The sequence below is a fragment of the Xanthobacter sediminis genome, assembly GCF_043195015.1.
Lineage (GTDB): Bacteria > Pseudomonadota > Alphaproteobacteria > Rhizobiales > Xanthobacteraceae > Xanthobacter.
The window spans coordinates 1-55,145 of sequence record NZ_JBAFWH010000021.1 but is presented as its reverse complement, the minus strand read 5'-3'; the positions used below and the strand labels follow the sequence as shown (position 1 = coordinate 55,145).

50 protein-coding genes and 2 pseudogenes are annotated in these 55,145 nt (G+C 63.3%); 40 read left to right on the top strand and 12 right to left on the bottom strand.

The window, feature by feature from the left end; all coding sequences use genetic code 11:
* Positions 1 to 39: 39 nt before the first annotated feature.
* Positions 40 to 288, bottom strand: a complete 249-nt coding sequence (locus V5F61_RS19140) for a helix-turn-helix domain-containing protein (RefSeq protein WP_238123817.1) — start codon at positions 286 to 288, stop codon at positions 40 to 42.
* A gap of 134 nt (positions 289 to 422) precedes the next feature.
* On the opposite strand from V5F61_RS19140, the gene V5F61_RS19135 reads away from it, so the two are divergent.
* The 20 genes and pseudogenes from V5F61_RS19135 (at position 423) to V5F61_RS19040 (ending at position 18,173) form a co-directional block, all read left to right on the top strand.
* Positions 423 to 683, top strand: coding sequence for a DNA -binding domain-containing protein (locus V5F61_RS19135; RefSeq protein WP_238123816.1), 261 nt, complete (start codon positions 423 to 425; stop codon positions 681 to 683).
* Between the two features lie 119 nt (positions 684 to 802).
* The gene (locus tag V5F61_RS19130) at positions 803 to 1,147 is read left to right on the top strand and encodes a transcriptional regulator domain-containing protein (protein WP_238123815.1); all 345 of its coding nucleotides are present in this window, start codon (positions 803 to 805) and stop codon (positions 1,145 to 1,147) included.
* Positions 1,110 to 1,571, top strand: coding sequence for a DUF2285 domain-containing protein (locus V5F61_RS19125; protein WP_238123814.1), 462 nt, complete (start codon positions 1,110 to 1,112; stop codon positions 1,569 to 1,571). The genes V5F61_RS19130 and V5F61_RS19125 overlap by 38 nt, the downstream gene beginning before the upstream one ends.
* Before the next feature lie 139 nt (positions 1,572 to 1,710).
* Positions 1,711 to 1,989: a helix-turn-helix transcriptional regulator gene (locus V5F61_RS19120; protein ID WP_238123813.1), complete on the top strand. Its 279-nt coding sequence runs from the start codon at positions 1,711 to 1,713 to the stop codon at positions 1,987 to 1,989.
* A 14-nt stretch (positions 1,990 to 2,003) separates the two neighbouring features.
* Positions 2,004 to 3,143 (top strand): replication initiator protein A, encoded by a 1,140-nt coding sequence (locus V5F61_RS19115; protein ID WP_238123812.1) that lies wholly within the window; start codon positions 2,004 to 2,006, stop codon positions 3,141 to 3,143.
* A complete protein-coding gene (gene parA / locus V5F61_RS19110) occupies positions 3,140 to 3,793 on the top strand; it encodes a ParA family partition ATPase (protein WP_238123811.1) in 654 nt (217 codons plus the stop codon). Before V5F61_RS19115 ends, parA begins: the two co-directional genes overlap by 4 nt.
* Positions 3,790 to 4,044, top strand: a complete 255-nt coding sequence (locus tag V5F61_RS19105) for a hypothetical protein (RefSeq protein WP_238123810.1) — start codon at positions 3,790 to 3,792, stop codon at positions 4,042 to 4,044. Before parA ends, V5F61_RS19105 begins: the two co-directional genes overlap by 4 nt.
* On the top strand, positions 4,041 to 4,571 hold the full coding sequence (locus tag V5F61_RS19100; protein WP_238123809.1) for a DUF2840 domain-containing protein: 531 nt from the start codon (positions 4,041 to 4,043) through the stop codon (positions 4,569 to 4,571). The genes V5F61_RS19105 and V5F61_RS19100 overlap by 4 nt, the downstream gene beginning before the upstream one ends.
* Positions 4,568 to 5,113 (top strand): S26 family signal peptidase, encoded by a 546-nt coding sequence (locus tag V5F61_RS19095; RefSeq protein ID WP_238123808.1) that lies wholly within the window; start codon positions 4,568 to 4,570, stop codon positions 5,111 to 5,113. The genes V5F61_RS19100 and V5F61_RS19095 overlap by 4 nt, the downstream gene beginning before the upstream one ends.
* 41 nt (positions 5,114 to 5,154) lie before the next feature.
* Positions 5,155 to 5,940, top strand: coding sequence for a lytic transglycosylase domain-containing protein (locus V5F61_RS19090; RefSeq protein WP_238123807.1), 786 nt, complete (start codon positions 5,155 to 5,157; stop codon positions 5,938 to 5,940).
* Positions 5,937 to 6,215, top strand: a complete 279-nt coding sequence (locus V5F61_RS19085) for a hypothetical protein (RefSeq protein WP_238123806.1) — start codon at positions 5,937 to 5,939, stop codon at positions 6,213 to 6,215. Before V5F61_RS19090 ends, V5F61_RS19085 begins: the two co-directional genes overlap by 4 nt.
* Entirely contained in the window at positions 6,205 to 7,944 is a 1,740-nt protein-coding gene (locus tag V5F61_RS19080) for a relaxase/mobilization nuclease domain-containing protein (RefSeq protein WP_238123805.1), read from the top strand. Before V5F61_RS19085 ends, V5F61_RS19080 begins: the two co-directional genes overlap by 11 nt.
* 23 nt (positions 7,945 to 7,967) lie before the next feature.
* Positions 7,968 to 9,947: a conjugal transfer protein TraG gene (locus V5F61_RS19075; protein ID WP_238123804.1), complete on the top strand. Its 1,980-nt coding sequence runs from the start codon at positions 7,968 to 7,970 to the stop codon at positions 9,945 to 9,947.
* A 5-nt stretch (positions 9,948 to 9,952) separates the two neighbouring features.
* Positions 9,953 to 10,381: a hypothetical protein gene (locus tag V5F61_RS19070; RefSeq protein WP_012112614.1), complete on the top strand. Its 429-nt coding sequence runs from the start codon at positions 9,953 to 9,955 to the stop codon at positions 10,379 to 10,381.
* 138 nt (positions 10,382 to 10,519) lie between these two features.
* A complete protein-coding gene (locus tag V5F61_RS19065; protein WP_238123803.1) occupies positions 10,520 to 11,401 on the top strand; it encodes a tyrosine-type recombinase/integrase in 882 nt (293 codons plus the stop codon).
* Positions 11,402 to 11,414: 13 nt separating this feature from the next.
* Positions 11,415 to 12,623: pseudogene (locus V5F61_RS19060) on the top strand (IS91 family transposase); the annotation flags it as partial.
* A gap of 709 nt (positions 12,624 to 13,332) precedes the next feature.
* Positions 13,333 to 14,454, top strand: coding sequence for a Fic family protein (locus tag V5F61_RS19055; RefSeq protein ID WP_238123802.1), 1,122 nt, complete (start codon positions 13,333 to 13,335; stop codon positions 14,452 to 14,454).
* A 1,544-nt stretch (positions 14,455 to 15,998) separates the two neighbouring features.
* Positions 15,999 to 16,352 carry a hypothetical protein gene (locus V5F61_RS19050; RefSeq protein ID WP_238123801.1) on the top strand — a complete coding sequence of 118 codons (354 nt, stop codon included), beginning with the start codon at positions 15,999 to 16,001 and terminating at the stop codon, positions 16,350 to 16,352.
* Positions 16,327 to 17,352: a HesA/MoeB/ThiF family protein gene (locus V5F61_RS19045; protein WP_238123800.1), complete on the top strand. Its 1,026-nt coding sequence runs from the start codon at positions 16,327 to 16,329 to the stop codon at positions 17,350 to 17,352. The genes V5F61_RS19050 and V5F61_RS19045 overlap by 26 nt, the downstream gene beginning before the upstream one ends.
* Before the next feature lie 2 nt (positions 17,353 to 17,354).
* Positions 17,355 to 18,173, top strand: a complete 819-nt coding sequence (locus tag V5F61_RS19040) for a class I SAM-dependent methyltransferase (RefSeq protein ID WP_238123799.1) — start codon at positions 17,355 to 17,357, stop codon at positions 18,171 to 18,173.
* On the opposite strand, the gene V5F61_RS19035 is transcribed toward V5F61_RS19040, so the two are convergent.
* The 7 genes from V5F61_RS19035 to V5F61_RS19005 form a co-directional block, all read right to left on the bottom strand.
* Positions 18,110 to 20,068: a B12-binding domain-containing radical SAM protein gene (locus V5F61_RS19035; RefSeq protein WP_238125026.1), complete on the bottom strand. Its 1,959-nt coding sequence runs from the start codon at positions 20,066 to 20,068 to the stop codon at positions 18,110 to 18,112. The genes V5F61_RS19040 and V5F61_RS19035 overlap by 64 nt on opposite strands.
* Before the next feature lie 145 nt (positions 20,069 to 20,213).
* Positions 20,214 to 20,426, bottom strand: coding sequence for a hypothetical protein (locus tag V5F61_RS19030; RefSeq protein ID WP_238123798.1), 213 nt, complete (start codon positions 20,424 to 20,426; stop codon positions 20,214 to 20,216).
* Between the two features lie 429 nt (positions 20,427 to 20,855).
* Positions 20,856 to 21,488: a tyrosine-type recombinase/integrase gene (locus tag V5F61_RS19025; RefSeq protein ID WP_238123797.1), complete on the bottom strand. Its 633-nt coding sequence runs from the start codon at positions 21,486 to 21,488 to the stop codon at positions 20,856 to 20,858.
* Between the two features lie 134 nt (positions 21,489 to 21,622).
* Positions 21,623 to 22,660, bottom strand: coding sequence for a hypothetical protein (locus tag V5F61_RS19020; RefSeq protein ID WP_238123796.1), 1,038 nt, complete (start codon positions 22,658 to 22,660; stop codon positions 21,623 to 21,625).
* Between the two features lies 1 nt (position 22,661).
* Complete coding sequence (locus V5F61_RS19015; RefSeq protein ID WP_238123795.1) at positions 22,662 to 22,880, bottom strand: KTSC domain-containing protein; 219 nt, start codon at positions 22,878 to 22,880, stop codon at positions 22,662 to 22,664.
* Between the two features lie 5 nt (positions 22,881 to 22,885).
* Positions 22,886 to 24,790 (bottom strand): ATP-binding protein, encoded by a 1,905-nt coding sequence (locus tag V5F61_RS19010; protein WP_238123794.1) that lies wholly within the window; start codon positions 24,788 to 24,790, stop codon positions 22,886 to 22,888.
* Positions 24,777 to 25,979, bottom strand: coding sequence for an SIR2 family NAD-dependent protein deacylase (locus V5F61_RS19005; RefSeq protein WP_238123793.1), 1,203 nt, complete (start codon positions 25,977 to 25,979; stop codon positions 24,777 to 24,779). Before V5F61_RS19005 ends, V5F61_RS19010 begins: the two co-directional genes overlap by 14 nt.
* 880 nt (positions 25,980 to 26,859) lie before the next feature.
* Here V5F61_RS19005 and V5F61_RS19000 point away from each other — a divergent pair.
* From V5F61_RS19000 to V5F61_RS18945, 12 genes are all read left to right on the top strand, one after another.
* Positions 26,860 to 28,221, top strand: a complete 1,362-nt coding sequence (locus tag V5F61_RS19000; RefSeq protein WP_024350870.1) for a tyrosine-type recombinase/integrase — start codon at positions 26,860 to 26,862, stop codon at positions 28,219 to 28,221.
* 118 nt (positions 28,222 to 28,339) lie between these two features.
* Complete coding sequence (locus V5F61_RS18995) at positions 28,340 to 28,933, top strand: DUF6088 family protein (protein ID WP_024350869.1); 594 nt, start codon at positions 28,340 to 28,342, stop codon at positions 28,931 to 28,933.
* On the top strand, positions 28,926 to 29,963 hold the full coding sequence (locus tag V5F61_RS18990) for a nucleotidyl transferase AbiEii/AbiGii toxin family protein (protein ID WP_024350868.1): 1,038 nt from the start codon (positions 28,926 to 28,928) through the stop codon (positions 29,961 to 29,963). Before V5F61_RS18995 ends, V5F61_RS18990 begins: the two co-directional genes overlap by 8 nt.
* A 91-nt stretch (positions 29,964 to 30,054) precedes the next feature.
* Positions 30,055 to 30,798 carry an HNH endonuclease gene (locus V5F61_RS18985; RefSeq protein WP_024350867.1) on the top strand — a complete coding sequence of 248 codons (744 nt, stop codon included), beginning with the start codon at positions 30,055 to 30,057 and terminating at the stop codon, positions 30,796 to 30,798.
* The gene (locus V5F61_RS18980; RefSeq protein WP_024350866.1) at positions 30,795 to 31,022 is read left to right on the top strand and encodes an ABC-three component system middle component 6; all 228 of its coding nucleotides are present in this window, start codon (positions 30,795 to 30,797) and stop codon (positions 31,020 to 31,022) included. The genes V5F61_RS18985 and V5F61_RS18980 overlap by 4 nt, the downstream gene beginning before the upstream one ends.
* Positions 31,019 to 32,764 carry a DUF2326 domain-containing protein gene (locus V5F61_RS18975; RefSeq protein WP_024350865.1) on the top strand — a complete coding sequence of 582 codons (1,746 nt, stop codon included), beginning with the start codon at positions 31,019 to 31,021 and terminating at the stop codon, positions 32,762 to 32,764. The genes V5F61_RS18980 and V5F61_RS18975 overlap by 4 nt, the downstream gene beginning before the upstream one ends.
* Positions 32,765 to 32,811: 47 nt before the next feature.
* Positions 32,812 to 33,627 carry a hypothetical protein gene (locus tag V5F61_RS18970; RefSeq protein ID WP_024350864.1) on the top strand — a complete coding sequence of 272 codons (816 nt, stop codon included), beginning with the start codon at positions 32,812 to 32,814 and terminating at the stop codon, positions 33,625 to 33,627.
* Positions 33,628 to 33,634: 7 nt separating this feature from the next.
* A complete protein-coding gene (locus V5F61_RS18965; protein ID WP_024350863.1) occupies positions 33,635 to 34,432 on the top strand; it encodes a TIGR02391 family protein in 798 nt (265 codons plus the stop codon).
* Positions 34,429 to 36,039: a hypothetical protein gene (locus V5F61_RS18960; protein WP_088582613.1), complete on the top strand. Its 1,611-nt coding sequence runs from the start codon at positions 34,429 to 34,431 to the stop codon at positions 36,037 to 36,039. The genes V5F61_RS18965 and V5F61_RS18960 overlap by 4 nt, the downstream gene beginning before the upstream one ends.
* Before the next feature lie 138 nt (positions 36,040 to 36,177).
* On the top strand, positions 36,178 to 36,930 hold the full coding sequence (locus V5F61_RS18955) for an ImuA family protein (protein ID WP_024350861.1): 753 nt from the start codon (positions 36,178 to 36,180) through the stop codon (positions 36,928 to 36,930).
* The gene (locus tag V5F61_RS18950) at positions 36,845 to 38,365 is read left to right on the top strand and encodes a Y-family DNA polymerase (RefSeq protein WP_024350860.1); all 1,521 of its coding nucleotides are present in this window, start codon (positions 36,845 to 36,847) and stop codon (positions 38,363 to 38,365) included. The genes V5F61_RS18955 and V5F61_RS18950 overlap by 86 nt, the downstream gene beginning before the upstream one ends.
* Positions 38,362 to 41,634 carry an error-prone DNA polymerase gene (locus V5F61_RS18945; protein ID WP_278985529.1) on the top strand — a complete coding sequence of 1,091 codons (3,273 nt, stop codon included), beginning with the start codon at positions 38,362 to 38,364 and terminating at the stop codon, positions 41,632 to 41,634. The genes V5F61_RS18950 and V5F61_RS18945 overlap by 4 nt, the downstream gene beginning before the upstream one ends.
* A 22-nt stretch (positions 41,635 to 41,656) precedes the next feature.
* Here V5F61_RS18945 and V5F61_RS18940 read toward each other — a convergent pair whose 3' ends face one another.
* The 4 genes from V5F61_RS18940 to V5F61_RS18925 form a co-directional block, all read right to left on the bottom strand.
* Complete coding sequence (locus V5F61_RS18940; RefSeq protein WP_024350858.1) at positions 41,657 to 42,361, bottom strand: hypothetical protein; 705 nt, start codon at positions 42,359 to 42,361, stop codon at positions 41,657 to 41,659.
* Positions 42,361 to 43,227 carry a GIY-YIG nuclease family protein gene (locus tag V5F61_RS18935; protein WP_088582614.1) on the bottom strand — a complete coding sequence of 289 codons (867 nt, stop codon included), beginning with the start codon at positions 43,225 to 43,227 and terminating at the stop codon, positions 42,361 to 42,363. The genes V5F61_RS18940 and V5F61_RS18935 overlap by 1 nt, the downstream gene beginning before the upstream one ends.
* A gap of 3 nt (positions 43,228 to 43,230) precedes the next feature.
* On the bottom strand, positions 43,231 to 43,656 hold the full coding sequence (locus V5F61_RS18930; protein WP_024350856.1) for a hypothetical protein: 426 nt from the start codon (positions 43,654 to 43,656) through the stop codon (positions 43,231 to 43,233).
* Between the two features lie 152 nt (positions 43,657 to 43,808).
* Positions 43,809 to 45,653 carry a putative bifunctional diguanylate cyclase/phosphodiesterase gene (locus tag V5F61_RS18925; RefSeq protein ID WP_081651914.1) on the bottom strand — a complete coding sequence of 615 codons (1,845 nt, stop codon included), beginning with the start codon at positions 45,651 to 45,653 and terminating at the stop codon, positions 43,809 to 43,811.
* A 291-nt stretch (positions 45,654 to 45,944) separates the two neighbouring features.
* Here V5F61_RS18925 and V5F61_RS18920 point away from each other — a divergent pair, with 291 nt between their 5' ends.
* The 8 genes and pseudogenes from V5F61_RS18920 to V5F61_RS18885 form a co-directional block, all read left to right on the top strand.
* Positions 45,945 to 46,904: an ArdC family protein gene (locus V5F61_RS18920; RefSeq protein WP_024350854.1), complete on the top strand. Its 960-nt coding sequence runs from the start codon at positions 45,945 to 45,947 to the stop codon at positions 46,902 to 46,904.
* A complete protein-coding gene (locus tag V5F61_RS18915; protein WP_024350853.1) occupies positions 46,901 to 47,230 on the top strand; it encodes a DUF5983 family protein in 330 nt (109 codons plus the stop codon). The genes V5F61_RS18920 and V5F61_RS18915 overlap by 4 nt, the downstream gene beginning before the upstream one ends.
* A gap of 77 nt (positions 47,231 to 47,307) precedes the next feature.
* Positions 47,308 to 49,434 carry a ParB/RepB/Spo0J family partition protein gene (locus V5F61_RS18910; protein ID WP_024350852.1) on the top strand — a complete coding sequence of 709 codons (2,127 nt, stop codon included), beginning with the start codon at positions 47,308 to 47,310 and terminating at the stop codon, positions 49,432 to 49,434.
* Between the two features lie 59 nt (positions 49,435 to 49,493).
* On the top strand, positions 49,494 to 49,712 hold the full coding sequence (locus V5F61_RS18905) for a hypothetical protein (RefSeq protein ID WP_024350851.1): 219 nt from the start codon (positions 49,494 to 49,496) through the stop codon (positions 49,710 to 49,712).
* 68 nt (positions 49,713 to 49,780) lie between these two features.
* Positions 49,781 to 50,194 carry a hypothetical protein gene (locus V5F61_RS18900; RefSeq protein ID WP_024350850.1) on the top strand — a complete coding sequence of 138 codons (414 nt, stop codon included), beginning with the start codon at positions 49,781 to 49,783 and terminating at the stop codon, positions 50,192 to 50,194.
* The gene (locus V5F61_RS18895) at positions 50,191 to 50,415 is read left to right on the top strand and encodes a DUF6117 family protein (protein ID WP_024350849.1); all 225 of its coding nucleotides are present in this window, start codon (positions 50,191 to 50,193) and stop codon (positions 50,413 to 50,415) included. The genes V5F61_RS18900 and V5F61_RS18895 overlap by 4 nt, the downstream gene beginning before the upstream one ends.
* A 225-nt stretch (positions 50,416 to 50,640) precedes the next feature.
* Positions 50,641 to 54,963, top strand: a complete 4,323-nt coding sequence (locus tag V5F61_RS18890) for a strawberry notch family protein (RefSeq protein WP_024350848.1) — start codon at positions 50,641 to 50,643, stop codon at positions 54,961 to 54,963.
* Positions 54,963 to 55,145, top strand: a pseudogene (locus tag V5F61_RS18885) (DNA primase); the annotation flags it as partial. The gene V5F61_RS18890 and the pseudogene V5F61_RS18885, both read left to right, overlap by 1 nt.

Genomic DNA, 55,145 nt, shown 5'->3' with positions numbered 1-55,145 from the left:
CTCACTTCGAAGTCAGCAGTTGCCAACCGGTCCCGCGCTTCACTCGACCGGGTTTTCGGGGCCGCTCGGCACGTCCGCGGCGGGTCTCTTCAGCAAGGCGGCGGCGTCGAGCTCAAGGGCGCCGGCCAGGCGATCTACGACATCGATGCTGGCGTTATAGACGCTGCGCTCCAACGAGCTGATATAGGTGCGGTCGATCCCGGCTCGATGGGCGAGCTCTTCCTGCGACAGGCCTTTGGCGAGCCTCGCAGCCTTCAAATTCCGGGCGAACACCTCTCGGATCTCCATGGTCGAGAGAGCATCGCCTTGATGAGTATTTCACCACGGAGTATTCTCTACAAACGCGACCGTGGCAGTGGTGTCATTGGAAGTCGTGTAGGATTTTGGGAAGAACCCGATCTTGAGAGAAGTGGCAGGCAGACATGGTGACTGCGGCGTTCGAGGACATTGCACCGACGGGTCCCGAACTGACGGACTATGACCGGGCCCACATCAGGCTCTATGCCCGTCTGCTTGATGCAACGGCGGATGGCGCCGGCTGGGAGGAGATCGCCGCGGTGCTGTTCGGCATCGACGCGGCTCGGGAGCCCGAGCGCGCCCGTCATGTTCACGACACTCATCTTGCCCGAGCACGATGGATGGCCGCCGGCGGCTATAAAGACCTTCTCCGCAGCCCCGCCTGAGTCGACAGGGGTGATGCCGCAAGCGCATCACGCGATGCCTTTTAGCCGGCTTCTCACGCCCCTCTCAATCCCCGATTGTCTTTGCTCAATGCGCACGCCTCTGATGCGGAGACGAGTGAATGAAGCCGGACACATCGCGCTGGCGGGATAACGCCAGCTACGATTACTTCGACGACCTGTCGGTCGAAGGCCTCGCCTGGGAATGCCTGCGCCGGGACGAAGCCTATCAGGATCATTATCAGTCCATCGTGACCACCGGCACCGACGCCGAGCCGCTCCCCCGGGAGGTGGAGCAGCGCTGGGGGCTGCGATTTCGCAGCACGCCCTGCCATGAGCGCCGTCGAGCAGACCGTTTTGTGGTCTCCCATCGTCGACCCGGCCGTCGTGCTTCTTGGTCCATCGCCGGATTTCTTGGCCGGCGCACACATGAACGTCCTCGACAACGTTTCTGTGGTGCAAAGTAGCCCTGAGGGGAAGCTTGCCATCCTTGGCTTGGCCGCGCGTTCGTCCCAACTCCTTGCCTTGCCGGGCTCTGTTTCTGACGCGCCTATCGCTGCGATCATTCCGCTGGACACCGATATCGTGGGCCGCGTGGAAGCTTTATCCCGCTTTTGGCGCACCATCGAAGGTCGCCCGGCGCTCCCCGACACGCGGATGACCACACAGCAGCGACAGCGCCTGCGCGCCATGATGCTGGCCGCAGACGGACGCACTGACGGCGCCAGCTATCGCGACATCGCATTCGCTCTCTATGACCAGAGGCGCATCGCTGCCGAGCCTTGGAAGACCTCGTCGCTGCGCGATCGCGTCATCGGTCTCGTCAAGGGCGGCCGAGCGCTGATCGCCGGCGGCTATCTCAAGCTCCTGCGTCATCGTCGGCGACCATAACAGCATCGCCGAGACGTTCGGGGTGGGCATTTTACGCCCCTCAACTTCCCCATCCCTCACGACGGCCGCCCTTCGCCACCGTGATCGCCATCCGCCGCTGATGATCAGTGGCCCGATAGCGCCCACGGAGGTTCGATCCATGCGCCCCGATGCTGTCCCGCTGCCGCCGCGCTATCTGCGCACCAAGGAAGCCGCCGTCTTCCTCAGCCTCTCGCCCCGGACGCTCGAGAAGCACCGCACCTACGGAACTGGTCCCGCCTATCGCAAGCTCGGCGGACGCGTCGTCTATTCCGTCGAGGATTTGCAGGCCTGGGTGGCCCGAGGCGCCGTCACCTCCACCTCCGATCCGCGCGGCTCCATCCTGCCGGCCAAGCGTCATTCCATGTCTGGCGTCCTGCCGGGCAGCCTGGCGCGCTGAGCGGCCATTTCGTCATGGCCGCACCGCACCGCTCTCCGCAACCTGGCAGACAGCTTGAGCTCTTCCGCGCACTCCCCGGCGCCTTCGCGCCCCGCGATGCGCAGGATCTCATGGCCTATCCCTTCTTCTCCCTCGCCAAGACCCACCGTGTCGCCCCCATCGATTTTGTCTCCGGCGACATCGCGATCCGGGTCGAGGCGGTGCCCGACCATGGCATGGCCACCATCTGGGATGCGGATATCCTGATCTGGGCGGCCAGCCAGATCGTCGAAGCGCGCGACGCCGGCCTGCGCACCTCGCGCTTCATGGCCGCGACGCCCTACGAGATCCTTCGGTTCGTCGGCCGGGGCACATCGATCAGGGACTATCAGCGCCTGAAGGCCGCCCTGGACCGCCTGCAGTCCACCACAGTGTCCACCTCCATCCGCCAGAGAACGGAGGGCCGGCGCCACCGCTTCTCCTGGATCAACGAGTGGAAGGAGCGCACGGATCGGGATGGCAAGCCCGCCGGGATCGAGCTCATCGTCCCCGACTGGTTCTATTGCGCCATCGTCGAGGACGCGCTCGTCCTCACCATCGACCGGGAGTATTTCGACCTCACGGGCGGGCTGGAGCGCTGGCTCTACCGGATTGTGCGCAAGCATGGCGGGCGGCAGCGCCGGGGCTGGCGCTTCGATTTCCGCCACCTCCACCTCAAATCCGGCAGCCTCTCGCCCTTCAAGCGCTTCGCCTTCGAACTGCGCGACATCGTCCGCCGTCAGCCGTTGCCGGGCTACACCCTGTTCACGGAGGTGGAGATTGGCGGGCGGGTGCTTCTCACCTTCGAGCCGTCGGCGTCCTGTGGAAAAGCTGTGAAAGCCTTCGTGCCATCCGGAACCCGGACTGGCGTGCCATCGGGAACGGGCCTCCCGTGCCATCGGGAACCGAAACAGGTCTCAAGCCCAGGTGATGAAAATGAAAATTGCACCCCTAACTTAGAATCTAACATAGAGTCTAACCTTAAAAGGCGCGCAGGCGATGTGGATAACTGCCATCTCCCGTACGCTTCTCAAGATGATGGTCTTCCGTCTTTCCGTAAAGACGGATTTCACGCTCCCGATCCTTTGACAGCAGGAAAAGCGATGCTTGCCGACACATCGGGAGCATCCCGATGATCGTCGCGCTGCTCAACCAGAAGGGCGGCGTCGGCAAGACGACGCTCGCCCTTCATCTCGCCGGCGCGTGGGCGAGCCGCGGCCAGCGTGTCACGCTCATTGACGCGGACCCGCAGGGCTCGGCCCTGGACTGGTCGCAGCAGCGCAGCCGCGAGGGGTTGCCGCGCCTGTTCGGCGTCGTCGGCCTCGCCCGCGATACGCTGCACCGGGAAGCCCCCGAGCTGGCACGCGATGCCGACATGGTCGTCATCGACGGACCGCCCCGCGTCGCCGGCCTGATGCGCTCGGCCTTGCTCGCCGCCGATCTGGTCCTGATCCCGGTGCAGCCATCACCGCTCGATGGATGGGCGTCCGCGGAGATGCTCGCCCTCCTCAGCGAGGCGCGCATCTATCGCCCGGAGCTTGTCGCGCGCTTCGTGCTGAACCGCTGCGGCGCTCGCACCGTGCTCGCCCGCGAGACCGCCGAGACGCTGGCGGATCACGATCCGCCCGTGCTCGTGAGCACTGTCGGCCAGCGCGTCGCCTTCGCCATGTCCGCTCAGTCCGGACGGCTCGTCGGCGAGCTCGACGAGGGTGGGCCAGCAGCGCGGGAGATCATTGCGCTCTCCGCCGAGATCGCCGGCCTCGCCGGTTCGAGATCTACGCCATGACCCGGCAACGAACGCGCAAGGGCTTTGCCGCGCGTCCGGCCGATCCAGAGCACTGGATCAAGGACGCCGACACGAGGCCGGTTGGCCATGGATCAGCCGAAGCCTTCACCGCGCGGCTCACCATCGACATCACGGCCGACCTGCGCGGGCGCATCAAGATCGCCGCCTTCGGACGCGGCCAGACCGTCGCGGACATGCTCCGCGAGCTCCTCACCCGTGAATTTCCTCCCACCTCAGGAGAGGCCTCATGATGAGCACGCCGGCGCCATACTCCGTTCCCCGACCCATCGCCCCGTCACCGGCCGCGCCGACCGCAGATCCGCTCACCCATGTGGAGCTGACCTGGATCGAGAAACGGATCGAGAACTGGATCCGCTTCGGCCGGCCGGTCCATGCGCAGACCCTCGACCGCAGCCGCCGCATCGTTTCCTTCGCCCCAGGCGCCATCTTCGCGCTCGTCCGTTGGGCTGCGAACGACTTCGGCACCGTGGTGTCGCGCATCGACATCGTGCGGGCCGTGGCGCCGGGCGAGGCTTATCAGACGCTGCCCTTCGTGCGCCCCGGCGGCGAGATCCTGCTGCGCGCGGACGGCTGGCCGAAGGTGGAGAAGGTGCTCCAGCACATGGATGCCGTCGATGCCCTCGGCATCCATGGGGCCGACGTGGCCCCGGATCACTGGCGGCATGTCCACAATCGCCTGGCGGCCGGCCACGCGCTCCGAACCTACACGGTCGAGCGCCATCAGGCCTGGCTCAAGCGGCGGGAGTGCGAACAATGACCCGCTTCGGCTATGCGATGGTGACGTATTTCTCGGTGATGGGGGTCGCGGCGGCCTCCTTCGTTCCGACACCGCTGAAGCTGGTGTGGAACGTCTCCGCCAGCGCACCCATCGGGCTCTACGCCATCGAGCCGGCGCGCAGGCTCGAGGTCACGGACCTCCTCGCCATTACGCCTCCGGCGGCACTCGACCGCTTCCTGGTGGCGCGCGGCTATGTGGGGGCTGGTGTGCCGCTGATGAAGCGCGTGGCGGCGCTTCCCGGCCAGGAGGTTTGCCGGAAAGACCGCTCCATCACCGTGGATGGCGTGTCGTACGGCGAAGCATTGGAGCGCGACCGCATGGGGCGTCCGCTGCCGGTCTGGCGCGGCTGCAGGCGCATCGCCGCAGGCGAGCTCTTCCTCATGAATTTCAACGTGCCCGACAGCCTCGACGGACGCTACTTCGGGCCACTGCCGGCCAGCACCGTGATCGGCCGCGCGGTGCCGATCTACACCGACGAGGCCGGAGACGGACACTTCGCCTGGCGCGCACCGACACGCTGAGCGCGGCCGAGCAAAACCACCATCAGCTTCGAGAGGCCATCATGCTGCAGGCGGATTTGTTCCTGCGTGTCCGTCCCCCGACGGACAAATCAAAAAGAGCGCGCGCCCGCCGCGGCGCGATCGTCTTTATTCTCCTTTCCGGAATGCCTTTCGGCTGGGCGAGTGCTGCCCTGTCGGCAGAGGCTTCGGCAACACACAAGCTGCCGGTACCGAGCGAACCCTACGCGGATCTCATCGCGGAAGCGGCGGAGCGCTTCGACATTCCCTCCGTCTGGATCCGAAGCGTGATGCGCGCGGAAAGCGATGGCGCTGCGCGCGCGACATCGCCGAAGGGCGCCATGGGGCTGATGCAGATCATGCCCGAGACCTGGGCCGAACTGCGCATTCATTACGGCCTCGGCGACGATCCCTATGACCCGTACGACAACATCATGGCCGGCGCGGCTCATCTGCGGGAGCTGTTCGACCGCTACGGCAACCCCGGCTTCCTCACCGCCTACAATGCCGGGGCAGGACGCTATGATGCAGCTCGGAAGGAGCGACCCCTGCCGGCGGAGACGCGCGCCTATGTCGACAAGCTGGCGTCGGACATTGCACACCGTGAAACCGAGCACGACGCGCGGAAGCTGTCCGCTCCTCCGGCGGTCGAAGCGGCATCCTGGGCCCGGTCTTCGATCTTCGCCGTGCCGCCGATCCGGGTGCCGGCTGCAGATCCGGTGTCACCCGATCGTGCACAGCCGGTGCGTGACGTGCGCGATGTCTCGGCGATCGTTCCGCAGTCTGATGGGCTGTTCGTTGCTCGCGGCGGCACGGGAGGCGCGCCATGAGTACGGCCGCGCCTATGCGCACCCTGTCGGGCTTTCTCGTAGTGGGGCGCATGTCTGGAGAGGAGACGCAAGAAACAACCGATCGATGGCAAGAAACAACCGATCGATGGCGAGATAAAAGGGCGCAGGGTGCGCTGCGGTCGGGCGGTTGTTTTTGCTTGGGAATTTTGAGCCAAACGCACATTGCGGCGCTGTTTGGCAATGTGCGTCGAACGCTCAAGCCATTGGTCCTGTTTGCTTTCTCGCACATTGCGGGCGCGCGTCATGGCCGATGAGCATGAGTTCCGCGTCCGGCCGGGCCGCATCCGCTCCTCTCGTGCACAGCGGGCACGCCCTTTCATCGCCCAAGCCCTCGCGGCGGCCCAGAAGGCCGGCGGGCACGTCTCCCGGTCCGGCCGCATCTCCTCGGGCACCCGCTCGCGCTTCGGCCGCGGCCGGGCGGCGAGCATCGTCGCCAATCGGTTCCTCACCGGGCGCTCGCGCGTCGTGGTCATCAAGACCCGCGTGGTGCGGCACTCGGTGCGGGCTGCACCGCTCTCGGCTCACCTCTCCTATCTGCGTCGGGAGGGCGTGACCCGGGATGGGGAGAAGGCCCGCCTGTTCGGGCCGGGCGCTGAGGAGGGAGACGGCTGCGCCTTCGCGGAGCGATGCGCCGACGACAGGCACCATTTCCGCTTCATCGTCTCGCCCGAGGATGCGGCGGACATGGCCGACCTCAGGTCCTTCGCCCGCGATCTCGTCGGGCAGATGGAGAAAGACCTCGGCACGAAGCTGGACTGGGTTGGCGTCGACCACTGGAACACCGACAATCCCCACCTCCATATCCTGGTGCGAGGCCGGACAGATGACGGCCAGGATCTGGTCATCTCCCGCGACTACATCAAGGAGGGTATGCGCGCCCGCGCGCGGGACCTGATCACTCAGGAACTGGGGCTACGCACCGATCTCGACATCCACCGCGCCGTCGAGCGGCAGGTGGAGGCGGAGGGCTGGACCCAGCTCGACCGTCAGCTGCTTCGGGACCAGCGTGAGGCCGGCGTGATCGACGTGGCGCGCCATGCCGATGGCGGGCCGGACGCTTTCCTGCCGCAGAAAGTCGGCCGGCTGCGCAAGCTCGAGGCCCTCGGGCTCGCCGATGAGATCGGTCCCGGCCAGTGGGTGATCGACGAGAAGGCCGAGGCGACGCTGCGGGCCCTCGGCGAGCGGGGCGACATCATCAAGCGGATGCATCGGGCGCTCACTGCCCAAGGCATCGAGCGGGGCACGGCCAGCTATGTGCTCGCCGGCGAGAGCCTGGATGCTCCCGTCATCGGCCGTCTCGTCGATCGCGGCCTCGATGATGAGTTGAAGGGCACGGCCTATGCCGTCGTCGACGGCGTGGATGGGCGTACCCACCACATCCGGCTGCCCGACCTCGATGCGGCAGGCGACGGCGCGCCCGGCGCCATCGTGGAGCTTCGGCGGTTCGAGGACGGGCGCGGCCAGCAGCGGGTCGCGCTGGCCGTCCGCTCCGACCTTGACATCGAACGCCAGGTCACGGCTTCGGGCGCCACCTGGCTCGACCGGCAGGCGCTCAGCCGCGCGCCGGCATCGCTCTCCGAAGGCGGCTTCGGCGCCGAGGTGCGTGAGGCTATGGAACGCCGCGCCGACCATCTGGTCCGGGAGGGGTTGGCCGAGCGCCACGGCCAGCGTGTCACCTTCGCCCGGGACCTGATCGAGACTTTGCGCCGGCGGGAAGTGGACGCGCTGGGCGAGAAGCTCTCCGGGGAGACGGGGCAGCCTTTCAACCGATCAGGATCGGGACACTATGTCTCCGGCACCTATCGCCAGCGCTTCGCGCTCGCCTCTGGCCGCTTCGCCATGATCGACGACGGCCTCGGCTTCCAGCTCGTGCCCTGGACGCCGTCCCTCGAGAAGCAGCTCGGCAAGCACATCTCCGGCGTCGCCCGCTCAGACGGCGGCATCGACTGGTCCTTCGGCCGCAAGCGCGGCCTCGGCCTCTAACTTGCTAATCACTGGAGCACCGCATGTCCGCGACCAAGATCCTTTGGGGCCAGATCCTCCTTGTCCTCGCCATCGTGCTCGCCACCACCTGGGGCGCCACGCAGGTCGTGGCCTGGCGGCTGGGCTTCCAGGACCAACTGGGACCGCCCTGGTTCCTGATGGGGCCCTGGGCCGTCTACCCTCCGCCCGCTTTCTTCTGGTGGTGGTATTTTTACGACGCCTATGCGCCGGCCATCTTCGTTGAGGGGGCGATCATCGCCGCCTCGGGTGGGTTCCTGTCCATCGCCGCCGCCATCGGGCTTTCGGTGTGGCGGGCGCGGGAAGCGAAGCGCGTCGAGACCTATGGCTCCGCCCGCTGGGCCGAGCCGGACGAGATCCGGTCAGCCGGACTGCTCGGGCCCGATGGCGTGGTGCTGGGGCGCCATGGTCGGGACTATCTGCGCCATGACGGACCGGAGCACGTTTTGTGCTTCGCACCGACCCGGTCGGGCAAGGGCGTCGGCCTCGTCGTACCCTCGCTGCTCACCTGGCCCGGCTCGGCCATCGTCCACGACATCAAGGGCGAGAACTGGCAGCTCACCGCAGGCTTCCGGGCGCGGCACGGGCGGGTGTTGCTGTTCGACCCCACCAATGTGCGGTCCTCCGCCTACAATCCCCTGCTGGAGGTCCGCCGCGGGGAATGGGAGGTGCGGGACGTCCAGAACATTGCCGACATCCTGGTGGACCCGGAAGGCTCCCTGGAAAAGCGCAACCACTGGGAGAAGACCAGCCACGCCCTCCTCGTGGGCGCCATCCTCCACGTGCTCTATGCCGAGCGGGACAAGACCCTGGCCGGTGTCGCCGCCTTCCTCTCCGATCCCCGGCGGCCCATCGAGACGACGCTCGCGGCCATGATGACGACGGCGCACCTCGGGGAGGCGGGTCCCCATCCGGTGATCGCCAGCGCCGCCCGCGAGCTGCTCAACAAGTCCGAGAACGAGCGGTCCGGCGTGCTCTCCACCGCCATGTCCTTCCTTGGGCTCTATCGCGATCCCGTGGTGGCAGAGGTGACGCGGCGCTGTGATTGGCGTATCACCGACCTTGTGGCAGGTGCCCGGCCGACCACACTCTACCTCGTCGTGCCGCCGTCTGACATCAACCGGACCAAGCCGCTTATTCGGCTGATCCTGAACCAGGTTGGTCGCCGCCTCACTGAGGACCTGCAGGCGAAGGCCGGTCGCCACCGGCTTCTCCTGATGCTGGACGAGTTCCCCGCGCTCGGGCGGCTCGACTTCTTCGAGAGCGCGCTCGCCTTCATGGCGGGCTACGGGCTAAAGAGCTTCCTCATCGCCCAATCTCTGAACCAGATCGAGAAGGCCTACGGGCCGAACAACTCCATCCTCGACAACTGCCATGTGCGGGTGAGCTTCGCCACCAATGACGAGCGCACCGCCAAGCGCGTCTCCGATGCCCTCGGCACTGCCACCGAAATGAAGGCCATGAAGAACTATGCTGGCCACCGACTCTCCCCCTGGCTTGGTCACCTCATGGTCTCCCGCTCGGAGACAGCCCGTCCGCTTCTGACGCCGGGCGAAGTGATGCAGCTTCCGCCCGCCGACGAGATCGTCATGGTGGCCGGCACGCCGCCGATCCGGGCGAAGAAGGCGCGCTACTATGAGGATGAGCGGTTCAGGGAGCGGGTACTGCATCCGCCGGAGCTCTCGGCTCCTTGCGATCGCCAGACCGACGACTGGACGGTACTTCCGTTGCCCGCGCCATCGCAACTGAGCCTGATGGTCGAGGAAAGTGACGATGAGGACACAACCGGCTCGGAGCAACGGCGCCAGCCGGAGCTTGCACGAGTAGAGACGGTGGAGACGTCGCAGCAAGTGCGGAACGAGTTCGAGATCGATCTGGTCGATGAGACTGAAGACGACGTGGCCCGGACCAGTCGCATGACGGGCGTCATGCAGGGCGTCGCGCGTCAGGTCTCGCTCGATCCCAATGATGGCATGGAGCTGTGATAGCGATGACCCCACGCAAGAAGAAGGCTCAGATCTCGGTCTATCTGGATCCCGCGACGATGGGGCTGCTGGCCGACTATGCCGCGCGGCGCGGCCAGCCTCAGTCCCTGATCGCCGAGGCGGCCATCGCGTCCTTCCTGTCGCCGGACGCCGCGGAGCAGCGGGAAGCTGCAATCGCCAAGCGCCTCGATCAGTTGGACCGACGGATGGCCCGGCTGGAGCGGGACCTCGGCATCTCGGTCGAGACGCTGGCAGTGTTCGTGCGGTTCTGGCTGGCCACCACGCCGGCATTGCCTGAGCCGGCGGCCCAGGCAGCCCGAGCCAAGGCGGGGGAGCGATATGAGGCGTTCGTCGCGGCGCTGGGGCGCCGGCTCGCGAAGGGGCCGAGGCTGGCGCATGAGGTTTCTGAGGACAGCGGCGCTTATAAAACGTGAGAAAGGGGCCCTCCGCCAGAGGACTAAACCGCTGCCGCGGTAGCGGCCCTGCATGAAGGGCGGCTGGCTATTTTCGATGTGGCGCCCGGCATCCGCGGGCGGAGCATCACGGGGTTTCTCAACCTTTGGAGAGCCCCCATGGACGCTTCCGAGCATTCCACCAACACGCGGCCAGCCATCAGCCCGCTGCGGCAGCGGATGATCGAGGACATGACCATCCGCCGGTTCGGCGACCACACCAAGCGCGATTACATCCGCCAGGTCGCCGCGTTCACCGCCTTCCTCGGCCGGGCGCCGGATCAGGCCGAGCCCGAGGACCTGCGGCGCTACCAGCTGCATCTCGCCAGCCTCGGCGCCAGCTATGCCCGCATGAACCTCGCCTGCACGGCGTTGCGCTTCTTCTTCCACGTCACCCTCGGCCGGGCGGGGTTCGGCGACCGGATGGCCCGCATCCCGACGCCCGAACGACTGCCCGTGGTGCTCAGCACCGAGGAGGTGGCGCTGTTGCTCGCCCATGCGCCGAACCTCAAGTACCGGGCCGCGCTCAGCCTCGCCTATGGCTGCGGCCTACGGGTGTCGGAGGTCGCCCACTTGAAGGTCGCCGATATCGACAGCGCGCGGATGCTGATCCGCGTCGAGCAGGGCAAGGGGCGCAAGGATCGCTACGTGATGCTCGCGCCCGACCTGCTCGACCTGCTGCGTCGCTGGTGGAAGGAGCGGCGGCCGCAGGGCTGGCTGTTTCCCGGCCGCGACCCGGGCCAGCCCATCACCACCCGCCAGCTCGACCGGGCCTGCAGGACCGCCGCCTCCGCCGCCCGGCTGGACAAGCGCGTCTCCATGCACACCCTGCGGCACAGCTTCGCCACCCACCTGCTGGAGCGCAAGACCGATATCCGCGTCATCCAGGTGCTGCTCGGCCATCGCAAGCTCGACACCACGGCGGTCTATACCCGCGTCGCCCTGAAGACCTTGCGCGAGGTGGAGAGCCCGCTCTCCTTGCTGACCCCGCCGCCCCTGTGAGCCGTGCCGGTCCGTGGCGCGGCCTGCGCTGGAGGTCGCGGATATCCTGAACGCCCATGGCGATGCCTATGAGAAGGCCCACGCCGGGCATCTCAGCCGCGGCCAGTTGAAGGTGATGTCGGCGATCCGCTCCTGCCGCACGGCGGTGCTCGGCGGGCATGTGGCGCGCTGTGCCGGCTGCACCCATCTGGAGATCGCCTACAACTCCTGCCGCAACCGGCACTGCCCGAAGTGCCAGGAGGCGACCGCCCGGGACTGGCTCGCCGCCCGCCAGGCTGAACTGCTGCCGGTGCCCTATTATCATCTTGTCTTCACCCTGCCGGCCGCAATCGGCGCCATCGCCTACCAGAACAAGGCGGCGGTCTACGACCTGCTGTTCAGGGCCTCGGCCCAGACGCTCACCACCATCGCCGCCGATCCCCGGCATCTCGGCGCCCGCATCGGCATCACCGCCGTGCTCCACACCTGGGGATCTGCGCTCACCCATCATCCCCACATCCATGCTGTGGTGCCTGGCGGCGGGCTCTCGGCAGACGGCGTCCGCTGGATCTCCGGCCGGGCCCGGTTCTTCCTGCCGGTGCGGGTGCTGTCCCGCCTGTTCCGGCGGCTCTTCCTCGACGGTCTGCGCGCGCTGCATGCCGCCGGCCGGCTCGCCTTCTTCGGCGATCTCACACCACTGGCGGAGACGCCTGCCTTCGAGGTGCTGCTCGCGCCCCTGCGCCGCGCCGAGTGGGTGGTCTATGCCAAGCGCCCCTTCGCCGGCCCTGCCGCAGTGTTGGCCTATCTGTCGCGCTACACCCACCGTGTGGCGATCTCAAATAGCCGGCTCCTTGCCTTGGACGACCGCGGCGTCACCTTCCGCTGGAAGGATTACCGCGCCAGGGCCAAGGCCGCGGGCAATGGCTGGATCAAGGCCATGACGCTTCCGGCGGATGAGTTCATCCGCCGCTTCCTGCTCCATGTCCTGCCCGACGGCTTCCACCGCATCCGGCACTACGGCCTGTTCGCCAGCGCGGTACGCGCCGCCAACATCGAGAGGATCCGCGCGCTGCTGGGGCCGCAGGAGGAGAGCACGCACCCGACGCCTTCTGCTGAGCAGGAGAAAGCCGACGAGCGGCCGCGGTGCCGCTGCTGCGGTGGCCTCATGACCATCATCGAGACCTTCGCTCGCGGATCACTACCGCGGACCTGGTCCGCTGAACCCATCAGGATCGACAGCTCATGGGCACCGCGCCCGTTCCCCGGTATCAGGCTCTCGTCGCAGGCCATGCCATCTCCGGCATCGGGGCCGTGTGCGCTCTGCCATCCGCGAGGCCACTTCCATCATCATCGCGGCACCAGAAAGATGTTGCCGCCACGACGCCCCGTGCACGATTGGACTGGGTGGGTACCACCCAGTGCCTGGATATCCGCCCCTCGATCGGTATTTCCCCCGTCGACGCCCGCCTCAAATCCCCATAGCACCGCAAAGACCTCGACCGTCGCGCACGTCGGACCGCGGTTTCCTCCCCTGGGGGCTTTCCGACGCCGGCCCGCGCGCCCAGCCTCACCCTCGTGATCGGGCCGGCATCCGAAACCCTTCACAGATACAGACATTGACGAGGTGTTTAAAGCCGGACGTTGTAGGTCGATCTAATCGAGCGCAACTGCACGTTCGTCCATGCTCCGATCAGATACCAGGCCACTATCGCAATTCGCTTAATCGATCAGTGGATCAATGGCTTGAAAGGCTTTCGCGAGCGATCTCCGTTGTCGAGAAATGCTGCCCGATCCGTGCCATCCTATTGCGTTTTCGGCGCCAAGGAGGAGAAAGTCGCGCCCTTCGTTCCACAATGCATTTCGGCCCCGTGGGTCGCGTGAGCCATAGGACGGCTTTCTATAAATCAGATATCGGCTAATATGCGAGCTATAGAGGGGAGACTCTATCGCTCATGGCATGGAATTGGACGCAGCCTCATTGGCCGCATTTGACCTATGATCCGGCAGCCCTTGAACCGCTGGAGCGGCACTTCCTGCTGCTCTCCGGAGAGGTGATCGGCGCGGTCCGCCACGTGGGCGACGATGACCGCGACCTGCTGCGGATCGAGCTCCTCAGCGAGGAGGCGGTCAAGACCAGCGCGATCGAGGGTGAGGCCCTGGATCGTTTGAGCGTGCAATCCTCCCTGCGCCGGCAATTTGGCCTCGATACCGACGATCGCGCGGTGAAGCCGAGGGAACGCGGCATCGCGGAGATGATGGCTGATCTATACCGGAGTTGGGCGGATCCGCTGGACGACGATACCCTGTTCCGCTGGCACCGCATGCTCATGGCAGATAGCCGGCATCTGGAGACGATCGGCGGCTACCGTCGTCATGAAGACGCGATGCAGATCGTATCCGGTCGCTACGATCGACCGACAGTGCATTTCGAGGCGCCGCCTTCGTCCCAGGTTCCCGACGAGATGACCGCCTTTCTCACCTGGTTCAACGGCTCGGCACCGAACGGCAGCACGCCGCTACCCGCCCTCACGCGTGCCGGGATGGGACATCTCTATTTCGAGAGCATCCACCCCTTCGAGGATGGCAACGGTCGGATCGGTCGCGCCGTCGCGGAAAAGTCCCTCGCGCAGAACATTGGACAACCGACGCTGATCGCACTCGCCCATACCATCGAGCAGCACCGCAAGGCCTATTATGAACAGCTGGAGGTCTATCAGCGGACGCTCGAGATCACCGGCTGGTTGATCTACTTTGCCGAAACGATCATCGCGGCCCAGCAGACGACGCTGGGCCGCGTCGCCTTCCATATCGCTAAGACGCACTTCTACGATCGTTTCCGCGACAAGATGAACGAACGCCAGGAGAAGGTGATCACCCGGCTATTTCGTGAAGGCCCGGGCGGATTCACGGGTGGCCTGAGCGCAGAGAATTACATCGCGATCACCGGCACCTCGCGTCCGACCGCTACGCGTGACCTCCACGATCTGGTCGAGAAAGGCGCCCTGACGCGAACCGGTGAGCGCCGCTATACGCGCTACCACCTGAATCTGCCGGGAACCGCTTCGAAGCCATAGCGCCAATTCGGCTCATGTCACTCACGCGATCCAGGCATAGGCTGGCTCTTTGCTGTGCCGCGCCAGAAGCAGAAGCTCGCTGCGACCACGACGAATGGCCGGTCTGGGGCCGTCTCCGTACGGTCTGCTATCGGGTAGCGAATGCCATTTAGCTGTCGTTCTGCTCCCGACCCCATCACAGCCGTTCAGCATCCGAAAGGCGTGACCCGAAAGCGGACGTTGCAAATGGCTCGCGGTCGCGCGGTCGCGCAAGGCAAGTGGCAGACAGCATCCACGACTGTTGCTCAACTTTGAACAAGGCTCCGTCCTGAACCCGCGATCACCTGATCCGCACTCGGAAGTTCCGCTGCTGAAGGAAGGTGCTATTATTGGCGGATGAGATTGTATTCCGTACTCCTAAGGGCACATGCGGCCTCGACTCTAGGTTCGAATTGGATCGACCACGAGTCGCCGTTTCAAACGAGCCCCGACTACCGGGCCCCATGGAGCGCATAGTCCGCTTGGAAATCGACGAAATGCCGCTCGGGCTCCATCACCCTGGCGCGCTCGACTACATTGGGAGATACGTCGGGGCGGCAGCGCTTGAGCCATTGCTACGGTTCGACGATCTCCGAAAGGCTGCGCTTCCTGGCGTCCTGGTGGATGGTACTTCAACAAAAGGCGGCCTACGGCACCGGTTCCGGGTCGGTCCCCACTTTCGCTGGTCGGACGGACGTGCGCTCGGCGCGGGAGATATTGCCGAACGGCTTCGCCAAGCCCAAGCCAAGCACCCATATTGGGCCCATCATCTGCAATGGATGGATGTTATCGAGGGTCGCGGTGATACTTTGGCAATCGACACGAGGCGGCCGGTTCGCCACCTTCCCGCGCTCCTCTGTGCGGATGAACTGGGGCCGGGCTGGGGTCATCTCTGGGATTCCTGCGCGCCAAGCTTGGGGCCGTACGTCCTCGAACACGTAGACTTCTATCAATCGTGGCTCCGATTCGCCCCCAACCCTTGCTCTCCCGGCGCCTCAGAGCGACCGCACCTTGAGTTCGTTCTCCGGCGAGATGTGAGCGGCGTGCCTGACCGTTTCCTTCGCGGCGCGGTAGACGTCACCTGCAGCACCATGTTCCCACTGTCATCGTTGGCCGAGTGGTCCGGACGCTCCGAATTCCATTCCGGACCCGCGCCTATCTGGATGCAGGTTGAGTTCGGAGCAGCGCTTGATCCAGCCTTGCTGCGGCGCGACGTTCGAGCCCAGCTCTCGGCCGCGCTAGACAGGAACGCTCTTTCAGCTGCGCTTTGCGGCGGAGCGACCTCCCGCCAAAGCGTCCTAGCCACAACGCGGCCACCTGGCGCGCGTTTGAGGCCTCGAACGGCGTCTCAGCGGACCGTTCGCTCACTGCAGGACGGGCAATCTCCGGTCCGCCTTGCGTTCTACGACTATTATCCAAACCGGATAGTCGCGGAGTTTCTGCAGAGGTGTTGGGCAGAAACGCTTGACCTCGTCGTTGCGCTCGAATCGGTTCCATTCGGATCGCCTGCGGGAAGCGGTGCCGACATGCGCCTCGAGCTACGCTACCCATCTTTCCCCGACCCGATCGCCGAGCTCGAGGCTGCAATGGTGATGCTCGCCCGGGTGGGCTCGCCGGACAAAAGAATACAGGTGGCGAAACTCGCCGCAGACTATTTTTACGGCGCGGCGGGCGGCGCGAACGAATGCTTGGCTGCACTCGTAGACCTACTAGATGAGGAGGTTCCGGTGATACCTCTCGTCAATCTTCGTCACCACTGGCTTATGAACTCGCGGATAGTCGGCTTCGATCTCCCGCATCTCGCCAATTTTGACTACAAGAATCTTAGGTTCAGGAACGAAAACAACGAACAGGATGAAGCAAGTGCAGCGACCAGATAGACTAAAGCTAGCCGACCACGTCATCCTGGCACGATCCGGTGCAGATGTCCTGTTCAGCAGTGATGTCATTCTCAAGTTTCCGGACTGCTCGCCCCGCTGCGCCGAACTCGCCTTGTCCATCCGGAAAGGTCTTACCCGCGCAGAAATCGAAGCTGCGGCGGCAGAAGACTCGGAATGTGCAGAGATGGTTCACGCGCTGACACGACTGGGGTTTGTAGTACCCGAGGAAACGAACCCGTGGAACGGTGAGCCATTTGCGGCGAACTTTTCATATTTCGCAGGTATCGGGCTTGACCCGCGTGCAGCTCAAGGGGCGCTGCTCGATGCGCACGTGGTAATCCTCGGCGTTGGAGGTACGGGAACCGTAGTGCTGCAGCATCTCGTTGGTGCAGGAGTTGGGCGGTTTACACTGATCGACCCAGATGTCGTCGAGACCAAGAACCTAAACCGTCAATTCACCTTTGCCAAATGCGATGTCGGGCGCGCGAAAGTGGATGCAGCAGCTGACTACGTGCATACGCGCCTGCCGGACGCGAGGGTAGAGACACGGAGTTATTCGGTCGATCGCGCCAACAACCTTGAAGATCTTGAACTATCGCTGCCCATCGCGTTTTTCGTCAACACCGCAGACCACCCCGCGTGTGAGGTGTTGGAAGCTGTGGCCGAGTACTGCGGATCTCGGAATGTGCCTTTCCTCGGTGGCGGCTGCGGCTTTCTGGACGGACGATATGGGCCGCTGGTTCCGCCTGGCGGCGCTCCAGACTACCTCCGCTTGCAGAGGCTTGCGAGGGCTCGAGCTGCGGCGTTGGGCGCTGTCGAGGAGCCCCTGCAGCCGGTCTCCTTTGCTCCGCTCAACACGATACTCGGTGCGTTGATGGCTCGTGACATCATCGAATACTTGGCGGGTGGCGTCCCTTTCTCTTTGGGCCACAGCGTTTGGATCGACCTTCGACAGACAGCGATCTCGCGAACGCCCGCATGCGCAGAGGGAGAAGATTAGTCGTGAACAATCTTGCAAAATACAGGGAAAAGAACCGTGCGGCGTGGAACGAGGCGACGACGCTCCATCTCCGCAACCCGAACAACCCGCTGGGTCGTGTTCTCCAAGGCGGTTGCAGCCTCGCGCGCGTCGAACGCGAGGAACTCGGCGACGTGCGGGGACGCCGTTTGATCCACCTCCTGTGCAATTGCGGTCATGATACCCTTTCGCTAGCGCGCCTCGGCGCTCGCTGCACGGGGGTTGATATCGCTGACGAAGCAATCGCTGCAGCGCGCAGTGCGGCTGCAGTCCTAGGCCTGCCCGTTCGCTTTATTCGATCTGACGTCTACGATCTCGCGCTCGACGAGCACTTTGACATCGTCTACGTCGGCAAGGGCGCACTCTACTGGCTTGACGACTTCGCCGAGTTCGCTCGAATTGTCGCCCGGTTGCTCGCCCCGGGCGGCAGGGTCTACGTCTACGAAGAACATAGCCTGCTGCCATTCATGCTAGAACTCGATCCGACAGCCTATAACCCCGCTAGCGGTGACCTAAACTATTTTCACGACGTGGAGCCCACCTCGTCCGTCGGCCTCGATTACGTTGGCCTTTCCGGTGAAGGGACGAAGCGAAGCTATGAGTGGCAGTGGACGCTCGGCGACATTGTCACAGGTTTTGCGCAAGCCGGGCTCCGGATCGAGTTCCTGCACGAATGGCCGTTTATTTCGAGCTTCAAATACTGGGACTGGCTTGAGGAGCGGGAGGACGAAGGTGCGTTTCATATACCCGCGGATAAACCGCAGCTACCCTTGTCATTCTCGCTCCAAGCTCGGCGCGATTGATCACAAGGTTTGCTGTCGCATCTAGTCTGCTTCAGTGACTCCGCACTGAACAATTGAAGTGTGGCGGCGACCGCGGAGTACGCAGAGTGAAAGCTCGCCCCAGTCCGCGCCGCCAGTCGAGAAGCCCATTCGTTGGAGAGCAACCCCTCCGCCTGAGGTGGAGCCAGCGAATTACCCAGTGTCTGCCAAAGCTCGCGCTGCCAATCCTTAAGGCGAATTGAGGCAACATCTCCGCCCTCGCGCCGAAATAAATAGCTGACAGGATTCCGCACCGCAGTCTCAATTCGGGGAAGCGCGGCAAACATTAGATGGACCTCATGGTCGATGTCGACGACGACGACGCGCGCTGTCTCGGGATTTTGGGTCGGCCGTGCATATACGTTGCTGATTTCAGCGACAACATCCACGCCCTTTACGGCTTCGATTCCTGCTTCGAAGCAGTAGACACTCCGAAAAGCCGCCAGCTCATCTTGCGATGCTCCCACGTCTTCAGCGAAGCGGCTGAGACGTTCACCGTAGCGAGAAGGCGAAATCTCCCCTGCGACGCCCTCCAGGGCGACACGATACGGAACCCCCATAATCTCTTTAAGGAAGTAGATTGAGCGGAAGAAGTGGCGGGTGAAATAGCGTATGAGTTCTGCCAAGCGAGTATAGTATTCATACGGCATGTTGGCCTGACGTATAAAGCCGAAGCCTGTGAACACGTCACCGTGCTCGGTGATGAGGTCGCGAGCCTCAACGGGGAGGTACGTTTGGAGGCTCCCGAAGGTCGGTTCGATGCGGTCGCGATGAGCCATCGTTACAGGGGCGCCTGGCAACGGCTGCAAGACGCTGACGTCGGCTGTGTATCCTCCGTGCGCGATGGCGTCGAAGACGATTTTTAGCGCCGCCTCGAGGGCGTCATCGTCCTCATTAGGATAGCCGATGATCGTGTTCGTCTCGAAAACCAAGTCGGCCTCTCGCGCGTCGCGAAAAAAACGGTACGACTTGGCGCTCGAGGTCATCTTGCGCATGTCTCGCAGGATCGCTGCGTCTCCTGCGTCCGTGCCACAGAAGAGGAAACGACAGCCTGCAGTCCGCATTCGCTTCATCAAGTCAAGCGGTACGTTGTCGGGGCGAACGGCGCACCCCCAAGAAAAACGCGTGTTGTTCTCCGCAAAATAGGCGACGAACGCATCGATGTAGCGCCTGTCATTCACAAAGTTATCGTGGATGATGTTGAAATCGCTGATGCCATAGGCCTGTGATAGCCGTTCCATCTCAGCGAGAATGGTTCCGGGCGAACGAGCGCTAAAGACATGCTTCCAGAATGGCGCTGTTGTACAGAAAGAGCACTTGTATGTGCACCCCGAGCCCACGTGCAGATCGAAAATGCGCGGGCTGGCGATGGCAAGGTAGGCCGGCACATCGACGAGGTCGTAGGCCGGGAAGGGCAGCGCGTCGATACGGACGCTCGGCGCGGATTGGACCTTGGTCCCACTCCCAACCGTGAGCATGCCCGGCACGTCCCCAAGTAGATCGAGATCGCTCTCAAGGAGGGCGAGGAGTGCGCTCTCGCCATCGGCTATGCAAAGATAATCAACGCATTCTGCAAACCGCGCCGCGACCGCTCTCGCGGTCCCATGTATTCCCGGCCCGCCCAGTACGACCCGTACCTCCGGCCGCACACGCTTCAGATATCGGCCAATAGCTAGCGCCGTTGGAAGCGTGTCCGCAAGCACGGTAATGCCGACTACCGAGGCCGGATGTTCGGCGATCCGATTGACGAACGTTGACACAGGTTCGTCAGGCGCGAAACCACAACCAATCCGGTGTTCAAACTCAAAGTCGATAATTCGGACGCTGTGGCCTGCCGCTCGAACGGCCGCAGCCACGCTCAACAGGCCGACCGGCAAGAAAAAGGGCGAGTTCCGCTCAACATTGATGAATGGACGTACAAGTGTGACAGAGCGACGATATCCGGATCTACCGCAACCGCAAACATCGGGGTGGCCGATCCCCAGGCTACTGTGGTGGTGATCAGTTGACATCAGTCAACTGTCAGCAGCGGCGAGGCCCCATCGCCTCGAAGGTAGCTGCATCGAGGGCGACAACCTCAATATCGAGGTAATCCTTCACATCAGCGCCCTCGGGGACAAACATAATCGCCTTCTTCTTCGAGCCACTTTGCTTAGAGACGGATTTGCCGCCATCCTCCTCGAGCTTAACTGAATATTGTCCAATGCTCTGGCCCGAGCGATTGTCTTCAGCCATGGCGCGCCTCCCGTTCCTTCAACCGCAACAGATTAACTCAACGGCAAGCTAGAGGCAACGCGCTTTAACATCCGATACTGCGGAGCGGGACGCACGCGAAGTCGCTAGAGGCAGGCTGATCCGGAGACCTCCTGGATTCGCTTGAGCATAGCCGATAAGATGGCGCCTCTGGGGAGGGCGGAACCGGCCCCATCCAGAACCTCCCAGGCTGCCGGTCGACACGGTCATGCGGCCGTGCGCATCTATGACGCTTCTTCCCGGCAGCCGACGGGGAAGAAGCGGCCAAGTTCACCCGTTGAGTGAATGTCCACTTTCTTAGTCACCGGCGAGAAAACTGCCCGACGGGTTTCCACCCCAAGACCGACAGGCAGGCAACGTATCCTGCGGGTCAAAGCGGTCATCCGCGCTGCCTCGGATGACCGCCCATCTTCAGATTTCCGTCCGCTCTGCCAACAGCAGTGCGTCCTCCACGTCGACACCAAGATATCGGACCGTGTTCTCAATCTTGGAGTGACCGAGCAAGATCTGGATGGCGCGGATGTTGCCCGTCGCCTTGTAGATCATGGACGCCTTCGTGCGACGGAGCGAGTGAGTGCCATACTCCTCTTGGCGCAGGCCGATCGCGGTTACCCACTCGTCCACTAAGCGAGCATACTGCCTTGTGCTCATGTGGTGCGCGTGATCGATGCGGCTCGGAAAGGCATAGTCCTCAACGGTGCCGCCGCGCCGTTCCAGCCAAACCAGCAGGCTCGCTCTCACGTCGCTGGTGATCTCGAACTGGACGGGCCGCCCCGTCTTCTGCTGGACGACGATCGCGCGAGTCCTAATCCCCGGACCGGCGACCACATCACGGATCTTGATCTTGACCAGGTCGCAGCCGCGAAGCTTGCTGTCGATGGCCAGATCGAACAGCGCACGGTCACGAATGCGTCTTTCGCGATCGAGGAAGAATCGAATTGCCCAGATCTGTTTCTGAGTGAGAGGGCGCTTGGTGCCGACCAGCTTTCCGGCATTCCAAGCTGCACGCTCGCGGCTGGCATCGTCAAATTGAGAATGGCCCATGTGAGTTCTCCCTGGCCTTGATTGGCCAAGGGAGAAACGTCGAGGGAACCTACCGCAGAGGGGCCGTTTCCGGACTGGTAGGTTTAAAGCGCAAACCTCGATGAAGGCGACTGCAGGGGCGACATTTCACCATCTCATGAGCAAAGGTCGCTAATCTCGCGTTCGACAAGCCGGAAACGCTCCCTAACCTCTTCTCCCGCATAGAAAGCGAGCATGTCGTCCTTCGTGAGGGTCCCTTCGGCGAGAAACTTGATGAGGTAGCGCTGATTGAATTCAGCAAGAAGGATGCCTTTCTCGATCTGTACGAGGATCTGCTTCATATTGTCGATATTGGCGTTGACGAGATGCTTCACCAGCGCCATGTCGCGCGCATCCTTGATCAGCCGGTTCACGATGATCTTAAGGACGTCGGTGTCGAGCTCGAGCGTCTTCGCGTTGAGGGCGATGTCGCGCGCTAGCATGTAAGCGATGGCGAGGTTGCGATAATCGCCCTTCTGGGAATCGATAATCGCGATCAGCCCGATACCGGGGAGGAATTTCAGGTCCTGGACGGTGGCGAGTATACTGTTGTCGACGAGCGAGGCGTCGAAGACGATAATTCCGGCCTGCCCCTCGCGATTGGCCTGCGCTTCAAGTAGCTGGCTCCAGGCCGTATCCGCTTTTTTGGTGAAGACATCCTTGGTCTGGATGTCACCGAGGCGGATGCTCTTGTCGAACTTGCATTCGATCGCGATCCGTTTGCCGCTGTCGCCAGCAAGATGGCAAACAATGTCGCCCGTCTTGTTTCGACGGATTGCGCCGGCACGGTCGCCGGTCAGCTCGATACGGTCGGCGAGCTTCTGGCGATTAAAAAACTCCGACAAGAAGTCGGCGATGTCGGCCTCGGCGAGCACGCCCTTCACCGCCGACCGGTAGAAAAGCTCCTTCTTCATATCGAAGATGAGCTTCAGACTTTCGAGCTCAGTCCCGAGTTCGTTCGCTGTCCGCGAGAGGAAGCTCGAGAGCCGGTCCTCCATGAGAGCCAAGACACCGATATAAAGCGCCTTGTGAAGCTGTTCGTCGCGATCGATAGCAGGAACCTTGTTGAAAAACTCGAACAGGACCTTGTTGTCGACCTCGAAGGCACCAAACTGAACGCGACTATTTTTCTGGTCAAGGCTGACAAGTGGCATATTAGACCCGGCTGTAGCGATAGTGACCTTTGATGGTCGACGCGAGGAATGTCCCCTTCGATTCGGCCTGATCGAAGGCCTGCGCAATCTGCGGCGGCACATCGTAATAATGATAGCGGGTGCTGTTGAGAAACTCGACCTCGAGCAGCAGCTGTTTTTCATCGTAGCGGATTGCGGCGATGTTTGACGAGGTGAAGGGGGCGAATTCTTGCCAGGCCATATGTGTTATTCCTTCTTGATCGGTGTGGGGACCGGGTTCTGCTGGAGCCAGGTCTCGACAAAATATTGATAGTCCGTGGCGATGTGCATTTTCAGGTTCCAACCGCCTGGCGTCATCGAATCCTCGGGCGCGGCTTCGTCACAGATCAGCGGATCCTGACTGTCGGGGCGACGATCGCGAGGCGGCGCTTGGATCATTGTCCGCATCGGAAGCCTCACCGCTTCGCCGAGAATGATAGCCTCGCCGGTGCGCAGCACTGGCAACATGCTGGTCAAACCTTCAAGGTTGTCGGAGAGCGCGCTGGTCACATGTGAGCGATCGGTGGCGTTGCTCAGGCGCATCGCAAAGAAGGTTCCGCATTGTGACAGGATCGTGGGATTGATCTCGGCCGGGCGCTGGCTGACGATCATCGCGCCGATCCCATATTTGCGCCCTTCCTTGACGATGCGCTGGGTCGCGATTGAGGCGGCGCTGCTGCCATTGTCGCCAAGATAGCTGTGCGCTTCCTCCATCACGACCAACAGCGGGCGTTCGCGTCCACCCTCCGAGAGGTTCCGCGCCCAGAAGAGACCATCGTACAGGACGCGCAAGATGCTGCCGATGATATCGTTCGTGACCGTCGAGGGAATGCCTGACAGGTCGAGGATCGTGACCGGTTTGTCACTGCCGAGCCATTGACCGACGAGGTCGGCGAGCGTCTTGGTCGTCGTGCCGTCGAGCTCGGGATGCCAATCGCCGGCCTTCAGCAGGAAGTCGTAGCGCGCGACGCGAAGCCGGGCGCCGAGCGCCTCAAGTGGCCCGCGGATGTTGAGGACGTCCGGAAGCCAATTGATCTTCTCCGGATCAGAGGCGACATTCTTGACCTTGCGAAAGCGCGGTGGGACCCCGGCCTGCGCATCCCCCACGATCTTCGCGCCCATAGGATCGCCTTCGTAGGCCCAAGTCGCCTGATCTGATGGGTTTGCGCCACCGGCGCTGAGATAGGTTCCGAACTCCCGGCAATAGAGGTCATGCCAGAGTTTGTTGAGCGAGAAAGGCACCGGGCTATCGGCGGTGATGTTGGCTGAATCGACACCGGCGACCGGCTGCGCCGTTAGGGTTGCGATCTTGGCCTCGAGTATCTGCTCGAGGATGATGTTGCGTGCTTTTCCATCGGGCGGGAGGCTTCCAAACGTCACCCGAATGAGCTCATCGAAGCTAAGCGCCCAGAAAGGGATGCACAGCCGATGCTCATTGGCGTTGCGGGCATTCGGGCTGATCTTGAAGATATTCGCTCGGTCGCCGAGTGCCTTGCCATATTCGCCGTGGAGATCGAGCACGACGATCCGCGCCGACGGGAAGCGCCTTTCATCCGACAGGACGTTCAACAGCCCAGCGACTGTCGTCGACTTGCCTGAGCCGGTCGTCCCAACGACCGCGCTGTGGCGCGTCACGAGTTTGTTGACGTCGACAAGTGCGTCAATCGACTCGCTGCCTGCAACATGACCGACCCGGACCAGATGGTTCTGCTTGCCCGACCGCCCATAGATCGCCTGGAGATCTGCCTCAGAGACGAGATGGACCTCGTCCTCGAAGGTCGGATATTGCGAGATGCCGCGCTGGAACCGGCCTGTCCTGTAGCCTTCGCCGATCAGTTGAACTGTCATCCAGCGCAGCCCGTTGGGCATCGAAAGCGCGGCCTTCTCGGGAACCGCACTGGCGCCTACCTGCGACACGATCCCATAGAGGTCGACATAGCCGATCGGAATTTTAACAAAGCTACCGATCTGGCCGATTTTATGGCCCTGACCGTGGACAAAGCTCAGGCCCGAGAAGCGGTCCGACGTCAAGGTGACGCTGACCGACGTGCCGCTGACGTCTTGGACAGTGCCGATAACTGTTGCCCGGCTGGCTACATCAGGCTGGATCATCGCTCATCCCGTCGCCGGAGAGACCACGCAACAGCGCGCCGAGCGCAGCAAAGTCGCCTAGCCGCACGGTGACCTTGTCGCCATCTTTCACGAGGATGCTGGGCGGCAGTACAAGGTCATCCGCGCCGTCGCCTGTCCAGTCACCCGGTGTGCGGCCAATGATAGCCTTGTCGAAACCCAACAGGCTCAGATTCGGGGTCGCTAGCGCACACTGGCGCGCTAGCTTGTAGCTATCTGTCTCTAGGTCACCATAAACAAAGGCAAAAACATGCGCGGTCGGGTTCGCCTCGAGACTACGGCGTATGACGTCGTTGATATGCTCGTCTGCGAAGGAATAGCCACAGATGAAGAGCAGCGACGACGGCGCGAGCATGAAGGCCTTAAGTCGATCGAGCATCGCGAGATAGGGCATCTTGCGGCTCTGGTCATATTTGAGATGCGACGGATAGATTAGATAGCTCTGCTTATCGGTCTTCTCATCGGTTCGAACGACGACCGTCTCATTCTCCAGGCGCCAGTTGAGCGAGCCATGGATTTTCCACAGCCGGGCCCACCGCGGCGGCAGCAAGCCCTCGTCCTCAACGGCGCCGAGGTCGAAGAAAGCCTTCCGGGCACCGATGAAGCCGTCGAAATAGGGCGCCGAGCTTTCCTCGAGAGCTTGCTCCATCAGCAGGTCGTAATTGGTCGTAAAGAAATGGACGGGCCGCTCACGACGGATCGAGCGACTCCAGATTGCAAGATTGTGATAAGGGCTGTCCTTTTTCGGAAGCGTACGAGTGACCTCCTTGGAGATCACCTTACAGACCTCGGAATCGAGCACTTCGAGCTCTGCTGCCGTGAGGCCTCGCACATTTCCGATGCCGGCGACGCTCGCGAATACGCGGATGCGGCTGAGGATCAGTTCAATATTGCCGCTGTTGCCGCCATCCTCCTTCACGATCTGAACGATCTTGTCCCAGCTCTTGGGGTTCGCGGGGTCCCCGCTGGACAGGGTCTTGGCAATCACCTTCGTCAGTCCAGCCACGTCCCATATCAGCGGGTCGGTGACAGTCTTCCCATCCTCCTCGCGCTCATTGACACGGATCGACAGCGGGCAGCCCGCGCCGAGGAAGAAGCCGATCGGTTTACGGTTCTGCGACAGCGCCTGCTGAATGAAGCTGATCTGTCGAACCGGATCATGTTTATGCATCTCACCCCCTAACCAGAATTCCCTCCCTGGTCCGGAATCATTGGTCCATAATCTTCTACCCGAACAGGCTGGACAAGTCGCGGCCCCGGAGAGTTACGATGAGCAAATGACTGCTTTGGGGCGCAAAGCGGACGTGGCAGCAAGGGGCAGCTATGGGTCATCTTTGCCCTTGCAAACAGGGCTACTCCCTTCGGCCCGATCGTTAGGGTTCGACAAATCCTGAAGTACAATCCCGTTGGAAGCGGAGAGGGGAGCCCCTGCTGCGGGTGCTGTGCCTGTCATTCAGAGCGGCGGGATAGCGCCCTCCTTTGCACGACGCATCCGTCACAGAGAGCGTTCAGATTAGCAACCAGGGAGCGAGAAGTGGAGGCGAGAGCTGGGCGGCGGGATGAAAGACGGAAGCTCCCGGTGCTTGTAAGGAAGACCTGATCACCGCAGCGAGGCATAGGGGGCTACCGACCTCGTGGCACGCCAGAGGCCGAGGGAGCCAGGGGCGCCAAGCCGAGCGTCTCATACACTGTCGAATTTTGGAGAAGACGGGATTCGTATGCAGTAAGGGCCGCTTTACAACCCTGCCAAGGCGGCCAATCAGCTTTCAGCGCGGGGACAAAAACGGGCGCCCCCACCCAACCGTCAAGACAACTATTAGTTGAAATGGTGCACCCGACACGATTCGAACGTGTGGCCTCCGCCTTCGGAGGGAATATGGCTAGCTCCGCCAAAAAGCGCAAGGAGCCGCCAATGCCCGCCTATCTCTCTGTAAACGCTAAACAATTTGAATTCCTTCTCCGCCGAAGCTACTCTTCTCCCCGCCACAGTTTTCGCCCGCGTGCTTACGTGGTGCTTACGCGAGAGGAAACGGTAGGGTCGGAGGAAGCCCATGCCTAAGCTCACTAAACGGGTCGTCGACGCCGCAGACAGTCGCGAAAAAGATTACGTCATTTGGGACGACGAGCTGCCCGGTTTCGGCCTCAGAGTGTTCGCCTCCGGCAAGCGCAGCTACGTCATTCAGTATCGGCTCGGTAAGCGATCGAGACGCTTTACGATTGGCCTGCACGGCGTCTGGACTCCCGAGCGGGCCCGCCAGGAAGCGAAGGTGCAACTGGGACGTATCGCTAAAGGCGAAGACCCTGCAGAAGAGAAGCAGCTCGACAATAGGGCGATCACGGTCAAAGAGCTGTGCGACCTCTACCTCGCCGACCTGAACGCCGGCCTCATTCTCGGAAAAGGCGGGCGCCCCAAGAAGCCAGGCACGATCGCCTCGGACATTGGCCGAATCCACCGGCACATCGTCCCCTTGCTCGGTTCCCGACGGGTGAAGGATCTGACCAAGGCCGAAGTCAACAAGGCCATGAAGGACATCATGGCGGGCAAGACGCGCCTCGTTGCCAAGACGAAGAAGCTGCGAGGAAAATCGATCGTCAAGGGCGGAGCAGGGACGGCTACCCGTACGATCGGCCTGTTCGGCGGAATTCTCACCTACGCCGTGGATGCTGGCATTATCGAAGTGAACCCTGCCCACGGTGTGCGGCGACCGAAGGACAGCGTCCGCGCTCGGAGGCTCAGCGAGGCCGAATATCGCGTGCTTGGCCAGTTGCTCGCTAAAGCGGCCGAAAACGAGAAATATGAGGTTTCGGTCGAATTGATCCGCCAGCTTGCGCTGACCGGCTGCCGCCGAACCGAAATGGTCACTCTGACTTGGGCAGAAGCTGATACCGATTCAAGCTGCTTGCGACTGACGGACAGCAAAGAGGGAAGGTCGATCCGCCCAATCGGCCTGCCCGCCGTGGAATATCTTGAGAAGCGCCGGAAAGTGAGAGCAGGCACCTACGTCTTCCCGGGACAAGGAGGTGATAACGCTTTCGGAAGCTTGCCGAACCATTGGGAGCAGATATTCGACGATACGCCGCTCGCCGACATCACGCCTCATGTCCTGCGACATAGCTTCGCCAGCATCGCAAATGATCTTGGTTTCACGGAGGTCACCATCGCTGCTTTGGTTGGTCATTCGAAGGGCTCCGTCACCAGCAACTACATTCACACGCTCGACACGGCACTGATCATGGCCGCCGATACCATCTCCGGCTACATCCAGGGCCTCCTGGACGGCATTGAATTCAAGCAGACGGCCTATGCCGTGGATCGGGATTCTCGCCGCGCAGCACTCGCTCGCTTCTTGCAACAGGCTGCTGCACCGGACGCCGCCGGCGCGGCAAATGACGAGCAACGCGCCGCGGCATAATGCGTAGCAAGTGGCAGTCGTACTCTAGAACGGGGAATGCCGCCCCTTGCATGTCAGAAAAACCTGCCTTATTTTCTGACACATGAAAACGGTAAACGCCTCAGTCCCCGACCGGGTCATGAAACGCGTCCGCGCTAGCGGACGTGGCAGCGTTTTCACGCCTAGCGACTTCCTCACAGTTGCCGCCCGCTCCTCTGTCGATCAGGCACTTTCTCGATTGGTGAAGGGCGGACAGCTCCGGCGGCTTGCACGTGGGCTCTACGACTTTCCCAAGCTGCACCCGAAACTTGGGGCGTTGTCACCCGCGCCGGACGATGTCGCCCACGCTCTTGCGCGGGAGACCGGCTCGCAGGTGCAGATCGCCGGAGCGCGCGCAGCGAACGCGCTCGGCCTTTCGACCCAGGTTCCGGCACAAAGCACTTATCTGACCGACGGCCCGTCGCGGCGCGTCGTGCTGGGAAAGCGCATCGTCGACCTTCGCCACGCCTCGCCCAAGCATCTGATCGCACCGGGCAGCCCCGCCGGGACGGTGGTTCAGGCGCTTCGTCATGTCGGCCCCGTTCGGGCGGCTGACGTCGCGCAGGTCGCGGCGCACCGGCTTTCGGCCAACGACAAGAAGACGTTGGCCTCAACCGCCCTTCAAGCGCCCGCCTGGATGCGGCCCACGCTCGTCTCGATTGCCCACGCAGCGGTGGCCGATATCGATGGATGATGTCGCTCGCCTTCCCACCGACGATCGCGCAGCTCTCTTCGGGGAGACCGGCGCCCGGCGGGGCGTCGCCAATACGATCATCGAAAAGGACTTCTGGGTATGTTGGAGCCTGAAGCGCCTGTTCGGTCTACCGAAGGGCACCACTGCAACCCTCGTTTTTAAGGGCGGCACGTCGCTCTCAAAGGCATTCAACGGTATTCGCCGGTTCTCCGAGGACATCGACTTGTCGTTCGACCGTGCCGAACTCGGATACACCGGCGAGCGCGACCCCGATAAGGAGGGGATCAGCAAGAAGCAGGCGGCTCGGCTGATCGACGACCTGGTCAGCGATGTCGAGCAGCACATCGCCGAGAAACTTCTCCCAGCGCTTCGCGCCGCGATCGTCGGCCAACTCGGCGAGCCGACCGAAAGCGAGTGGTCGCTAGAGATAGACGCCGGTGACGCGCAGACCGTCAACTTCCACTATCCGACCGCGCTCCCTGCCGCCGAATACGAAGGCATGGCCTACATCACGCCGCGCGTAAAATTCGAGCTCGGCGCGCGCGGCGATCCCTGGCCGACCGAGGAAAAAGTCATACGCCCCTACGCGGCCGACGACTATCCGGACTTCTTCACCGATGCCGACACCAGCGTAACGGTGCTGTCAGCGCGGCGGACTTTCTGGGAAAAGGCAACCGCTCTCCATGCGGAAGCGCATCGCCCCGCCGCGTCACCGACGCCGCAGTATTTCTCTCGGCACTACTACGACCTCGCCATGCTCCTCGACACGGATGAGGGCCAAGCCGCCGTTGCCGACTTCAATCTACTGGCGCAGGTCGCGCATCACAAAACCACCTTCTTTCGTTCGAACTGGGCCAGCTACGATAAGGCTCGGCCAGGCACACTCCGGCTGACGCCGACCGACGCGCGCGTGAAAGACCTGAAAGCAGATTATCGGGCGATGGCGCCGATGATGTTTGACCAAACACCGCCGTCATTTGACGATATACTAGAAAAAATTGCTGCACTCCAAGACGTCATTAACAGCTAAGTAGGCACTCGCCCCGGGGGAATGCTCATCAACGCCCTTCGATCCTTTGACCGAGACCATGGCAACGTTCGCGCGCGGACAGGCGTAGGCTATGAGCGCTAGTTACCCGACCAGAATTATTCTGGCCTTTCGGAGCGGCGGAGTGTGCGCATTTCCGAATTGCGGCAAGCACCTCACCTACGACGCCCAGGTGGGAGACGATACCTATGTCGGCGAGGCCGCGCACATCCGTGGTGAGAAGCCGACCGCTGCCCGTTATGACGCGTCGATGACCGATGACGAGCGCGATAACGTCCGGAACCTCATCTATCTATGCACCGATCACCACACGATCATCGACAAGGTCGAGGCCGATTGGCCGACCGCGACCCTTCTGCAACTGAAGGAGAGCCACGAAAAGCAGGTCCGGCAAGCCATGGAAGAGGCCTTTGCTGACGTCGCCTTCCCCGAATTGCAGAACGCCGTCTCTTGGGTTGCGAGCCAAGCGCCGGCCCCAAATGGCTCTTTCGATCTCCTCGCTCCGGAGGAGAAGATCAAAAAGAACGCGCTCTCGAATGGATCTCGTCACATCATCGCCGCGGGACTGACCTCGCGCGCCACCGTTGCCGAGTATGTTGAAGCGGAAGCTCAACTCGATCCTGACTTTCCTGAGCGGCTGAAGGCCGGCTTCCTTGAAGAATATTATGCTCGCCGGAAAGAGGGCCATAAGGGCGACGAGCTTTTCGAGTTGATGTGCGCCTTTGCCCAGCGCGGTCTGCGTCGACAAGCCGATAAGACCGCAGGCATCGCTGTTCTCATCTATCTCTTCGAAATCTGCGACGTGTTTGAGAAATGATTCTTCCGACCAAACATATCCCGCAGAACGAGGCGCTGATCGGCGTCGGCGCCACGCTGCTCGCGCATCTCAGCATGCCCATGACCGTTTCGGGCCTGTGGGAGCGTCTGCGCACGGAACCGAACGTCGGGAACTTCGAGCGGTTCGTGCTGGCATCGAACCTCCTCTATCTGATCGGTGCGATCGAGATCCGGGACGGCCTTATCGTCAGGACCGCCTCATGATCAGAGCCGTTCGCGCCAACCAGAAAGGCTTTCACACCGCGTTCCTTCAGCCGGGTGTCAATCTTATCCTGGCCGACCGATCCACCTCGGCCGGTGATAAGGACACGACGAACGCTCTCGGCAAATCGACGCTCATCGAGATCATCGATTTCTGCCTCGCCAGCAATACCTCACCCGGAAAAGGGCTTCGCATCGAGGCTTTGCAGGGTTGGGCGTTCACGCTGGAACTCTCCCTGTCCGGCCGCGATGTCGCTGTGACGCGAGCGACCGATACACCCGGATTCTTCGCCATCGAAGGAGCCACCGACGACTGGCCTGTCCGGCCAACGCCGAACAAGGAAGGCGTTCCGGGTCTCGACGCTAAGAAATGGCGAGCCGTTCTTGCCTGGGCGCTATTCGGTATTAGCGATCTGTCGGCGGAATCCGGATACAAGCCCTCGGCGCGGTCGCTGCTTTCCTACTTCGTGCGCAACCAGACAGCCGCCTACAACATCCCCTTCAAGCATTTCGACAATCAGAAGACTTGGGACATTCAGGTCCACAATGCTTTCCTTCTCGGCCTGAATTGGGAGAAGGCCGCGACTTGGCAGCAGCTCAAAGATCAAAAGAACGCGCTCGATGCGCTCAAACAGGCGATCAAGACCGGAGCCGTCGACGGCGAACTGGCCTCGCTCGGTGAGCTCGAAGCCGAGCGCCTGCGCCTTTCAACCCAGCTTGAGCGTGAACGCGAGGCGCTGTCGAATTTTCGCGTTCTTCCGCAGTACCGTGAAATCGAGACTCAGGCGAACCTTCTGACCAGCGAAATCCATAGCCTGGTCAACGCCAATATCGTGGATAAGCGCCGGCTCGATCGCTACCGTGACTCGTTGGTGAGCGAAGACGCTCCGACCGAGGACCGTCTGGAAGCCCTTTACGGCGAAGCGGGCATCGCCCTACCTGGCGCCGTCAAGAAGACGCTGGCGGATGCGCGGGCATTCAACGCCCAGATCATCGCCAATCGCCGTGAGTTCATCGCCGGCGAGATTGCCGCGCTGGAAGCTGCCGTCAGCGAGCGTGAGACCGATATCGCGAACCTGACGGATCGCCGTGCCAACTACCTCAGCGCGCTTGCGGGACAAGGCGCGCTGGAGGAACTGACGCAGTTACAGGAGTTGCATGCAGCCACCCGGCTGAAGGTCGACGAATTGACCAACAGGATCACTCAGCTTCGTCAGATGACCACCAAGGCGGACACGATCAAGGTCGAGACCGTCGAGCTGAAACGCGCGACAACCCTCGACTATGAAGAGCGGCGTGCGCTGTGGTCCCGGGCGCTCAGCCTCTTCTCGGAATTCTCGGAGAGCCTCTACAAGTCGCCCGGCCGCCTGGTCATCGATATCGACGACACGGGCTACAAATTCGACGTCGAGATCGCGGGCAGCCCAAGCGAGGGCATTAGCAAGATGAAAATCTTCTGCTACGATCTCATGCTGATCTCGTTCGCGCGCCAGCGTGGTCTCGGGATCGACTTCCTGATCCACGACAGCACAATTTTCGACGGTGTTGACCCGCGGCAGCGCGCCCATGCTTTGGAACTTGCCGCCGCGATGGCTGCAAAACACGGCTTCCAGTACATCTGCACACTCAACACCGACATGGTTCCTGTGGGCGACTTTACGTCAGGCTTTGACTACGAGAGCCTCGTCCGCCTCCGGCTCACCGATACTGATCCGACCGGAAGCCTCCTTGGGTTCCGTTATTGAGCGAGGGGCGACATGAAGCACGATCGTGCCCATAGCGCGTCCCCAGCATGAGATCTGTGCCGTTCACCCGACCCACGCTGATCGCCGCCGTTGAGTTGCTGGAGCAACACAGCCAGGCACGGTTCAACCAGATGGTCCTCCGCCTCGGCCTGGAGGACGAGATTTCCACCAGCACCTCCCTCAGCGTCGCCAACAAGTGCGCCTTGCTAGGCCGGATCGTTGTGCAACGAGCCGAGGCCGTGCTCGACACGCTCGAAGGTAGCATGACCCTTGGCGAGGCGGTAATCCGGCAAGCCGCGCAGCTAGCGCAACAACACGCTACGCACGCTCTGCAAACGGCCTTCGCACGTGGCCTTGCGCGTGATGGATATGTTTTGACGTGGGACGACTACGGGCCGAACGCGTCCATCCGCGCGGCGCTGCCCGGCGACATCCACCTCCCCCAAACGGACGACGAGGTGCATCAGCTTCTCAAGTCATTCGGCTTCACAACTCCTCTCGGTCATCTCGAACAGGCGATCGAAGCGCATACCCGCGGCGATTGGGCGGCTTGCAACAGCCAGCTCCGGACCTTCCTGGAAAGTCTGTTCGACGACATCGCGCGCAACGTGCGACCACAGGAAGCGGGTCAACGGCCCAGCTCAGAAAACCGGCGCGCTTTGCTCGCTGAGATTGGCTTCCTTGCCACGGATCGCAACGAGTGGACCCAAGACGGCAAGAACTACGTCAACGGCCTCTTCAAAATGCTCCACACGGAGGGTTCGCATCCGGGCCTCTCGGATGAAGACCACAGCACCTTCCGCCTGCATGTCGTTCTTGTCACCGCCAGGACCTTCCTGCGGCGACTCGCCTATGGTCAGTGAGCCCGATATGGCGTTCTTTTCACAAGATCAGTTGGAAGCGATCGCCGGCGCGCTTGGCGACACTGCAGAAGGCCTGACCGGGCCGGAGATCGAGCACCTGCTTGGGTCGTGCAAGATTGCCGATCCGGGACCTATGACGAAGCGCGTCCGTATCTATAACGCCTTCGCAGGATGCCAGAATACCAAACGCAACCGCACCAATATCCTTGAGTTCATCCGGCTCGCCATGAAGCCGGCGCGTTACAGCCGCGAGCCGCACCGCTATGAGCCTATGCGGGCTCGCCTAAACCTAGCGTTGGCATTCGCAGGACTTGTGGTCGATGAGTCCGGCGAGCTGAAATCGGCGGATGTCGCCCAGACCCTACCTGAGGCTCAGCGGCGCGCGCGCGACTTGCGAGCAGACCTTGAAGGTCGCGGTGTGCACCCGGACGTCCTGAAATTCTGCCGCGCCGAGCTTCTCGCCGACAATTACTTTCATGCGGTGCAAGAAGCGGTCAAAAGCGTCGCTGATAAGATGCGATCGCGGACAGGGCTCTCCGATGACGGCGCTACGCTCGTCGATCGGACACTTGCCGGGAGTCCGCCGATGCTTGCGATCAACCCGCTATCCACCGCAAGCGAGCGGAGTGAGCAAAGCGGGTTCGCAAATCTGGTCCGTGGCACCTTCGGCATGTTCCGCAACCCCACTGCACATGAGGCGCGCATCCATTGGGCTATGTCCAAAGAAGATGCCGAAGACCTGCTCACAATCGTGTCGCTCATCCACCGCCGGCTCGATGCCGCCCATATGCCGGCGCGCACATGACCACGAAGGGCGCCGACGGCGGACAAGACGATGACCCCGAGCTGGAATCCGATCGGATCGGCCGCATCGGCGAGCGCCATTTTGAGCTGCTCTGCGAACGCGCCGGGCTCTTCTGCAACAAGAGTACCGTCGACATTATGGGCTGGGACTTCATCGTGGAGTTCCCAATGGGATCAGGCGGACAATCGTCGCTACCGCTCGATCGGCGCCAGACCAATGCCGCCCGGGTCCAACTGAAGTCGACGCTCGGCCGCACCGGAAACCGCATCCGACTCAGCCTGTCCGCCATTGATCGCCTCGCCAAGGATCCTCGGCCGGCGCTGGTCATCGTCTTCCGAATGCGGGCCGATGGTGAAATCCAGTCGGCTTACCTCGTCCATCTCATCGGCAACGAACTCGCCCGGGTGCTCAAGCGATTGCGATTGGCGGAGGCTCGAAAAGCGCACGACATCAATCATGTCGACATCAGCTATGACTATGAGAAAGTCGGACAGCGTTTCGAGCCGACCGCCGCCGGCCTCTCGTCGGCCTTGTCGGCCGCCTGCGGACAAGATCCAGGCGCCTATACCGCGAAGAAGCAGCGTCAGCTCGATGAACTCGGCTATGAGAACGGCCAGTTCGAAGCCGAGGCGCTACTCCAGATCGAGGGGCCGGAGCATTTCGCCAACCTGCTGCTCGGTCTTGCGCCCCTAAAACCGCACCGCTTGCGTGTCTACGATAGCCGCTTCGGCATCCGCCTTCCGTATCAAGGCACGCTATTTGACGACATCGAGGAACTTCGACTGACGCCGCCGTCGCTCGGATCATGCGAGATCGCGATCCGAGGCCCCGGGTTCGCGCAGGCGGCGCGGTTCGATGGCGAGATGTTCATCGGTCCGCCGATCCTCGAACCGCATGGACCCGAACTGCTCGTCCGCAGCCGGGACTTCATCATTCGGCTCACCCCTCCCGCGCTCAGGTTCGAAAGCGTCGGCTCCATCGACGATTTGGAATACACGCTCGAAGAGTGGGCGGAACTACTGCGCGGCCTGACGCTCATGGCATCCGAGCGATCGACGCTAACCATTTCTGGGAACAGCCGGATCCCCCCGATTACCTTCCCAGTCAATGAACCGCTCACAGGCCCATATCTCGACGAGGTGCCACTCATCTCGACCTTCGTGGATGGTTGGCTGCGCTTGCTAACCAACGCCGGCCTGCGCTCGACCGAGCGCTTCAAATTCGATGCGTTCTGGGCGGCCAATGACGCACGTATGGTTGTGGACATCCTGCTCAATCCTCGCCCGGACGCGCGATTCGAGTTCCAAAGCCTCGACGTCGAGGAGAGTGGGCCCCCACCCGCAGGCCTCTACTTCAACAGCATGTCATTCGCCGGTACGAGCATCAGCTTCAGCGCCAAGGTCTTCTTCGAGGAGACCGACGACGTCGAATGGCGGTATCGCTCAACGCGGTTTGAAGCTTTCGATGTTCGCCCGGTCGTCGACGACCTCGAGGAATATGGGCTCGATCAGGCTGCCGCCGCCGACCTAAAGCTCATCATCGACCCGCGCAACATCACCATGACGCCGCGTGCCGACGCTAACGGCGCCTTGCCCAAACAAGGCTGAACGGCCGCTATCAACAGCTTGAGGCGCGTGCGCCGCTGGTCCTTTGACGGCGCAGAATCGACCTTGACTCTCGCAGCTGAAATCTAGAACAAATAGGGAACATGATGACGAACCCCTATCCGGAGGTAAACTGGGAGCGTGCGGCCCGAGCCCGCCATAGAGTCTTTGCGCGCGCAGATCGAGAAGATCGAAGGCAGAAGCCGGCGTGCCAAATCGGTTCTCCCGTTTGGGATTGCCGACGTCGACTCACGACTCCCGGGTGGCGGGTTGGCGCTCGGCGCGCTGCATGAGATCGCCGGCGGTGGGAATGGCGCGGTCGATGGCGCCGCAGCAGCCTTGTTCAGCGCGGGCGTCGCGGCTCGAACCAAGGGCAAGATCCTCTGGTGTATCACCCGTCCGGACCTGTTCGCGCCGGCGATCGCTCAGGCAGGTCTTGCGTCCGATCGCGTAATCTATCTCGAAGCCGGTGATGACAAGACCGTGCTGGCCTGCATGGAGGAAGGGCTGCGCCATGGTGGCCTCGGGGCGGTTCTCGGTGAGGTGGCGCGGCTTTCCATGACAGCCTCGCGCCGCCTGCAGTTGGCGGCCGAGGGAAGCGGATCGATCGGGATCGCGCTGCGGCGTTGGCGACGACAGACCGAGGCCACTGATTTCGGCCAACCCACCGCCGCGATGACACGCTGGCGCGTGTCTATGGTGCCATCGACACCCCTACCTGTTCCGGGCGTAGGGCGTGCCCGCTGGCTGGTCGAACTGATCCGCGCACGCGCGGGCGAGAGTGCAGATTTCGAGTTGGAGGCGTGCGATGACACGGGTCGTCTCGCTCTTCCTGCCGAGTTGGTCCACCGACCGGCTCCGGCGGAAGGCTGGCGACGCGGCGCCTCCGGCTGAGGCGCCGCTCGTCCTGATTGGCCGGGAAGGAAACAGGCGGGTGGTGCTGGCGGCGAATGCCGCTGCAGTGGCCGCCAGCCTTCGCCCCGGCATGCCTGTGACCAAGGCTCAGGTTCTGGTGCCAGACCTCATCGTGCAAGATGCCGAGCCGGCAGCCGATGTGGAGGCACTTGACCGGCTAGCCACCTGGCTCCTGCGCTACGCGCCTGTCGTGGCCCCTGATTCTCCAGACGGGATCATCATCGACTCGACCGGAGCCGATCACCTTCACGGCGGCGAAACCGCCATGCTGGAGGGCCTGATCGGAAGGCTGGCCATGTCCGGCATCGCCGCTCGCGGCGCGATCGCCGACAGTTGGGGCGCGGCCCACGCCTTGGCCCGGTTTGCAGCCCGCCCGACGATGATCGCTCCTGAACGTCATGATGCATCGCTGTTGGAACCGCTTCCGCTGGCCGCGCTGCGTATCGACGCTTCGATCGTCGCGGCGCTGCGGACGCTCGGCTTCGAAACCATCGGCGATATCCTCGCGCAGCCGCGCGCGCCGCTCACCCTGCGCTTCGGTCCATCGATCGGCCGTCGTATCGATCAAGCGCTTGGCGACCTGTCAGAGCCGATCGATCCGGTTCGACCCGCCGACCTGATCGAAGTGCGCCGGTCGTTCGCGGAACCGATCGGCGCGGCGGAGACCATCGCCCGCTACATCGCCAAGCTCGTCGATCAGCTATGCGACCGCCTCGAGGCAGCTGGTCTCGGCGCACGACGCCTCGACCTCATCTGCCACCGTGTCGACAGTCGCTCACAGGCGGTCCGGGTTGGAATGGCGACGCCGGTCCGGGATGCAAAGCGCCTGACGCGCCTCCTATGCGACAAAATCGAGACGATCGAGCCCGGCTTCGGGATCGAGGTGATGACGCTTGCGGCCAGCGTCGCTGAGCCGATCGAGCGTCGGCAGACCGTCAGTTCGTTGATCGAGGAGAGTGTGCCGGACGTCTCGGACCTGATCGATACGCTTATGAACCGGGTGGGTGAGCAGGCGCTCTATCGGCTGGCGCCGGTTGCGAGCGACGTTCCGGAACGCTCCGTTGGCCGCATTCCGGCGATGGCCGCCGATACGGGCGCAGCATGGCCCGGCCATTGGCCGCGCCCCTCGCGTCTGCTGGCCCATCCGGAGCAGGTCGAGACTGTAGCGCTCTTGCCTGATCATCCGCCCGTTTCATTCACCTGGCGCGGCGTGCGTCGCCGACTGCGCCGGGGTGATGGACCGGAGCGCGTGTTCGGAGAGTGGTGGAAACGCGACGCCGAATTGGTCGCCGTCCGAGACTATTTTCGGGTCGAGGACGACGCCGGCGAACGCTACTGGCTTTATCGTGCCGGTGACGGCGAAGACACGGCGACGGGGTCGCACCGCTGGTTCATCCACGGGGTCTTCGGATGAGCTCACCTCGCTACGTCGAACTGCAGGTCGCCTCACACTTCAGCTTCCTGCGCGGCGCGTCCTCCTGCGAGGAACTGTTTGCGCAAGCGGCCTTGGCTGGGATCGAGGCCGTCGCCATCGTCGATCGGAATTCGCTCGCCGGCGTCGTCCGTGCTCATGAAGCGGCCAAGACGACCGGCGTTCGCCTGATTGTCGGTTGCCGGCTCGACCTCGCCGATGGCACATCCGTGCTGGTCTATCCAACGGATCGATCCGCTTATTCGCGCCTTTGCCGGCTTCTATCCCTCGGTAAGAAACGAGGCGGCAAGGCCAAGTGCATTCTCGAATGGCCTGATGTTGTCGCCTACGGCGACGGCCTGATCGTCGCGCTCGTACCCGACCTGGCGGATGACGAGTGCGAGTTCCGGCTGCGGCGATTGCGGGACGCTTTCGGCGACAGAGCCTATCTCGCGCTCACCTTGCGCCGCCGGCCAAACGATCAGCTCCGACTGCATGAGCTTTCGAACATGGCCACACAGATGCGCGTGCCCACCGTGGTGACGAACGACGTCCTCTTCCACGAGCCGGCCCGGCGGATCCTGCAGGACGTAGTCACATGCATCCGGCACAACGTCACGATCGATACGCTTGGCGATCGGCGAGAGCGACATGCCGATCGCTACATCAAGCCGCCGGACGAAATGCATCGTCTGTTCAGCCGCTATCCCGAGGCCCTTGCCCGGACGCTGCAGATCGCGGACCGCTGCCGCTTCAGCCTCGACGAGCTTGCCTACCAGTATCCGGAAGAGCGCGACGATCCCGCACTCACGCCCCAGCAGACGTTGGCGAAGCTCACCTGGGAGGGCGCGACTGAACGCTATCCCGAGGGCGTACCCGAGAGCGTGACCGCCGCCCTCCAGCATGAGTTGCGGTTGATCGAGAAGCTGGACTACGCGCCTTATTTCCTGACCGTGAACTCCATCGTTCGCTTCGCGCGGTCAAAGGACATTCTGTGTCAGGGTCGTGGGTCGGCCGCCAACTCCGCCGTCTGTTACGTTCTTGGCATCACTTCGATCGATCCTGGCCGCAACGACCTGCTGTTCGAGCGTTTCATCTCCGAGGAACGGCGCGAGCCGCCCGACATCGACGTCGATTTCGAACATGAGCGGCGCGAAATCGTCATGCAATGGGTGTTCGAGACCTATGGCCGGGAGCATGCCGCGCTGTGCTCGACCGTCATCCGGTATCGCACCAAGGGTGCGTTGCGGGACGTCGGCAAGGCGCTCGGACTGCCCGAAGACCTGATCGGCACGCTGTCGTCGCAGGTGTGGGCGTGGTCAGAGGAAGGCGTCGAGAAGCGCCACGTCGAGGAGTTGAATCTCAACCTCGCAGACCGGCGCCTTCGGATGACGCTCGATCTTGCCCGGCAACTGATGGGCGCTCCGCGCCACCTCAGCCAGCACCCTGGCGGCTTCGTGCTCACCCATGACCGCCTCGACGATCTCGTGCCGATCGAGCCCGCGTCGATGGTCGATCGTCAGGTCATCGAATGGGACAAGGACGATATCGACGCTCTCAAGTTCATGAAGGTCGACGTCCTGGCGCTCGGCATGTTGACCTGCATTAAGAAGGGGCTCGATCTGCTCGCCGAGCACAAGGGCGTAAACCTCGATCTGGCGACCATCCCTGCGGAGGATCCACGCACCTATGCGATGATCCGGAGGGCCGATACGCTCGGCACCTTCCAGATCGAAAGCCGCGCGCAGATGTCCATGCTGCCGCGCCTGAAACCGCGGACCTATTATGACCTCGTCGTTCAGGTCGCCATCGTTCGGCCTGGGCCGATCCAAGGCGACATGGTTCACCCTTATCTTCGGCGCCGCGAGGGGCTGGAGCCCGTCCACTATCCAAAGGCGGAGCTCGAGAAGGTTCTGGGCAAGACGCTCGGCGTTCCCCTGTTCCAGGAGCAGGCGATGCGCGTCGCGATCGAATGCGCCGGGTTCACGCCCGGGGAAGCCGACATGCTGCGCAAGTCGATGGCGACCTTCAAGTTCACCGGGGGTGTATCGCATTTCCGGGACAAGCTGATCGCCGGCATGGTGGCCAATGGCTACGACGCTGCCTTCGCCGAGCAGACCTTCAAGCAACTCGAAGGCTTCGGCTCTTACGGCTTTCCGGAAAGCCACGCAGCCTCTTTTGCGCTTATCGCCTACGCGTCGGCCTGGCTGAAGTGCTGGCACCCCGACGTTTTCTGCGCAGCGCTCCTGAACAGCCAGCCCATGGGGTTCTACGCGCCGGCCCAGATCGTGCGTGATGCGCGAGATCATGGCATCGAGGTGCGACCGGTGTGCGCCAATGCGTCCCGTTGGGACTGCACGCTCGAGCCGATCGATGATGACGGCCGATTTGCTGTTCGGCTCGGTCTGCGCATGGTCAAGGGTCTGGCGAACGCCCATGGCGCGGCGATCGTCGCTGCCCGGGCGGGACATCCCTTCATGTCGGTGGACGATCTCTGGCGCCGAGCTGGCGTGCCCGTGGGCGCGTTGACGCACATCGCTGAGGCAGACGGTTTCCGGCCGCCCTTTGGTCTTGCTCGTCGGGAAGCGCTCTGGGCGATCAAAGCCCTTCGGGATGCGCCATTGCCGCTCTTTGCTGCGGCCTCGGCCCGCGAAACGGAAATCGTGCCCGAGATTGCCGAACCGGCCATCGTCCTCCGACCCATGACGGCCGGTGGCGATGTCGTCGAAGACTACCGCCACGTCAGCCTCTCTCTACGGGATCACCCCGTATCCTTCCTAAGGCACGACCTGCGGCGACGCCGAATGGTCACCTGCCTCGAAGCTATGGAGGCGCGTGACGGCCGGTGGCTCGAAGCGGCCGGCATCGTGCTGGTCCGACAGCGGCCAGGGTCTGCCAAGGGCGTCATGTTCATAACGCTAGAAGACGAAAGCGGCATTGCGAACCTCGTGATCTGGCCAAAGGTCTTCGAGCAGAACCGTCGCACGATCCTGTCCGCGGGTATGATCGCGGTGCGCGGTCGCGTGCAGCGCGAGGGTGAAGTGGTCCATCTCGTCGCCCAGCGGCTCACGGACCTCTCCGCCGATCTGGCGAGCGTCGGCGATCGAGAGACCGCCTTCCCGTTACCGCATGGTCGCGGCGACGAGTTTCACCATGGCTCGCCGACGCCCGATCCACGTGGCTTGCCGCCCCGGACCGTCCGGCCGCGCGACATTTTCATCCCAGACCTCCATCTGGACACGATCAAGGTGAGGACGAGAGACTTTCGTTGAGCGCAGACTTGGCACTGAGTCGTCAATCTCTGGCCTTCGCGGCCACCGTCCGAGCTCGCCACTCCCATACGGCTTCGTCGTTCCGATGCACCCAGTCAGCCAACTTCTCCACCTCGTCGATGGCCGCCATCAGCTTTTCCCGACTGACTTCGATCGTGAGGCGTCGCCATCCCCCCAGGTCCTCCTCGTCGACAGGCTCTGCGGGATTCGTGAAGAACGGGTTCGGATGCTTCTCGACCGTTCGTTCATTGTGCGTGGTTTGGAACGAGACGAAATCCTGGCCATGGGCGAAGTCGTTACGGGCCAGGATCACCTGTTCGATGACGTCGAACCTGACGGGGCACATGCTGAACGTCTCGCCCATCACATGCTCGATGATCTGGCGATAGGCCTCGACCTTCCCTAGTTTGAACAAGGCTACACGTTCTTTCGGGTCAACAAAGGCGATGCCGATCTCGCGCTCAAGCTCGGCGAAGTAGAGGCTCAACGTATCGGCGAGCAGCGATACCGCGAGCATCCCGACCAGTTCGCGAGTTTGGTCCGCCTGCATCCATTCGGCGAGGAACGGTGGCTCCGGGTCGTCGGTTTCCGGATTGAAGTAAGGTGGCTCCCATGGCCGGACCTCTTCCTCGATATCCCGCTTCAACTGCTCGAAGGGCACGCGGCCTTTGTCATAGAACAGCCGGATGATGTCGGTGCGTTGCCGCATCCAGTAGGACAGATCCATCAGTCCTCCTGGACGATGTCGAGAAAGGCGCGAGCCCAAACCGATTGCAAATCGGCTTGGGCGCAATGCACGCGCTCAAAGCCCTTGCGCTTCGCATCCAGCAACGTGAGGACGCGTTGCTCCATCTTGTAGGCGGCTTCGCGGTTCTTCATCCGCTGTCGGAATTTCACAGTCCATTGCTCCAGTCCGCCGAGTTCAATGGGAATGTGCTGATTTACGGCGGCGCAGCGTTCGTCGATGTCGTCGGCCCACCCGATCTTCCAAACGTTGCGGCTGCCAAACTGCAATGCATAAGCCCAGGCCTCGCCGTCCGTGCCTGAGCGATCGACGTTATAGCTGGCATCGGTGGGGCGCGGACCGGTGGTGTTCCTAAGCGCGTCATTCAGGCGCCGCATCCGTGCGAGGGCCGGCAGCGGGGGCAAATCGATCTCAACGGCGTTCAGTGCGAGGACAGCGGCGACATCGGCTGGATCGTCGATCTCCTCCACGCCTGCGGTTGCAACCATCGTCAGTTGTCGAGACAACAGCTGGGTCAAGACTGGCGCGGGTTCGAACTGCCAGACGCGAGTGGTCGCGACGGCATGCGGAAACTTGAAGTTGCCGGCAGCGTCGAAGTCCCTCGGATCAAGCGCCTCGCGCTCGACGAGATCGAGCGTGCGCAAGGGCTCGAATCCTATCTCAGCCATCCCCAGGATGCGGCCCTGATGCTCCGGTGCGGTCCGCTCCGTCTGTGTTCCCACGAACACCAGCCGGTCGCCGCGCTTTGCTAGGGTCAGCAGCCGCCCGAGATTGCCTTTGACGCCGAAGGTCGCAAGAGGCAGCCGCGCGAAGCCAAAACCCCATACTCTCGTGGCGAAGAGCTTCATCCGCTATTCCGCCACTGCCGCCGAGCGAATTTTACGCAGGGTCCCGGTGGTCGGCACCCTTACAGCAAACCAGTCAGTCGTCATGGCGTCTGCTTGTTCCTGCTGCCACGTCCGCCCGCGGCGCGTGACGACATGATCTCCGGGTGCGTTGAGCCGATCATTGATGACGATGCAGTTCAGTGCCGGCAGGTCATTGGCCACACAAATGTCGCCGACCACTCCAAGTTGCCGATTGAGCGTGATACCGGCCCGGCGATCCATCCCCATGGCCTCGGCAAGATCGCCGTAGGTGATGACGGTCGGGCGACGCGGATTGCGCGTGGACGACATGACCGTAGACACCAGGATCAGCCAGACCTGCTGAGCCCTGACATGAACGGGATCTCCGGTCTTGAAGTAGCGAAGGGGTGGGGCAAGATCATCGGGCATCGCGCTCTCCTGCATTGATCGTGCAAAATTGCACGCCGGAGGCGGTATTGCAAGAGACGTGTCGTTTCGATCGACCAAGGCGGCGAGAGCTCGCCGCAACCCTCTTTTCAGGAGTTACGCTTCTGCGGGAATACGTGTTTCTGGCGCGCCTCTTACGCCACCGAAGTACGGCGCTTCGAAACGCGCTCATTCGGACGAGACAATGTTTGATTGGCATAGAGAGGAGACGTTCCGGCGCCGGACGCTGCATGCCGGTAGAGCAAAGTGCTCGTCGCATCGTGATCGGCGGGGTATGCGAATGCGTAGCCCTGACCAAGCGCACAGCCCATCGCCCAAAGCTGACTCGCCTGAACCTCGGTCTCAATGCCAACCGCGACCACGGCCACGCCGAGACGGCGGGCGATCTCGATTAGCCCTTCCACGATGATGGTGCTCGGATCGTCAGGCCACAGCCGGGCGACGAATGCCCTGTCGATCTTGATGATATCGACCGGCACATTCACCAGATGCGTCAGCGAGGCGTAGCCCGTGCCGAAGTCGTCAAGGGCTACGCGCACCCCGGCCGCACGCAACACCTCGATCTCCCGCGCTACGACGCGATCATTCCGCCCGAGATAGACGTCCTCGCTTATCTCCAACACGATCTTGTTCAGCCCGATGCCGGCTTTGGAGAAGGTCTCGGAGACCTTCTTGGCGAGGCTGCCCGTGTAGAAATCCGCTGTCGACACGTTCAGGCTGACCTGCTCGACGAGCAGTCCCGCGTTTTGCCAATGACCTACGTCGGCAGCGACGATCGCCATCATGCGGGCCGTCAACTCGGAGGCGACATGAGCGTCAGTCGTTGCTTCGTGGAAAGAGCCGGCAGGAAGAAGATCGCCGCTTCGCGATCGCAGTCGGCACAGGGCTTCGAGCCCCACGATGAGGCCGGTGTCCAGCCTCAGGATCGGCTGGTAGTGCGCCTCGATACGATCCTCGGCCGAGGCTTCCGAGACATCCCGGATCGCGGCGCGCCGGCTCGTAATCCGTGAGCCGATGCCAGGCCAGTAGCGAACGAAGCCGCCACGGCCCGTCTCCTTCGCATGGTAGAGCGCGAAGTCGGCCGCTTCTCCGACGCTCGTCGCTGTGCGTTCGGTCTTGCTCAACGTCGCGCCGCCGATGGTCGCGCGAGGTACAACGGTGTGTCCGTCGCAGTCCGCCGCCACCTCGAGCTCGTCGAAGACGCGTTCGGCCGCAGCATTCAGGTCGGCGACATTTGCCGGCTGCTGGAGGATGACCGCGAATTCGTCGCCTCCTATCCGATAGGTGACGTCCGGCGCCATCGCGCGAGCGATACGCGCCGACGCGGCACGGATCAGAGCGTCGCCCGCCAGATGGCCGAACGTGTCGTTGACGATCTTGAGGTTGTCGAGGTCGATGATGAACAGTGCCCACGACCCGACATCGTCGCAGCGAAGCTGAGTCATCGCGCCGTTATAGGCTGCCCTGTTGGCCAAGCCCGTCAGTGCATCGACATTCGCTCGACGGTCCCGATCGAGCGTACTCTCGTGTCTGCGGAAGGCCGTCTCGCAGAGTTCCACGCAAGCTTCAGCCACCTCTCGCTCGACATCTGCGACCTGACGCGCACCGTGAAAATAGAGGTTCATCACCGCTAGCGTGTCGCCTGCCGCCCCAAGCACAGGCAGTGACCAACACGCCGATACACCAAGCCCGTGAACGATCGCCGCACTATGGGAGGCGCGAGGGTCGGACGCGAGATCCTCCAGGAGCACTGGCTGGCGTAAAGACGCGGCTCTCCCGGGTACATCGGTGTCGGCGCCGATCGCAACCCCGTCATGCGCCTGGCTGTAGGCCTCCGGGAAGCTCGGTGCCGCTAACGGCCGCATCATGCCCGTTCGATCGATGGCGAACACCGAACAGAGCACACCGGGCCATGTCTTTTCGACCCGCAAGCAAAGTTGCCGCATCGTGTCGAAGAGCGGCTCACCGTTCGCGATCATCCGTAGAATTTCGTTTTGAAAGCGCAGCAACGACGGGTCACCCAGGAACACACTTCGCCAAGGCTGACGGTAATCGGAGTTCGCTTAACGGCTGACCTCTGAACACGATAAACATTTCATTATCCTTCAAGGGGGGAAGGCTTTCCCCTACGGCCGAGCCCAAGGTCTCTGCCGACCCCTTCTGGGGGGAGACCCCGCAACGCCCCCCCGAGAGTGAGAGTGCGGACCGGATTGCCGTGACGGGTTGAGAGCTGGGAGAGAGGCTTCCGGCGCCCGTCGCGGAGATCCGCGATGTCCAGACGAACTGCTTTGCCACGTCCAGGCCAGAACCGGGCGAGCCTTTACGACGAGATCACCGATAAGATCGTCGCCGAGTTGGAGGCCGGTCGCGTGCCTTGGGTCCAGCCGTGGGGAACGACGGCCGCAAAGGCCCCGCTTGCCATGCCGAGAAACGCCGCCACCGGCCGGCACTATTCGGGGATCAATATCCTGATCCTTTGGGGCGCCGTGGTCGAACACGGCTTTCCGGGCCAGAGCTGGCTCACCTTCCGTCAAGCACTGTCGCTTGGCGGCAATGTCCGCAAGGGCGCGCGCGGCACGACCGTCGTCTATGCGGACCGCTTCACGCCGGAGGACGAAAAGCGCCGCGCCCGCGAGAGCGGTGACGACGCGCAGGCGATCCCGTTCCTTAAGCGCTTCACCGTGTTCAACGCAGCCCAGTGCGAAGGACTGCCGGAAGACGTCGCGATCGATGCGCCCCCGCCGCCGCAAGGGATGATCGAACCACAGGTCGAAGCGCTGATCCGCGCCTCAGGCATAGACTTTCGCATCGCAGGTGATCGGGCGTTCTACGTGCCTGCGCTCGACTATGTGCAGGTCCCTCCGCCACAAGCCTACTTCGAGCCGATCAACTGGCACCGCACGGCCCTGCATGAACTCGGACACGCGACGGGTCACTCGAGCCGAGTAGGCCGCGACCTGACCGGCGGCTTCGGCACCAAGAAATACGCATTCGAGGAACTGGTCGCCGAGATGAACGCGGCCTTCTGCTGCGCTTCGCTCGGCATCGTGCCCACCGTCCGCCACGCCGACTATATCGGCTCGTGGCTGCAGGTCCTGCGCGAGGACAACCGCGCCATCGTTCGGGCCGCAAGTCAGGCGAGCAAGGCGGCCGACTGGCTGCTGGCCCATGCGCCTGAGGGCGCTGCCCACGTCGTCACCGCAGATGAGCTTGAAAGGAGGGTGGCATGAGCAAGGTCTCGTACCCGCTTCGGGTCTTCTTCGATTGCTCGACCGCTCACCTGTCGGAGGCGTCGAGCACCTATCTGAATGTTCACGCCGCTCAGGGCGACGAGCTTGTCGCGGCGACGCCATACGGCTGGTTTATCTGGGTCGGAGAAGGCGACCGCGATAGTCTCCCTGCCGATCTTGTGAGGATCACCGAATACGCGCGGCGCCTCGGCGCGGAATACATCCTGTTCGACCGAGATGCGCCTGAGGATGAGGGGCTTGCCAAATTCCTTGATCGCGCCGCTGTCCTTCCGGCGTCTCACCGGGCGCACCCAGAAATAGAGTGAGAGGGAGGACGGGGTTTCCGTGACGGGTTGGAGGTCGAGAGAGAGGCTCTCGGCCGCCCGTCGCGGAGTACATCCCGATGGCTGTTGCAGCTCAAAAGATCGTCCTATCGCCCTCGCGCGACATCCCCTTCAACAAGCTGGTCCTGAGCCAGTCGAACGTCCGACGCATCAAGGCCGGTGTCTCGATCGAAGACCTAGCGGCCTCGATCGCCCGGCGCGGCCTGATCCAGAGTATCAGCGTCTTCCCCGTCGTCGATGCCGAAGGCAACGAGACCGGCATGTTCGAGGTGCCGGCCGGCGGACGCCGGTTCCGGGCGCTGGAACTGCTGGTGAAGCAGAAGCGCCTCGCCAAGGTGTCGCCTGTGCCGTGCGTAGTGCGCGAGCGCGACAGCGCGATCCTCGCGGAAGAAGTCTCGCTCGCCGAGAACATCGAGCGCGCGCCGCTCCATCCCCTCGACCAGTATCGCGCCTTCCAGGACATGCGCGACAAGGGCATGACCGAGGGGGAGATCGCCGCAGCCTTCTTCGTGCAGGCCCAGGTCGTCAAGCAGCGGCTGCGGCTCGCTTCGGCGTCGCCCGCGCTGCTCGAGATTTATGCCGAAGACGGCATGACGCTGGAGCAACTCATGGCCTTCACAGTGTCGAGCGATCACGCCCGTCAGGAGCAGGTCTGGGACGCGATCAAGGACGCCTGGTCGAAGGAGCCTTATCAGATCCGGCGCATGCTGACCGAGACAACCGTCCGCGCCTCGGACAAGCGCGCGGTTTTCGTGGGCATCGAGACCTATGAGGCGGCGGGCGGCGTCGTCATGCGCGATCTCTTCCAGTCCGATGATGGCGGCTGGCTGCAGGACGCGAGGCTGCTCGACCGCCTGGTCGCCGAAAAGCTCAGGGCTACTGCCGAGACGATCGCCGGCGAAGGCTGGAAGTGGATCGAGGTCGCTGTCAGCTTTCCCTACGACACGACGCGCGGCCTGCGGGAATTGCAGGGCGAGCCGCTCGACCTTTCGGCCGAGGAGCAGGCGACCATCGAGGCGCTCAATGCCGAGTATCAGAAGCTCGAAGCCGAGTATGAAGGCGCCGACGAACTGCCGGACGAGGTAGACCAGCGCCTCGGCGAGATCGAGACGGCACTAGCCGCCTTCGAGACCCGGCCGGTGCGCTACGAGGCGGACGATATCCCTCGCGCGGGCGTCTTCATCAGCATCGCCCATGACGGCAGCGTCGCCATCGACCGTGGCTACGTGCGGGCGGAGGATGACGCGCCGATCGATCCCGAGGTCGAGACCGGCGTGGACGCCGACGGCGATCCGGCCGAGCCGTCGGTGCAGAGGGCGGTCATTACCATCGGCGGCCAGCCTGCCGAGCCCGAGGACGACGAGGATGACGGCGTCATCAAGCCGCTGCCGGAGCGTCTGGTGATCGAGCTGACGGCCTATCGCACGCTCGCGCTGCGCAACGCCGTCGCGGAGAACCCGCACGTCGCCATGACGGCGCTCCTCCACAAGCTCGTCTCGGACACCTTCATGACCCGCATGTATACGGGCGCCATGGAAGCCGGGGTGAAGCACGTCTTCTTCCCGGCCCAGGACGATGCGCTGAAGGACAGCCCGTCCGCCCGTGCGGTGCAGGACCGCCACGCCGCCTGGGCGGGTGATATCCCGAAGGACGATGCTGCCCTATGGGACTGGCTCGCCGACCTGGATGAGCCCAGCCGCATGGCTCTTCTCGCGCATTGCGTCAGCTACGGCGTGAATGCGCTCTATGAGCGGCCGAACCCGCACAGTGGCAGCGGTGTATCCCAGCATACCCTCGACATGAGGCTTTCGCAGGCCGACCGCCTGACGATGGCGACAGGCCTCGATCTGGTCGAGGTCGGCTGGCGGCCGACCTTCGGCAACTACCTGAACCGGGTGACAAAGCCCCGCATCCTGCAGGCGGTCCGCGAGGGCGCCGGCGAGCAGGCCGCGCAACTCATCGACCATCTGAAGAAGGGCGACATGGCGAAGGAGGCCGAGCGCCTGCTGGCGGACACCGGCTGGCTGCCGGAACCGCTTCGCGTGGTCACCGAGGTCGAGGCGTCGACGGCGGAAACCCAGACCAGCGGCGAGGATGACAGCGCAGCGCTGCCTGACTTCCTCGCGGGCGATGACGAGGAGGCCGCCGGCGAAGACGATGAACGCCACCTCGTCGCGGCCGAATGATCGTGCAGGCGGGGCGGCTTCGGCCGCTCCGCCGATTCCCCCAATCGAGGAGCTACGTCATGTCGCAATCCAGCCCGCCGCCCCGGCGCGTCGTCTTCCAATATCTCGTTCCCGTGCAGGTCGAGGTCGAGGACGGGCTCGTCGCCTGCGTCACGGTCATCGACGAGACGCCAGTCCGCGATCCCGCCATCGTCGAGGGCGATCCCGCCTATCTCAGCGAGGCGGTGCAGGCCGCCGACGACGGTCAAGACTGGCCGTCCTGGCGGTTCGGCTACTAGCCGGACAATCTTTCGATCCTTTCCGAGCCCGGCCTAGCGCCGGGCTCTTTTCGTTTCTGGAGCCTGCCATGACCGATTTTCTGACCCGCTTTTCCTGCCTGCTCGACGTTGGCACTGCCGCCAACGCGGCGCGCGCTTTCGAGATCTACGCAACGCTGATGGCCGAGAACGCCCGAGAGGATCCGCCGGCCGAGCCGTTCCTGCTCTCCCTTTCGCCCGAATACGGATCGGCTCGCCTGTGGCTGCGCGATCCTGGCAGCGCCGACCAGCAACTCGCGATCACCTTCGTGACGCGCTGCGCCGAGGCCTTCGGCCTGACTGGACGTTGGGGATTCCAGTGGGCGAATGTTGCCTCGGCTCCCGTCATCGACGGCTTCGCCGGCGGCGCCCACCTGCTCGATCTCTCGACCGGCCGTACGCTTGAATGGATCAGCACCGGGCGCTGGCTCGCCGACCGGCTTTCCGAGGGAGGCGCGCGATGAGCATTCCCGACCATGCCCGCGCCAATTTCGAGACGCTGCTGCACGCCGCGACCAGCGGCGACCTGGCGTTGATGGAATGCACCGAGATTGCGACGGGCGAGGTTCGCTACGTCATCTGCGCCGTTGGACGTGACGCCAGCGACTATGTTCTTACACCATTCGGCCATCTCGCCGATGGCAACCCATTTGAGCTCTACCGCCCGCCCGATGCCCCGACCTGAGGCGGGCGCTCGAATAGATCCGCGACGATAGTGCGATCCTTAGCCGGGAGCGGCGCATCGCCCGCCGGCATGACGCAACTGTCGAAGGCGAGCTTGCCGCAAGCCGGAGCGATGGCCGCTGCCCGCGTCAGAGTGAGAGGTCGGCCGGGACGGGGTTGAGCCCGTCCGGTCGAGAGAAAGCGCCGGCCCGGCTCGCCCGTCTCCCGCTCTTTCGAGGTATCCTCCATGCTCCACGCTCCCGTCTCTGGTGCCGCTCCGGCGGTCTTGCTTCCGCTCGCACCGAACGCGCCGCCGGCGGCCGCCATTCTCGCCGCCGCCGGCCATCTCCTTCCTCATCTCGAACAGGGCCGCGCGATCGATGCCGCGATACTGCGCTCGGCCATGGAACAGGCCTTCGGCGCGTCCGACGCTAGCGGCGCCTGGGACTGGAAAACGGCCTATGACGCCTGCGAAGCGGCAACCGTCCTCTTCATGCGCAAATACGGAAAGCCGCTTTTCCGCAAAGCCGCGTCTCCGGCCGCACGGCTCTCCGCGCTCGGCAAGATCGCCGGGCTGCTGCCGACGCACACGCGCCGGTCTGAGGAGGCCCAGGCGCGTCAGCAGTTCTCGACGCCGACGCCGCTCGGTCTCGCGGCCTTGACCGCCGCAGCGCTCACGCCCGCCGACCGGGTGCTGGAGCCCTCAGCCGGCACGGGCCTGCTCGCGATCCTTGCCGAGATTGCCGGGTCCGATCTCATCCTCAATGAACTGGCCGAGACCCGCGCCGATCTTCTTGCCTCTCTCTTTCCGGCCAATGCGATCACGCGTTTCGACGCCGCGCAGATCGACGATCATCTCGACCGCACCGCCATTCCCAGCGTCATCATCATGAACCCGCCGTTCTCGGTTATGGCGAATGTCTCCGGACGCGTCGCCGACGCCGCCTATCGCCATATCGCTTCCGCTCTGGCGCGGCTTGCGCCAGGCGGCCGGTTGGTCGCGATCACCGGCGCGAATTTCTCGCCCGAGCTGCCGGCCTGGCGCGACCACTTCGCCCGGCTGCAGGAGCGCGGCCGCGTCGTGTTCACTGCGGCGATCGCGGGCTCTGTCTATGCCAAGCAAGGCACGACCATCGAAACCCGCCTGACCGTCATCGACAAGGCGCCGGCCGAGGATGATGCACGCTTCCCGGCATCTCTCGGCATCGCGCCCGACGTGGCGACGCTTCTCGCTTGGATCGAACGCGACTTGCCCCCGCGCATTCCGGTCGCGCTGCCAAAGATCTCCCCGGATACGGCGCCGCGCACCGTTCGCGGCTATCTCGCCAAGGCCGCAGCATCCACGGACGGCCGGCCCACGGCTGAGATCGAAGGCCTGCCGCTTGACTATCAGACCGTGGAGCGGATGCCTCTTGAAGATGGCCGACTGTCGGACTCGATCTATGAGGCCTATGCGCTCCAGTCGGTCCGCATCCCGGAGGCGCAGCCCCATCCCACCAAATTGGTACAGTCGGCCGCCATGGCGTCGGTCGCGCCGCCGAAGCCGAGCTATCGCCCGACGCTTCCAGCCGCGATCGTCACCGGGGGCGTTCTGTCCGACGCCCAGCTCGAGACAGTGATCTATGCCGGCGAAGCTCACAGCGAACACCTCGCAGGCGCCTGGATTGTGGACGAGACCGGCGATCTCGTCACCGCCGCGCCGGACGACGCTCCAAGCGCCGTCCGCTTCCGCCGGGGCTTCATGCTCGGCGACGGCACCGGCGCCGGCAAGGGCCGTCAGTCCGCCGGCATCATCCTCGACAACTGGCTGCAGGGTCGCCGCAAGGCAGTATGGATCTCGAAGTCCGACAAGCTGCTCGAAGACGCTCAACGCGACTGGTCGGCGCTCGGTATGGAGCGCTTGTTGGTCACGCCGCTATCCCGTTTCCCTCAGGGCACGCGGATCCGTCTCAGCGAAGGCGTCCTTTTCACCACCTATTCCACGCTACGGTCCGACGACCGTGGCGAGAAGCTTTCGCGCGTCAAACAGATCGTCGAATGGTTGGGCTCCGACTTCGATGGAGTCATCATTTTCGACGAGTCGCACGCAATGCAGAACGCCGGCGGCGGCAAGGGAGAACGGGGCGATGTCGCGCCCTCACAGCAGGGCCGTGCCGGGCTGCGGCTGCAGCACGCGCTGCCGGACGCGCGTGTCGTCTACGTTTCTGCCACCGGCGCGACCACAGTCCACAATCTCGCTTACGCCCAGCGGCTCGGGCTGTGGGGCGGTGACGATTTTCCCTTCGCCAACCGCGCCGAGTTCGTGGAGGCCGTCGACAATGGCGGTGTCGCGGCCATGGAGGTGCTTGCCCGCGACCTGCGCGCGCTCGGCCTCTACACGGCCCGGTCGCTCTCCTATGACGGCGTTGAATACGAACTGGTCGAGCACCAGCTTACGCCCGAGCAAGCCCGCATCTACGATGCGTATGCCGGCGCCTTCGCCATCATCCATAACCATCTCGACGCCGCGATGCAGGCCGCCAACATCACCGGCGATAGCGGCACCCTGAACCGTCAGGCGAAGTCGGCCGCGCGTTCTGCATTCGAAAGCGCCAAGCAGCGGTTCTTCGGTCATCTGCTGACCAGCATGAAGACCCCGACGCTGATCCGCTCGATCGAGCAGGACCTGGCCGACGGGCACAGCGCCGTCATTCAGATCGTCTCGACCGGCGAGGCACTGATGGAGCGCCGACTGGCCGAGATTCCGACCGAGGAATGGAACGACGTGCGTGTCGACATCACGCCGCGGGAATATGTCCTCGACTATCTCGCCCATTCCTTCCCGGTGCAGCTCTACGAGCCGTTCTCCGACAGCGAGGGCAATCTGTCGTCGCGGCCAGTCTTCCGGGACGGTCAGCCCGTCGAGAGCAGGGAGGCCGTCGCCCGCCGTGACGAGCTGATCGAACGGCTCGCGTCGCTAGAACCCGTTCCCGGCGCCCTCGACCAGATCGTCCAGCGCTTTGGCTCCGATGTCGTCGCCGAGGTCACCGGCCGTTCACGGCGCGTTGTGCGCAAGGGCGATCGCCTTGCCGTCGAGAATCGGGCGGGCTCGGCCAATCTCGCCGAGGCCGCCGCCTTCATGGACGACCAGAAGCGCATCCTGGTCTTCTCGGATGCGGGCGGTACGGGGCGCAGCTATCACGCCGATCTTGGCGCGAAGAACCAGCGCCTGCGTATCCACTATCTGCTGGAGCCGGGCTGGAAGGCCGATGCGGCGATCCAGGGTCTCGGTCGGACCAACAGGACCAATCAAGCTCAACCGCCGCTCTTCCGCCCGATCGCCACTGACGTGAAGGCTGAGAAGCGCTTCCTCTCCACGATCGCGCGTAGGCTCGATACACTCGGCGCGATCACGCGTGGGCAGCGCCAGACCGGCGGACAGGGTCTCTTCCGGCCAGAGGACAATCTCGAAAGCCCCTATGCGCGCGGTGCGCTGCGCCAGCTCTATCTGCTGCTCGTGCGTGGCAAGGTCGAGAACTGCTCGCTCGACCGCTTTGAGTCCGCCACCGGTCTCAAGCTCACGGATGACAACGGCATCAAGGACGAGCTGCCGCCGATCACGACCTTCCTCAACCGTCTGCTCGCGCTGACCATCGACCTGCAGGGCGTGCTTTTTACGGCGTTTGAGCAGCTCCTGACGGCGAAAGTCGACGGGGCGGTTCGCAGTGGAGTCTATGACGTCGGACTCGAAACGCTGCAGGCCGAGAGCTTCATCGTCACCGGCAGCGAGGTGATCCATACGCACCCGGGCACCGGCGCGGAAACTCGGCTTCTCACCATCACCCGCCGGGAGCGCAATCGACCGACGAGCCTCGCCGACGCGCTCGATCATCTCTCCGATCCGCGCGCACGGCTCCTGGTCAATGGTCGCTCCGGCCGCGCCGCCGTGCAGATTTCCGCACCATCGATGATGCTCGACGATGGCGAGATCGAGCGCCGCGTCTGCCTGGTCCGGCCGATGGAGCAGCACTATGCGCCGCTGCGCATGATGGGTGAGAGCCAGTGGGAGGAAGCCGATCGCGCCGCCTTCGCCGCCGCGTGGTGGGCTGAGTTGAATGACGTGCCGGAGTTTTCCGACAGCACGATCCACATTGTCGCCGGCCTGTTGTTGCCGATCTGGAAGCGGCTGCCAAACGAGTCGACGCGGGTCTACCGGCTCCAGACCGATGGCGGCGAGCGCATCATCGGCCGCCGCGTCTCGCCCGCCTGGGCGGCAAACGCCGTCACCACGGGCGCAACATCGCTGACCCCTGAGCAGGCCTTCACCGCTCTGATGGACGGCACGACGATCCTCGATCTCGCTGACGGCCTTCAGCTTCGGCGCGCCCGCGTCATGAATGCCCAGCGCCTGGAGCTGACCGGCTTCACCGAGGCGATGCGGGACCGGCTGCGCACCTACGGCCTGTTCAGCGAGATCATCTCGTGGAAGCTCCGCTTTTTCGTGCCGGCCGACGCCGCCGGACCGGGCGTCCTCGCCAAGGTGCTCGATACATATCCCGTGGCGCGCATCTCCGAGCGGGAGGCCGCGTGATGGCACGTCAAGACGCTTCCGATCTCGCGCACAGTCTCGGCCGGCAGGCCGAGGCGGTGTGCCGGCATTATCTTTCCAGCGGTCGCCGCGAGGGCAACTACTGGCTCGTGGGCGATGCGCGCAACACACCCGGCCGCTCGATGTATGTCCGGCTCAAGGACACGCCGAAAGGTCCCGCCGGC

What these genes read in the sequence shown, in the direction of transcription:
- V5F61_RS18905 (WP_024350851.1), top strand. Translation starts at nt 49,494, where the DNA reads ATGTCGCAATCCAGCCCGCCGCCCCGGCGCGTCGTCTTCCAATATCTC.
- V5F61_RS19055 (WP_238123802.1), top strand. Translation starts at nt 13,333, where the DNA reads ATGGCATGGAATTGGACGCAGCCTCATTGGCCGCATTTGACCTATGAT.
- V5F61_RS19030 (WP_238123798.1), bottom strand. Translation starts at nt 20,426, where the DNA reads ATGGCTGAAGACAATCGCTCGGGCCAGAGCATTGGACAATATTCAGTT.
- V5F61_RS19015 (WP_238123795.1), bottom strand. Translation starts at nt 22,880, where the DNA reads ATGGCCTGGCAAGAATTCGCCCCCTTCACCTCGTCAAACATCGCCGCA.
- V5F61_RS18965 (WP_024350863.1), top strand. Translation starts at nt 33,635, where the DNA reads ATGGCGTTCTTTTCACAAGATCAGTTGGAAGCGATCGCCGGCGCGCTT.
- V5F61_RS19095 (WP_238123808.1), top strand. Translation starts at nt 4,568, where the DNA reads ATGACCCGCTTCGGCTATGCGATGGTGACGTATTTCTCGGTGATGGGG.
- V5F61_RS18950 (WP_024350860.1), top strand. Translation starts at nt 36,845, where the DNA reads ATGACACGGGTCGTCTCGCTCTTCCTGCCGAGTTGGTCCACCGACCGG.
- V5F61_RS18925 (WP_081651914.1), bottom strand. Translation starts at nt 45,653, where the DNA reads ATGATCGCGAACGGTGAGCCGCTCTTCGACACGATGCGGCAACTTTGC.
- V5F61_RS18930 (WP_024350856.1), bottom strand. Translation starts at nt 43,656, where the DNA reads ATGCCCGATGATCTTGCCCCACCCCTTCGCTACTTCAAGACCGGAGAT.
- V5F61_RS19140 (WP_238123817.1), bottom strand. Translation starts at nt 288, where the DNA reads ATGGAGATCCGAGAGGTGTTCGCCCGGAATTTGAAGGCTGCGAGGCTC.
- V5F61_RS18970 (WP_024350864.1), top strand. Translation starts at nt 32,812, where the DNA reads ATGAGATCTGTGCCGTTCACCCGACCCACGCTGATCGCCGCCGTTGAG.
- V5F61_RS19050 (WP_238123801.1), top strand. Translation starts at nt 15,999, where the DNA reads ATGCGCCTCGAGCTACGCTACCCATCTTTCCCCGACCCGATCGCCGAG.
- V5F61_RS19085 (WP_238123806.1), top strand. Translation starts at nt 5,937, where the DNA reads ATGAGTACGGCCGCGCCTATGCGCACCCTGTCGGGCTTTCTCGTAGTG.
- V5F61_RS19115 (WP_238123812.1), top strand. Translation starts at nt 2,004, where the DNA reads ATGGCCGCACCGCACCGCTCTCCGCAACCTGGCAGACAGCTTGAGCTC.
- V5F61_RS18940 (WP_024350858.1), bottom strand. Translation starts at nt 42,361, where the DNA reads ATGGATCTGTCCTACTGGATGCGGCAACGCACCGACATCATCCGGCTG.
- V5F61_RS18920 (WP_024350854.1), top strand. Translation starts at nt 45,945, where the DNA reads ATGTCCAGACGAACTGCTTTGCCACGTCCAGGCCAGAACCGGGCGAGC.
- V5F61_RS18960 (WP_088582613.1), top strand. Translation starts at nt 34,429, where the DNA reads ATGACCACGAAGGGCGCCGACGGCGGACAAGACGATGACCCCGAGCTG.
- V5F61_RS18935 (WP_088582614.1), bottom strand. Translation starts at nt 43,227, where the DNA reads ATGAAGCTCTTCGCCACGAGAGTATGGGGTTTTGGCTTCGCGCGGCTG.
- V5F61_RS18980 (WP_024350866.1), top strand. Translation starts at nt 30,795, where the DNA reads ATGATTCTTCCGACCAAACATATCCCGCAGAACGAGGCGCTGATCGGC.
- V5F61_RS18995 (WP_024350869.1), top strand. Translation starts at nt 28,340, where the DNA reads ATGAAACGCGTCCGCGCTAGCGGACGTGGCAGCGTTTTCACGCCTAGC.
- V5F61_RS19065 (WP_238123803.1), top strand. Translation starts at nt 10,520, where the DNA reads ATGGACGCTTCCGAGCATTCCACCAACACGCGGCCAGCCATCAGCCCG.
- V5F61_RS19090 (WP_238123807.1), top strand. Translation starts at nt 5,155, where the DNA reads ATGCTGCAGGCGGATTTGTTCCTGCGTGTCCGTCCCCCGACGGACAAA.
- V5F61_RS19000 (WP_024350870.1), top strand. Translation starts at nt 26,860, where the DNA reads ATGCCTAAGCTCACTAAACGGGTCGTCGACGCCGCAGACAGTCGCGAA.
- V5F61_RS19135 (WP_238123816.1), top strand. Translation starts at nt 423, where the DNA reads ATGGTGACTGCGGCGTTCGAGGACATTGCACCGACGGGTCCCGAACTG.
- V5F61_RS19075 (WP_238123804.1), top strand. Translation starts at nt 7,968, where the DNA reads ATGTCCGCGACCAAGATCCTTTGGGGCCAGATCCTCCTTGTCCTCGCC.
- V5F61_RS18985 (WP_024350867.1), top strand. Translation starts at nt 30,055, where the DNA reads ATGAGCGCTAGTTACCCGACCAGAATTATTCTGGCCTTTCGGAGCGGC.
- V5F61_RS19025 (WP_238123797.1), bottom strand. Translation starts at nt 21,488, where the DNA reads ATGGGCCATTCTCAATTTGACGATGCCAGCCGCGAGCGTGCAGCTTGG.
- V5F61_RS18915 (WP_024350853.1), top strand. Translation starts at nt 46,901, where the DNA reads ATGAGCAAGGTCTCGTACCCGCTTCGGGTCTTCTTCGATTGCTCGACC.
- V5F61_RS18990 (WP_024350868.1), top strand. Translation starts at nt 28,926, where the DNA reads ATGGATGATGTCGCTCGCCTTCCCACCGACGATCGCGCAGCTCTCTTC.
- V5F61_RS18895 (WP_024350849.1), top strand. Translation starts at nt 50,191, where the DNA reads ATGAGCATTCCCGACCATGCCCGCGCCAATTTCGAGACGCTGCTGCAC.
- V5F61_RS19070 (WP_012112614.1), top strand. Translation starts at nt 9,953, where the DNA reads ATGACCCCACGCAAGAAGAAGGCTCAGATCTCGGTCTATCTGGATCCC.
- V5F61_RS19130 (WP_238123815.1), top strand. Translation starts at nt 803, where the DNA reads ATGAAGCCGGACACATCGCGCTGGCGGGATAACGCCAGCTACGATTAC.
- V5F61_RS18910 (WP_024350852.1), top strand. Translation starts at nt 47,308, where the DNA reads ATGGCTGTTGCAGCTCAAAAGATCGTCCTATCGCCCTCGCGCGACATC.
- V5F61_RS18890 (WP_024350848.1), top strand. Translation starts at nt 50,641, where the DNA reads ATGCTCCACGCTCCCGTCTCTGGTGCCGCTCCGGCGGTCTTGCTTCCG.
- V5F61_RS19100 (WP_238123809.1), top strand. Translation starts at nt 4,041, where the DNA reads ATGATGAGCACGCCGGCGCCATACTCCGTTCCCCGACCCATCGCCCCG.
- V5F61_RS19045 (WP_238123800.1), top strand. Translation starts at nt 16,327, where the DNA reads ATGAAGCAAGTGCAGCGACCAGATAGACTAAAGCTAGCCGACCACGTC.
- V5F61_RS19105 (WP_238123810.1), top strand. Translation starts at nt 3,790, where the DNA reads ATGACCCGGCAACGAACGCGCAAGGGCTTTGCCGCGCGTCCGGCCGAT.
- V5F61_RS18900 (WP_024350850.1), top strand. Translation starts at nt 49,781, where the DNA reads ATGACCGATTTTCTGACCCGCTTTTCCTGCCTGCTCGACGTTGGCACT.
- V5F61_RS19120 (WP_238123813.1), top strand. Translation starts at nt 1,711, where the DNA reads ATGCGCCCCGATGCTGTCCCGCTGCCGCCGCGCTATCTGCGCACCAAG.
- V5F61_RS18975 (WP_024350865.1), top strand. Translation starts at nt 31,019, where the DNA reads ATGATCAGAGCCGTTCGCGCCAACCAGAAAGGCTTTCACACCGCGTTC.
- V5F61_RS19005 (WP_238123793.1), bottom strand. Translation starts at nt 25,979, where the DNA reads ATGCATAAACATGATCCGGTTCGACAGATCAGCTTCATTCAGCAGGCG.
- V5F61_RS19010 (WP_238123794.1), bottom strand. Translation starts at nt 24,790, where the DNA reads ATGATCCAGCCTGATGTAGCCAGCCGGGCAACAGTTATCGGCACTGTC.
- V5F61_RS18945 (WP_278985529.1), top strand. Translation starts at nt 38,362, where the DNA reads ATGAGCTCACCTCGCTACGTCGAACTGCAGGTCGCCTCACACTTCAGC.
- V5F61_RS19080 (WP_238123805.1), top strand. Translation starts at nt 6,205, where the DNA reads ATGGCCGATGAGCATGAGTTCCGCGTCCGGCCGGGCCGCATCCGCTCC.
- V5F61_RS19125 (WP_238123814.1), top strand. Translation starts at nt 1,110, where the DNA reads ATGAACGTCCTCGACAACGTTTCTGTGGTGCAAAGTAGCCCTGAGGGG.
- V5F61_RS19020 (WP_238123796.1), bottom strand. Translation starts at nt 22,660, where the DNA reads ATGCCACTTGTCAGCCTTGACCAGAAAAATAGTCGCGTTCAGTTTGGT.
- parA (WP_238123811.1), top strand. Translation starts at nt 3,140, where the DNA reads ATGATCGTCGCGCTGCTCAACCAGAAGGGCGGCGTCGGCAAGACGACG.